The sequence below is a fragment of the Cellvibrio sp. ARAG 10.3 genome, assembly GCF_051846955.1.
Taxonomy (GTDB): Bacteria; Pseudomonadota; Gammaproteobacteria; order Pseudomonadales; family Cellvibrionaceae; genus Cellvibrio.
The window spans coordinates 1-57671 of record NZ_JBPYCU010000007.1 but is presented as its reverse complement, the minus strand read 5'-3'; the positions used below and the strand labels follow the sequence as shown (position 1 = coordinate 57671).

Here is a 57671-nt window from a genome sequence, read left to right as displayed (position 1 = left end):
TAAACATGGCACCACCGATAGCGGCAAAGATAGCGCCGATACAGAACACAAAGATTTTAAAGTTGGCCACATCGTAACCGGAGAAGCGCACGCGATCTTCCTTATCGCGCATCGCCACCAACAGACGCCCCAGTTTACTTTTGCGAATAAACTGCGCGATAAACAGACACACAAACAACATGAACACGCACAGGAAATAAAATACATATTTGGCACTATCGGTGCGGATATCCCAACCGTGCAAGGTGCGAAGATCGGTAATCCCATTAACTCCCCCGGTATAACCTTGCTGGCCGATAATCAGGATCGTAAGGATCGCGGCAATCGCCTGGGTAATAATCGCGAAGTAAACACCGCCCACCCGCCGCTTGAACATCGCAGCGCCGATGATGTAAGCGAAGATCGACGGAATCACGATGATCGCCAGCAGCGTAAAGGTGAAACTGTAGAAGGGCTCCCAGAAAAACGGCAGCTCGGTAATCTGGTTCCAATCCATAAAATCCGGAATGCCGGGTGTAGATTGGATCTTGGTGCTTTCGGGATCAGAGGCTTCCAGTTTGAGGAACATCGCCATGATATAACCGCCCAAACCGAAGAACACGCCCTGCCCTAAACTCAGGATGCCGCCGTAACCCCAACACAACACCAGGCCCACGGCGACGAAAGCATAGGTCAAATATTTACCGACCAAATTCAACCGAAAAATATCCATGCTCAGCGGCAGCACCACAACTAGCAAGAGTGCCAGAATCACAAAGCCCCATAATTCATTTTTCGGTAACAGGGAACGCAAACCTTGATACGACATGACGGAGGTCTCCCTAACGACGAACTTTGAGGGTAAACAAACCTTGTGGGCGCACCATCAGGATCAGCACCACAAACAACAAGGTCAGCACTTTGGCCATAGAGCCACTCATAAAAAATTCCATGGTGGATTGCGCTTGCGAGATGCCAAACGCCGATGCAATCGTGCCCAGCAAACTGGTTGCACCACCAAACACCACCACTAAAAAGGTATCAACAATATAGAGTTGCCCCGATGTCGGTCCGGTGGAACCGATCATGGTAAATGCGCTACCGGCAACACCGGCAATGCCGCAACCCAATGCAAAGGTAATGCGATCAACTTTGGCCGTATTGATACCAACGGCACCGGCCATCGCGCGATTTTGTACCACGGCGCGCACCTGGATTCCCCAGCGCGAGCGATACATCAGGATCGCCACCGCGAGTGAAATACCCAGCGCCAGACACATCACAAAAATACCGTTGATCGGCACTTCAATGGTGTCGGAGATTTGATAGGAACCCATCAGCCAATCCGGCAGGGTTACGCCCACTTCACGAGCGCCGAATACGGTGCGATAAAGTTGTTGCAGGATCAGGCTCAAACCCCAGGTAGCGAGCAGCGTGTCCAGCGGGCGGTTGTATAAAAAGCGAATCATGCTCCATTCCACCAGGGCGCCCAGGGCGGCGGTGACAAGGAAGGCGAGCATCATCGCGAGCAAGAAATAAAAACTGAAAAAATCCGGTAAGTGATTCGCGAAAACTTGCGAGGTTAAATAAGTAATGTAGGCGCCGAGAATCATAAATTCGCCGTGCGCCATGTTAATTACGCCCATTTGTCCAAAGATGATGGCTAACCCCAGCGCCATCAGGACAAAGACGGAAAACAGAATCAATCCGGCGAAGCCTTGCATCGCAAAGATCGACATTAATTCCGAGGTGCTGTAGTCAGCAAACATTCGCATGTCCTCTGTGGAGTGCGCGGCTTGGCGCGGTTTGATATTTGATAAAGTGCGGGTGGATCATGATGTTGAATTTGTTTAGTTCTTCCCGTTTGTTCTTGTCGGATTACGCCGCGCAGTGCGCGGCTAATCCGACCTACGTCTGTTACTGGTAGCCTTTGGGGAATGGATCGGGTTCGATCAATTCTTTGGTCTCGTAGACGACTTTGTATTGGCCGTCGCTTTGGGCATGACCGATACGGGTTTTGGACCAGAGGTGATGGTTAGGGTGAATCTTCACGTAGCCTTCCGGCGCGGTGGTTAATTCAATACCGGGTGATGCGGCGCGCACTTTATCGATGTCGAATGAGCCCGCTTTTTCTACCGCCGCTTTCCACAACCAGGGGCCCAGATAAGCGGCTTGGGTTACGTCGCCAATCACGATGTCATTACCCCAGCGCTCTTTGAAGGCTTTTACGAATGCCTGGTTGTTTTCATTGGGCAGACTTTGGAAATATTTCATCGCCGCGTAAGCGCCCACCATGTTCTCACCACCGATACCGAGGATCTCGTCTTCAGTCACAGAGATGGTTAACACCAGCGGCTTTTCTTTGGTCATATCAATACCGGCAGCTTTCAATTGTTTGTAGAAGGCCACGTTGGAACCACCGACCACAATCGCGTAGATCACGTCGGGTTTACGCAGTTTGATCTTGTTGATTACCGAGTTAAATTGCGTGTGGCCCAGCGGGTAATATTCTTCACCCACAACTTTCAGGCCCAATTTTTCGATGTGCTTGCGCGCGATCTTGTTGGAGGTGCGCGGCCAGATGTAATCCGAACCGAGCAGGTAAAAGGTTTTTGCGTCTTTGTTTTTTACCACCCAATCGATACCGGCAATGATTTGTTGCGTGGCTTCCTGACCGGTGTAGATCACGTTGGGTGATTGTTCGAGACCTTCGTAGAAAGTCGGGTAGTAGAGCATGCCGTTGTATTGCTCGAAGATCGGCAGTACGGCTTTGCGCGATGCGGAAGTCCAGCAGCCGAATACGGCGGCAACTTTGTCGTTCACTAACAGTTTGCGGGATTTTTCGGCGAAGGTTGGCCAGTCGCTCGCGCCGTCTTCCTGGATAAATTCGATCTTGCGTCCGAGCACGCCGCCCATGGCATTGATTTGTTCGATGGCGAGTTTTTCGGCTTGTACGGAGCCGGTTTCACTGATGGCCATGGTGCCGGTGACAGAGTGGAGGATGCCGACTTTGACAGTACTGTCAGTAACGGCGAGCCCGGTGGTATTAACCTCGGCTGCGTGTGTGGCGGCGGCGATCAGTGCGAGTGATGCGGCCAGGGTTTTTAGTGTGTTGAGTATCGGCGAGCGTGAGCTGCCGGTTCTGGTTTGTTGCCTACGCATGGTCTTTCCTCTTTGTGTATTGAAAAGCCGGGGGATTTTTTCGGTGTTGGTGTTGCGTTCCCAGGTACAGACACGGTGTGCCCACGGTTCTTATTCTGGGGTGAGTGGGGTGTTGAGCCCATTCGACAAATGCCTTAGGGGGGTACGTCATTTGACGCATACCTTGTTTTTTTGAATGACGTTATTTTCGGGCGCGTTATAAGGATGATTAGGAGTGGTGAGACTGGAGGGGACATGCCTTCGGTATAGGCTACTGCGACACGCCGTGAATACATCCTTGTAGGCTCGGCACCGGCATCCCTTCGCGCTCCCGGCGCTTCGGGAAACTTCCCACATCCCTGTGGGTCGTCCATGCCGGTGACGGTCGCTGTAGCCTATACCGAAGGCATGTCTGCAAGTGCGAAGTAAAACTCCTGATGGTATGGGTTTTGATAGAGGTAATCATGTGTGCTGCGCGGATGAGATATGTGCCGAAACATGCAGCGCGTAGCTCGGAATGTTTTTGTTTACAGCACTAAGACAGCGCACCCAGCTTTAAAGCGCACCAAAACATATCACTCGCTTGCGCAGGGAGATATTTTTTCCTGGAAGAATGACTTTAAGGAACCGCTGGAAAATGTTTGCGAGGCAGCCAGCGCAAGGCAAAAACAAGAGAAAAAGCGGAGTTTACATCGAGTAAATGAGCATTTTGAGCTTGTTTTTAACGCCGCGATGGCAACGCAGGTAATTTTTCAGCGGTTCCTTAGGAAACTCCATGACGGCCAAGCAACACATCTTTCGCGTACGACGTAATTACAACCAGTGGGTCGCTAACCAGACTCTGGAAGACTATGCCTTGCGTTTTACCGCGAAGAGTGCGCGGCGGTGGTCGCGGGCGCGGGTGGCGACGACGGCGTTGGGGGCGATTTCGTTTTTGGCGTTGGAGGCGATTGGTGGGGCGATTACCTTGCATTATGGTTTTAATAATGCGGTGGCGGCGATTTGTACGGTTGGGTTGATTATTTTTTTGACGGCGATTCCGATCAGTTATTACGCGGCGAAGTATGGGGTGGATATTGATCTGCTGACGCGTGGGGCGGGGTTTGGTTATATCGGGTCGACGATTACGTCGTTAATCTATGCGTCGTTTACGTTTATCTTTTTTGCGCTGGAAGCGGCGATCATGGCGATGGCGTTGGAGCTGTTGTTTGATATTCCGCTGGTATATGGCTATTTGATCAGTGCGCTGGTGGTGATTCCGCTGGTGACTCACGGTATTACGTTTATCAGCCGTTTCCAGCTGTGGAGCCAGCCGGTGTGGGTGGTGCTGCAGTTGTTGCCGTTTGTTTTTATTATTTATATCGACGCGAGTGCGGTGGAGAGTTGGACGGCATTTACGGGTACTGAGCAAAGAGTGGATACAGATTCCATTCCCGGTGTGAATATTTTATTTTTCGGCGCGGCCTCGGCGGTGATGTTTTCGTTAATTGCGCAGATTGGTGAGCAGGTGGATTTCTTGCGCTTCCTGCCAGCGCCGACGCCAAAGACGCGTGTGCGTTGGTGGTGCGCGTTGATGGCGGGTGGGCCGGGGTGGATTGTTATTGGTGTGTTGAAGATTCTTGCCGGTTCTTTTCTCGCGGTATTGGCGCTTAATCACGGCGTGCCATTATTGGAATCCGCTGATCCGACGCGGATGTATATGGTGGCGTTCAGTTACATTACCTATTCACCGGAAGTGTCGCTGGCGGTGGCGGGGATTTTTGTGATCCTGTGTCAACTTAAAATTAATGTCACCAATGCCTATGCCGGTTCCATTGCCTGGTCGAATTTTTTCTCGCGTTTAACCCATAGCCATCCTGGCCGTGTGGTGTGGCTGGTGTTTAATGTCACCATCGCGTTGCTGCTGATGGAGCTGGGCGTTTATCACGCACTGGAACAAACCCTCGGGGTTTACGGCATTGTGGCGGTGGCCTGGCTCGGTGCTTTGGTCGCAGATCTGATGATCAATAAACCTCTGGGATTCAGTCCAAAACATATTGAATTTAAACGCGCCCACCTGTACGACATTAATCCTGTAGGTTTCGGTGCGATGTTGCTCGCGTCCGCTATCGGTATAACCTGCCACACCGGTGCGCTCGGTGATGTCGCACAAGCCTTGTCTCATTTCATTGCCCTGCTGGCCTCGCTGATTATTGCTCCGCTGATCGCCTGGGGCACCAAGGGGCGTTACTACATTGCGCGGCCGGTGGTGGAGATCAGCACGATCGACGGCACCGTCCATTGTTGTATCTGCGAACATAAATTCGAGCGCGAAGATGTTACCTACTGCCCGGCCTATGCCGGTCATATCTGTTCGTTATGCTGTTCGCTCGATGCGCGTTGTAACGACCACTGTAAACCCGGCGCCGGTTATGCTGAACAGCTGCGCGGATTCTTTACCGCGTTTTTACCGGAGTGGCTGACACCCAATATCAATTCACGTATCGGCCATTTTCTGACGCTGGTGATCATCATCAACGGCTTATCCGCCGTATTGCTGTCAATGATTTATTTTCAAACGCTGACCGAAGACATTGCGACGGCGCAGTTGCTGGCGACAACCCTGTGGAAGGTGTTTTTCCTGCTAGTGATCATCACCGGGGTGGTGAGTTGGTTGTTTGTATTGGCTCACGAAAGCCGCGTGGTTGCACAGGAAGAAACCCAACGCCAAACCCGTTTGTTGATGGAAGAAATTGTTGCCCACGAACGCACCGACAAAGCATTACAGGAAGCCAAGGAACACGCCGAAGCGGCCAACCTTGCCAAGAGCCGTTACCTGACCGGTATCAGCCACGAATTGCGCTCACCATTAAATGCCGTTCTGGGTTACACCCAACTGCTGGAAAAAGATCCGGCCATGCCAGCGAATCGCAAAGATGCACTGGCGGTAATTCGCCGCAGTGGCGAGCATCTGGCCGATTTGATTGAAGGCTTGCTGGATATCTCCAAGATTGAAGCGGGCCGTCTGGATTTACACAAAGATCAGGTGCGCCTGTCGGTGCTGATGGACCAACTGGTGAACATGTTTCGTTTGCAGGCGGAAGCAAAAGGCTTGGTATTTGAATACCATTGCAATGATCGTTTGCCGGAATTTGTGCATACCGATGAAAAGCGCTTGCGCCAGATTTTAATCAATCTGTTATCCAACGCGATCAAATACACGGAACAAGGCAAGGTTAGTTTCACCTTGCGTTACCGCAATCAGGTGGCAGAGTTCAGCGTGCAGGACACTGGAGAAGGCATTGCACCGGAAGATATTGAACGCATCTTCCGCCCTTTCGAGCGCGTGCGTAAACCTGGCTGCACCGCCTTGGGAACCGGTTTGGGTTTAACCATTACGCGCTTGCTGGCAGAAATTATGGGCGGCGACATTTCGGTAAAAAGCACACCGGGCCAAGGCAGTTTATTTAAAGCGAGTTTGATGCTGTCGAGTGTTAGTAAACCACTGCCAGAATCGATTACCGCACCAGCGCAAACCATCTATGGGTATCGCGGCAAGGTGCGCCATGTGATGATCGTGGATGATGAAGCACCGCACCGGCACTTGTTGCGTGCGATGCTAATGCCGCTCGGTTTTAATATCAGTGAGGTCGGCAATTCACTGTTAGCCATGGAACAACTGCAACAGGAAACCGATAACGGCAACGCGCCGGATCTTATCCTGCTGGATGTATCCATGCCTGGCTTGAACGGCTGGGAACTGGCTGCACAGTTGCGCGAATCCGGTTATCACGCACCGATTATCATGGTATCCGCCGATGCCAGCGAAGGTCGCAATCGTCCCAAAGACAAAACCGACAGGCCGCCACTGCACGATGCTTATGTAATAAAACCAGTGCGGCTTAACTTGCTGCTGGAACATATCGGCCGCTTACTCAATTTAACCTGGTGTTATGAAAAATCACCGACAAGCAACACTGTTCACATACCCGCTCCGGTGATTCCTGTTCTACAACTACCGGACGATATTCATATCAAGCGGTTGCGCGAATTAGCCATTATCGGCCACAAAAAGGGATTACAGGATTACCTGCAACAACTGGAGCACAACCGTCAGGCGCAGCCGGGCTTTATTGAACACATCAGAACCTTCGTCAACAATTTTCAGTTTGAAAAGATCATCACACTGCTGGGCAAACACACAACAGAATCAACGGGTGTCAGTTATGAACAACCATAAAAAACAGCGTCCTGTGGTATTAGTCGTCGATGATGCGATTGACAGCATCCATATGCTTAACGATGTCCTGGAAGACGCAGCGTTTACCGTACTGGTGGCATTGGAGGGCGCACAGGCGTTAACCATTACCCAAAACATTACGCCGGATATTATCCTGCTCGATGCAATCATGCCCAATATGGATGGCTTTGAAACCTGCCGCCGTTTGAAACAGAACCCTGACCTGGCGAACGTGCCGATTATCTTTATGACCGGCCTTAGCGATACCGAACATGTGGTGATGGGACTCGGCGCCGGTGGAGTGGATTACATCACCAAACCGATCAACGCCGAAGAATTGGTTGCGCGTATGCGTGTGCATCTTACCAATGCACGCATGACCCAAAGTGCGCGCAGTGCCCTAGATACTGCCGGTCAATTTTTATTGGCCACCGATCAACAGGGGCATTTATTGTGGGCCACGCCCCAGGTGCACCACTTGTTACAAACTGCCGGCGTCGATGAACCGACCCAACGCGCCGCTATCAGCCTCGCCCTGCGCGAGTGGCTGGCGCATAAACCGGATGGCGGGCACAGTCTCAGTTTTAATTTCTTACCGCGCACACTGAGTGTGGAACTTCTTGCAGTAGTTGATAACAAGGAATATTTGTTGCGCCTGAGCGATACGCCGAAACCCGCCGCCGCTACCGATGCGTTTAAACAACAATTTGCGGTGACCGGGCGCGAGGCTGATGTGTTGCTATGGATTGCCAACGGCAAAACCAATCGCGAAATCGGCCAGATTCTGGAGATGAGTCCACGCACCGTCAATAAACACCTGGAACAGATATTCCGCAAACTCGGGGTAGAAAATCGCACCTCAGCGGCGGCCGTGGCGATCCGTTGTCTCGCCAAGGCCTGATGAACAGTTGATTACTCGAATCCCGAGGTCCGGTATATGGAGACTCCTCCTTCCCAGGGAATCTCACCCGGCGTGTTTATCACACGGACTGAAAAATAGTTATCTCCCGGAACCAACGGCGCTTCGACTGAAAAACGTCCTCGGTCTTCCGTCACTTCGGTGATCGTTACCGGTAGCTCACTGGGCAAGTGATCTGCAACCAGTACCAGCCCATGCCATTCAATATTATGTTGCGGCCCCGGTATACCGAAGGTGCCAGTTAAGGTAATGGACTCTTCATCCGTTCGTACATCTTGCTGATCTAGCTCAACATATATTTCCGCCGGGTGATAGGTCACCGTTGCGCGATGCTCCAGGTAACCATTGGGTGAATCCAAAGAAATATCAAAACGGTTATACCAGCCGGACAGATAGTAAGTGACCTCAAAGCGATACAGTCCGTCCTCTACCGGAATAAGCGCCGCGGGTTCACTGCCGACCATAAGCATCAGGTCTCCTTCTCCCCAGTAGCTGTGCACCTCACCGGTAATGACCACAAACGGTTGTTCGGTATTCGCCGGGTAATTGATGTTCACAAGTTCAGTGGTCGGCATGAAATACATGTGCACATCCAGCGTGGAGTAATTGCCCGCCTGATCATAGGCAATGAGGGTAAAATAATTTTCACCGGGCACCAGCGTCAAATCCGCTGAATAGGTATCGCCATTGGCAACCAGGGGAATATCTTCCCGCAGCGCTCTCAAAACCACGCTGGCAATGCCGCTTGCGTTATCCCCGGTATCTCTGATGATCGCACTGAAACTCGCCCGATTGGAATCGGGTTCCTCATCCCATAAGGTATCAACAATATCCGGCGGAGCTGTATCGGTGGGCTGCTGTTCATCAGAGGCCTTACAGATCTTTTTAAAATTCAACACCTTCGCAGCCGTCGCATCATACGTAATTTGGCTTTCTGTACGCAGCTCAACAAATCTTGCCACTACAGCACCGGTGATGCGTGCGCGATGATGCATAAATATCTCGCTTTCAGCGCGTACAAAAGCATATGTCTGGCTACCGACATAAAATTCGGCAGAACCGTAGGTATAGATAGTCATACGAGACGGATTTCTACTAGCCGCGTTCAATTTAACGTTCAACGGCACTAGCAGCGGGTCAATAACATAAAGATTAACCGTGCCCTCGCCCAACACATCAATGCGACTTTCCACCTCCAGACGTAAATCGCGAACCCAATACTCTCCGGCAGGCAAGCGCACCGTTCCCTTATAACCTACATGTAAGCGGTCGATAAGGTATACATCGTGCTGGGGGGAGAACTCTGCGGTCGCCCATTGCGCTACCGTTACCTGTCCAAACTGGTTCACACCATCGGCGCCCACGGTCATTTTTTTATTCGCCGGAATGGAAAATTCTACCGTGGATTGCGTACGCTGCTTTCGTTTGTCGCGCGGCTTCGGCAATACCTGTTCTGTAGCAAAGCAGTCATCTACCGAACAACTTTTATGTATAGACCAGGGGTGATTTTGTACATGATGGGTTTTTATCTCATTAGTCGATTCTTTATAAATCCGTGCGTTGTAATCAAAGTGTACGTAGCTGTTTTTCCCAAACGTCTGGATGCCATTGACGAAAACCTCATCACAATATGGCAGGTCAGCATAAGCCGGGCTTATCCAAAGAGACAGACAGACAAGAAGATTCAGGGATATCAACGAAGAAGATAACCATTTTATTTTCCCAACAAACCATGGACATCGTTTCATGACAGTTTCCTTTTTGAAAATGGGGGAAATGCAACGTCTGTTGCATTAGTGAAATCGATGCCGCAGTGACAGTCTACGGACGATTTACGCAGAAAGGTCTAGTTGGGAATGTGTAGAGTTGCAAGGCTCTCATATACAACGAGACGCCATTAATTATTTATTGTGTAATGCTTGGACTTAATATCCGCCACCTATGTCACATCAACCCTTGTAATTGTAAAAAAGCCTGATATCAGCTTAAACTGCGCCATCTACAGGCAATTCATTTTCCATGAGACGGCTATGTATTTAACCTCGCGAAACATTACCCAAGCTTGCACCAAGCGAAGCGGAAAATGGCGATTCATACCTGGCGTTTTGCTTGCTTTTATCAGTTCACTGTCCGTTATAGCCGCTCAGGCAGCCACTCAGGTCCGGCTGGAAGATAACCAGATTATCTATTCGGGTAGCTTGTCTGTCGAAGCCAATGCCGAGGTTTTTTCACTCTATGAAGCCGCCGTCAAGAAACCCACTGTTCTCTCCATCAAGAGCCCAGGGGGGCCTATAGATGTCGGCCTGGACCTGGGCGAATGGACGCATCAACAAGGCCTGGACGTGCGCGTGGATGAATTCTGTTTTTCGTCCTGCGCCAACTACATCTTTACCGCCGGGGTTAAAAAAATTCTTGGAAAGAATGCGATTGTCGGCTTTCACGGCGGGGCCTCCAGTGAGAGTTTTAATATGGCACAGATGAATGCCACGCTGGCCAGGATACCGGCGGAGCAACGCGAAAAGGTGCGCGAAGAGGTGGAGCAACAACTAAAGGCCTATATAGTCGCCAATAAAAAGCGTGAAGCCAATTTTTACCAGGCCATTGCGGTAGCGCAAAAGATTACCACCCTGGGCCAGCAAGGTGTTTATCACATCTATCAGAAAACCGGATTCAAGGGTTGGTATTATTCGTTGGATGATATGGAGAAACTGGGCTTGAAAAATATCCATGTTGTCGGTGGCGATTGGAACCCCGAGCAACAGGAAAATCGATATAAAATTTATCGTGTATCCCTGGAGAATATTTAGTTTTTATTCCCGCCTTGTCACTAAAGAAAACCGGTTAACCCCCTTGGGGAGCTAACCGGCCCTTGATCACCTAACGCATTACTGAACGACCCACGAATGCGGCGCAGACACATTATTGCCCTCGCCGCGCGTTGCGGTGTTCACGGTAAAATAATAGGTCAAGGTATTACCCACTTGTTGGTTCGGAATCACCACCTCAAAGCTGTTACCGCTGGTGCGTGTCATCCCATTCCAACCGGGCGTGAAACACCAGGCCCAATCCAGATTCTCTTCCGTGGTGAAGGTAATCGTCACGCTGCCATTCGCATAGCTGGCGGTTGTGGTATAAGCCACGGTCGCGCCATTAGGTAAAGTCGCATTCGCGCTATAACCCTCGGCAGCGGTACTCGATGAAGAGGCCGCAGAACTGCTGCTGGCAACAGAACTGGATGAGGCGCCACCAGTCTCGCCGTAGGTGATGCTGCTCCAACTGGCTTCAATCGGCCCCGGATAAAATATCTGGCCGCTGGCGGGCGTGTAGGTATAAAAGCGGGCTTCTACCAGATCACCCACTTCGTACGCATTGGACCGCGTGACCTGATAGGTAAATGTACCGTCACCGTTAGCTATTTCTGCACCCACTCTGGTTTGCACATCAATCACATCGTAATCCTGCTGACCGTTGCGACGGGCAAATAAATGCACCTGGTTTTTTTCTTCCGGCAAGCGAATGCTGAATTGCACACTGCCGTTAGCCAGGGGCAGGATATTGACCACACCAATATCGTTCGGCGTATCTATAGAGGATGAGGATGAGGATGAGGATGAGGAAGAAGAGGAAGAAGAACTGTCAGAACTTGCGATGCTGCTGACCGATGACGCGCTGGATGAGCTATCTACAGAGGAACTGCTCACCACCATGCTGGACGCACTACTGGCAATTGAACTTGCCACGGAGCTTGATGAAGACGACGGCGTGCTCACTCCGGATTGACTCATCACTTCCATCTCGCCCGGCCCCACATTCACCACCATGCCATCCGTAAACTCAACGTTTTTACTGTTGGTCAAATCCGCGTTATAGACGATGTATGTGCGCGTATCGTCTTTGATGAACACCGCATAGGTTGCATGGTTTTCCGCTACGACACTTTTGTCGATAGCGCCGTATTGCTGGAAGGTTTTGATCCAGGTAAAGGTGTTAGCCAGTGAGTTACCTTCTTCGGTAAAGGACGATGGTCCACTGACGGAACCGCGCATACGGCCTTCGTTGTTATTAAAATTGGTCAAGGCGCCGGCTGGATCATAGATGCCTTGATACGCGTAGAAGATTGCGTCCCACATGGCGAACTGGGTGCGGCCATTAGCCAGGAATTCATAATTTTTTTGTACATTATCCGGGAATAAACCCAGGTACAACGAGCCGGATTGAATGGGCAACAGAATAATACCGTGCATGGCTTCCGGCAGCCCGCTGAACCAGGTGGCGTAGTCCGTCTTGCCGCCCCACACCAGGGATGCCATAGGCTTGTCGTAATTGGGGTGGTAATTTTCTTCGTACACATTGTTCCAGTATTCCTGGATCGCCGTCATCTCGGTGGTGTACAAATAAATTCCCGCATCGCGCAGCGCGGTGTTGCCGGTTTCTTCGCCCCACAGAATCATCGCTGTCCAGGCGTTCATGGCCTCGGAGGACGATTCATTGTTATTGCCAGCACCAAAACGCGCGTGGCCCGAAGCCCAGGAATGGCCCGCGTAGATATCGAAGTTGCGCAGGAACGGAAACATCTGGCCGCGCTCACTGGTAGCAGCATCGCGCGGACGTTCCCAGTTACCGTAATCGCGAATTAATAATTCCACCATGCCGCCAAAGGCTTGTTGATCTCTCCAGCTGTGATCGTTGCGCGCAATTTCAGCGGCTGCACGCACAAAATAACCGTAATGGAAATGGTGATCATTGAGTTGCGTCAGGCTACCAAAACTGCCATCGATGCCGAGCATTGTTCCCCAGTTGCTGTTGTAGTAAAACAAGTTCTTGGCAAAAGGCGACGGCTCCAGATCGTCAATGACATCGGCCTTTAACCAGCCCTCCAGGCGCCAGGTTAATTCGTCGAGGAATTGTGTTTCTGCGGCGGTATTACCCGATTGCTGGGCAAGGGAAACCAGTGTCGCGACCTTGCCGAGGCGTTTTCCGGTGTAATAGGTATCGCGATGCGTAAAACTTTCGGTGCGCACATTATTTACCAAATCGGACAAGCGGGTTTTATCAGCCGCACTTTCGAGTTCTGGCAAGGTGGGAATCACACCGTGAAAGGTTACCGCTGTGGTAAAGGATTCACCCTCTGCCAATTTCATGGTACCGCGCGGCGTAAAGTATGTATCGCCAGTTAAGCTCGCACCACCTGAAAGATTGCGCCACTGATGCGGGTACAAACCGAACAGGGTGCCGCTGGCGGTGCTCTCCGGATAATCCTGCGTGGTGATGTTATAGGTGGTTAATACCTTGCTGTCACTGCCGCGATAATTCCAACTCACGCGTGTGCCAGTAATGTGGTTGTATGCATAATCTTCCATGTATGCCAACGCCGCGCGATCCGGCAAGGCGGCAACGGAAAAATATTTTTTCCCCGACGGTAAATTCGCGGTGATGGTAGAGGTACCCAGGCCATTCCAGCTTGTGCCCTCCGGTGCAAAGGCGGCGTAATTGCGCCCCTCAACCGAAAAACCAATCACGCGGGAATTTTCCGAACCAGACCAGATTTCTGCCACGCTGGCTGCATCCGGCGCTGTGCTGTCGGTAGAAAATTCCAGCGTGGGATTACCACTGTTGTACACCGCAAACACGTAAGGCGAACCATGACCGAAAGTAAGGTCCATAGACGCACCCGCCGCTTCCATTCGCGCCGTGATAAACCAATCACTGTACTCATGCACACGAGTCGCAAGGTTATCATTCGCCGCGCTGTTGCCCAGCACAAAATCCAGATCTTTAAAATATACCGTGTGATGCAGCGGCGTAGGTGTACCGTTGATCCACTCTTCCACCGGTGCCGGCATGGTCCCCACAAACGCGTAATCCGCACTCCAGTAATCTTCCAGGCGCGGGGTGTAAAGACGCATACCGTTGCGCTCTGCTTTTAGTGCAAACGGATGCGCATAACTCACATTGTGGCTGCCACGGTTACCCCAATCCTGCCAGGGTAAATTGGTACCTTCCCACACCAGCGAACTCCACCAGGAATTGGTGGGTACCGGTTGATCGGCGAGATTATCGGTGAGGTATTGCGTGGTTTGAACATCGCGGTTATCGGGAATCGCCGCGTCAATGCGACTGTCCCACGCATTCAGGTAACTGCCGGCACCAACGCTGACAGTGCTGTTGGTCGGTGTGGTACTGGGCGGTGGATTGGTTTGTGCCGATACCGTGACGGTAGCAAAAAAAAGACTGAGTACTAATGGAGGTAATTTCATTACATCCTTCCTACTTATGTTTATGTTGTTGGTTAATTCACCCCGAAAAAAAGCGCAGCAAAAGACTGCCGCATTGCAAAAAGCAATACGGAAACGACATAACCTGTAGGTACTAATCGGTGTTATGACTAACGCATCATTATTTTTCTGGTTGGTGAATCGTCGTTGTTCAACCTCTGGATTTTTACATTATTATGATTATTAATATTTCGTTGATACCTTGGCTGTGCCTGCATTCCTTGCGCGAGAATTGTTCAATTCCTTCATTCCCATATTCAACAAAAACTGGGAAAAGTTCGTCCCAGTTTTAGGGTTGAGCCAACATGATATGTGTCACTTTTGTTTCACCAAAGAGGGACGCGAAGGAAAGCGTTTGATTTCAATGGGTTAGTAGAGATTTTTAATCAGAGCATCGAGACAGGAATTTTTTGCAGAATTTTTGGTTGGCGCGGAAGGTTGTTTTTTGATAGCGGGAGATAGAAGTTTCAGTGAGAGCGGTGGCGGTATTTTGCGGTTATGTAGGTCGGATTAGCGCAGCGTAATCCGACAACAAAACCGCCAACCGCGATCACCACGTATTAATATCCACCGCACTCCCCACCTTAATCACATCAAACTTCACATTCGCCCCATCCACCTCAATGGTGTAATTCACCGGCGAACCCAAAGCATCACCACTCACCGTGATGTCATACACACCATTGGTTAACGGCACCGTGTAAGCACCCGTCTCAAATACGGCATGAGAACTGCCGTCTACCGTGATCGTAATGCCGGACAAACCTTCGTTCACGCTGTACAGTTCATCACCATCCGCATCTTCGTACACCACACCGGTAAGGAAATAACCGGAGCCGGAGCGGGCGAAATTTTCGGTCAGCATGGATGCACGCCAATTGGTGCCGTCAGCAAAGAAATAACCGTCTTTATGGCCAATACCGATCTCGCGGAAGTTGGTGCTGAGGATATTCAAACGATGTCCTGGCGACTTAAAAAGCCCCTCATGATGGTTAGAGGCCGCAATGGCCAGATCAATGTTATTACCACTGCTACCACTCCATGCAATATTTTCTCCAGATGCCCAGGAACCACTGAAGGTGTAGCCCGCTTCATCCATTCGCTGCGTCGGAGAACTGCCACCCTCGCCTGTATGACTGAATACATCCGCATCGAGCATCCACTCACTGTGTACGCGAGCCGCTTCAATCAATTCCAGGTTAAATGCGAGCGGTGGCTTACGGGCGGATGAAATCGGGTCACCATTAATCCCTTGATTCAAGTCGATGTTGTAACGAGCAGCTTCCGCTTCCGGATCAAAACGCGCGCGGTTAACCAGTTCCAACACCAGGACTTCGTACACCGTTGGTTGCCGTGCAATATCCACCGCAGACGGTGTGGTGCTGACTTCCGCACTGGGGTCACTTTCCATCTCACCATCTACCGCTGTCACCACAAAATAGTAAGTGGTGCCGTTGGTGAGTCCGGTAATTTGATACGGCGGCGTTACATCCTCAATCCAGGTGCCATTGTCATACGCGGCAATATTGTCCGGCTGAATGTTGGGCTCGGTTGCGTAATAGATGTGGTAGCTATCCGCCGAGCTGACCGCGCCCCACTCCAGGGTGACCGACGCATTACCCGGTGCAGCACTAAGACTCTGCGGCGCGCCAAAGACTGACGATGAACTGCTGGAACTTGATGAGGAAGAAGCAGGCGTGCCCGGCGAATCATCGTCACCGCCGGACGAACCACCGCAGGCGACCAGCCCACTGATACACAAACACAACAAGACATTAAGGAATTTATTCATAAGGCACCATCTCTGATTTGTAGTGGCGCCGACGTGAATTCCCTGGCCATTGATCGATAGAATGCTACCAGCGTGCTGTGCCAGCGGCTGCGAAGGTTTTCGCAACCATCGCAACAAAAACTGGCGCAAGTCACAAATCAAAAAAATTACGGACAAGTGCCGATGCTGGCAATCCAGTCCTCAATCAAGGCCGCCCCCGCTTCGTCAACCAGGTTGCTGCCTAACGGCGGCATACCCAGGGCATCGCGACGCTGCATGCGTTGCAGTAACAACGAACGCTCCGGCGCGCCGGGCGCTAACAGCTGCGCATCTGCGATATCCAGATCGCCGTTTTGCGGTACAACGTTGCAGATATTCATATCCGCCAACGCCGTTGTGTGACGCAAATCCAAATTCACATTGGTCGGCCCATCCGGGCGATGGCATTGCGCGCAGTTGGTATGCAAATACGCACGCGCACGCTCGTCCAGCGGCGCAGCAGTATCAGCCGGATTGACCAAACGCGGCAAATTTTCCGGCGTATCGCTTAAGGGATCGCGCAAGGTGTTGATAGCATCGTGGGTAATTAACTGATTCGCCGTGCGGCCGGTTTGCGGGTAGGTCATGTCGCCATTTAATTGCGCGGTCTCCAGGCCGAGGCTGAAACCCGCCGCCGCAGTATGACATTGCATGCATTCACTGCTACTGGGGTAAATCCAGGGTTGACCTTCAATGTCCACCACCTTACCGCCCACCACCAATTCCGCATCGGTGCCGTTGGCGTTCCATTCGTAGGAATAACCGGCCCACTGGCCATCGTTATGCCGCATAAACAAACGCGTTTCGATCAGGCGCTCATGCAAATGGAAATTTTTCATCAACACACTGCCGTTGGGAAATTCCCAATCCTGCGCGGCGTTGATGGTAATAGTGGTATCGTCAGGCAACGCAAGCCAGCGCTGTTTATCGGCACCGTCGGACCAGAAAGGTGCATTGACCGTGTAAGGAATTAAACCGCTGGCCGGTTGGGTTGGATCAGTGGTGTTAACACAACCGGTTTGCGACAGCAGGCGCGGAAAGTTATCGCTGCTGGAACCCGCCGGATCAAGCCGATGAATCTGCCCGTTGTGCGTGACCAGGTACAATTCGTGGTCCATATCCTCCGCAAACGAGGCGATGTTCATGCCGGTTTCTTCGAGCAGATTCAAGGTGTAATCGCCACCCTCCTCCGTTAATCGCCACAGGCGACCGGTAATAAAATCGGCCACCACATACTGCCCGACCAGCCCCGGAATCGTATTACCGCGATACACATAACCACCGGTAATGGATTGCGCATCCGGCTGCGGAATAACCGCCACCGGATCAATCAACCCGGCAGTGCCGCAATTGGTCGACGGGTTGAAACATTGATTACCCTCGCGCAAACGCCAACCGTAATTGCCGCCCAGGGTAACGCGATTAATTTCTTCTATTTCATTCTGCCCCACATCCGCTAACCAGATATCACCGGTGGCCGAATCAAAACTCCACCGCCAGGGATTACGCAAACCCCAGGCAAAAATCTCCGGACAATTTGTGCCCGCGTCGTTAGTGCCATCGAGGTTGGTACACAACGCATTACCGGCAAAGGGATTGCTGTCAGGAATCGCGTAAGGTGTGCCGCCGTCCACATCAAAACGCATGAGCGAGCCAAATACATTGCTGGTGGTTTGCGCGCGATTGCCCGGATCACCACCTGAGCCACCGTCGCCCAGGCTTAAATATAAATAGCCGTCCTCATCAAAACCCAGCTGCCCGCCGTAGTGGTTATCAAAAGGATGCTCAAGGCTCAGCAGAATCTCTTCGGAATCCGGGTCCAGCGTTTGTCCGCCGTCGCTACTGGTAAAGCGCGACAAGGTATCGCGGCTGCGCGCCCCTTCTTCATCGCGAATGTAATACAGAAACACTTCGCCGTTGTTCGCAAAGTCCGGATGAAAGGCCATGGCCAACAACCCCGCCTCATAGGGGCCATCGTCCACACGGGCCTGGATATCAATAAACGTACGCAGATTGGTGCTGGCTGCATTATTGAACACCCGCACCCGCCCCGGCTGCTCAATCACATACCAGCGCGCGTCGTTGCCCGGCTCGTGCAACAAACCCACCGCGCGGGTAAACGACAAGTCATTAAAGACGCGTGTTAATTGAATACTGGAATCCGTCGAAGGCGGCTCGGGGGCGAGGCACGTTGTATTAGCCGGGCGCGCATCCAGCCCGGCCTCTTCAGACGGCGGATTAGGGTTTTGCGGCGGAGGCGGCGCGGGATCAGGCGTATTGTCAGAACCTGACGACCCACCGCACCCGGCGAGGATCAGCAGTATAAAAAGAAGAGGAAGGAAGCACTTGTTCTGCGTCAGGATCGTCATGTAACCCCCGGCATTTTTATATAAGTGATGAACCTATATAGATAACAGCCGACCGGCAAACATTCCGTTGACTAACGCACCCTCTGCGACAAGGGTTAGCTGAAGCACATAAAAAAGGCGGGTTACCCCGCCAAGCACCTTGTTGAAACCGTGGACGAGAAGCTGACAAAGGACCGGGGAACTGCGTCCCCTTTATCCCCAACAACAAGCCAACCCCTACTTGTAAACTGGATATCTGGCCATGTTTGCGCAAACATTTTGTCACATTAAAAAGCAGGATTTCACGAATCCTGCCTCTGTGAACTACTTCGATGCACAAAGTAATACCAGCATTGGTGCGCAATATAACGCCATGAATGGCGGGAGACAAGAGGCGAAGCGAAAAGAAATGTTAGCGCAAACAGGTAGACGCGCGGCGGTCCCTATGGGGCGATAGGGGATGAGCTTTGGCCGCTCTGGTTTCGGGGATGTGGGCGTATTGAGGCTTTATGGGGGCAAACGGGTGAAATGAGGCTAGAATCTTCTTTAGCGCTTCGGTTGTTGGGTGGGTAAGTCCCTCTGCTATCTCAGCAGCCGTATGCGCAGCCCAATGGAAATTACCGCTGCTGGAACCCTGGTTTATACAGGTATATTTCGAGGGGATTTAAATCTGTGCGCGTTTTGCTACTGGTGGTTGCGTGTTATCGGTGGGAGTTTTGAGAAAGTCTTTTTGTGAACAATGACTTGGGCTCGGAGCGAGAATGATAACGCGCAATGCGTGGGAGATTAACGCGCATGCGCGTTTTTGTTCTCAAGCATTCTGTGAAAACTGGAAGTTTAGTTAGTTAAATTAGAGGTTGCTGAGTTTTCTTGATGGAGAAGATGAGGCGGGAAGCGCGCATGCGCGATATTACAATGTTAGCACTCAAAGAAGTATCGGAATATTAAGATGATCGAAGAAATATACACAGCCGTCGAAGAAAAATATTTTTCGTCTGGTGACTTTAATGGAATGCCTATTTACGGCCTTGAAGGCGTCTTCGACATTAATGGTGAAACCTTTAAAGCATCGGTACGGAAAGGAATCGAAGATGACATCCTGACAGCCAGAGTTGATGGTAATCCTCATATCAGAGTTTTTTCAAACATCCCAAAGGACAAAATACTTGAGGCCTTCGATGCTTCAGAATATCCAGGTCATATATGCCTATATCCCCATGAAAAAAGACTGACCAACTCTAACAGGCTTGCCGAATACAGTCAGTCACCTTACGAATTGGAGTTGGCGAGAGGGGCTGGCCAACTCGACTATAGAACTTTCGACTTGTCTGTTTTGGAATACTATCGAAACGACCCTCGCTATTCATACGAAACTGATTTTATTCATGGCCAAATATCCATTACCGATGAGTTTTTTGAGTCTGATAGCGTTCCAGAGCATGATCAGATACTCCTACAGACATTTGGCTTTGCCTACGACGATGATCTAAACAGATATGTAGCAGTCTTTTTGCGATACTTGGGCAATCTTAGCCCTGAGCACCAAAGAGTCTGGGCCGCCAAGGAAGTAAAAGGGAGTATAAAGCTTCATCCTGATTATTATGCTTCGAGTATATTGGGGTCTTGGGGCTCAAGAATGTCAATATTTAGAGCCTTTACACAAGAGCTAAAAATTATCAACGAGATGAGTGTATTGATTGGAAAACCCGCTCTCTTTAGAAATAGTTACGACGAGGAAACTCCTAAAGAGTTTGGGTTTCTTTTGCGGCCTACACAGTCAGAATTCAACAACTTCATGTTGCTTTTAGACAAAATGATGTCAGACAACATCAACAAGAAATTCTTTGAAAATGACGTTGAGCTTGAAAGTGAGAAAGAGCGCGAAGACGGGAAAATTATTGTAAACCAAAAAGGAACAATACAAATCCTAGAGGATTGGATTAATAAATATTTTCGTCCTGCCGATCCTGAACCAATCGAAAATATGATGAAGGCTTTTCGAAAAGTTAGGCAGCTTCGTCAAAAACCCGCACATAAAGTCAATGCTGATGCATTCGATCAGGAGTTGTTCAAACAGCAGCGTAATATAGTCATTAACGCCTATGACGCAGTTAGAACACTACGGTTGATTCTGGCCAACCACCCAAGTGTTAAAGAAAATCCCCCTAAAATAAATGATCGACTATATAAAGGGGAAATATGGGACATCTAAAAGTGCTAACAAGCGGCTGCTGTCGCACTGTTAAAAGCTCCGGCTTCGCCTCCACTTTTACCAGCCGCAGAGTCGGTCGTTAGGCTCACAAATATGTCCAAACCAATGTCACCCGAGCGAGAACGTGAATACAACGAATTACATGCATATATCGATTTCTATTCAACGCATGTGCGAGAAATAGATCCGAATAGCCAGGCACATCCTACAAATGTCTGTAAGCGTATAGTTAAAGAACATGGTCGCTCAATAGCGCTTGAAGGCTTAAGGCAGGCTGTAAATGACACTGTAGAAGATTTAATGCATCAGCCCATTGAGTATATTCAACGACTGGATGCAGCTCTTCATCAGCACGGGCTTGTTACATTTTCTGAAATTCGTCGCCGCTATTCCTCGTCATACAAAAAAATATTGAAACGTGGCAATATTAAAAACGAAACTGAGTACTATATTATTGCCGGAATACTTGCAGATCTTGAATCTAGTGTAGGTGAAGAAGAGCGTGTTCTTATAGAACAGCTTGCAATGCAATATGAAAAGAAGCCTAACAAAGTGTAGCAACCCGCGCACTGCGTGCGCTGGACAGTTTTTAAGTCGCAGCTTTGTGGTTTTGCTGTGCAAAAGTAACCCACAAAGCCGCAACTTAAAAACTGCCGTTGTACACGGCGTTAAATAGGCACTGCCAATGCGAGCACTTGCAGCACTTACGATATTTTTAGTTTCTTGCGCAGTGTATGGCGATGTCAAAGAGCCCTTGCTGCATCCAGATGAAGCCATCCGTGCGGCCGAACGATTTTTGGCTGTAAAAGGTATCGGAACGGAGGGGTTTTCGATCTATTCTCTTACGTTCGACCATATTTCTCGTAAATGGTGGATCTCCTATCAGATGGATACATGTCCGTGTCCAGTGGGCGGAAACCACTTCACAGTGCGAATCACTAGTGAATCGCCATTAGAGCTTCAGTTAGATCGCGGGCTTTAATTTAAAAACTAATATGCGGACCAAGAGGTCCGCACTATTGAACTGTTATGTTTTCGGAGTCGGGCGCAAGGAACCTTTTGACGATTATTTATGACTATTACAATCTATGCTGATTCCAATATTTATCGGTATGTCGCAACTGGCGAGCTAGAAATTACCACTATTGGCTCCGTTCGATTCGCTTATTCCAGTGTTCATTTTGATGAAATGATACGAACTGGGAGCTTGGAAATACTGAAAGGTCTTGAAGCACTAAATGCTGTCCCGTTGGTAACAAATGAAAACGGTGAGTATGACATTGATAGCATAGGTGTTTGTTTAGAATATGTAGACCCGTATAAAAAGTTTGAAGATTACAAATCTGATTATGTGGAGCGGCCTGACGCTGAAGCATCTCTTAATGAGTTATTGTTAAGGATGTTGGGAGCTGACAATATAGAAGAGTTAAAAAAGGCTCCAGATACATTATTATCTCTTGCGGACGACATGAAACAATACTTTGGTGAGGAGGCGAACGATATTCAAGAAAGAGCCAAATTAGCGTCAAATGACCTCGAGACGTTAATCCAAGGAGATTTGTCTACAAGAAGGCCGCTTACAAAAACTCGTACGGAGTTTGGATATCCCAAAGGGGCAACTTCGTTACATGAGAATGATCAAAATCCTATTGACGAAATTTGGGAGCGATTAAGTTCAAAATTAAGCGGAGTAACAAAAGAACAATTTTTTAGTTTTGAAGCTATCCCAAATGTTGAGTTGGAAAGAAGCAGAGTCGGTGATGTAGCTGGTTGCCACTTGATTCTTAATATGATTGGCTATCATCCGGACAAAGGACTACCGAATCGAGAAAAAATTAGGAACATTCTGTCTGATGGACAACATCTTGGTTATGGGTCAATGTGTGGTTGTTTTCTAACGTCTGACTATAGGCTATACAAAAAGGCAGATGCGATTTTCAAATTTAGGAAATATGCATCACAAGCAGAGCATATTGAATATAAATCTGAGGGAATGTCGACAACTCTGGTTGAACCAGGGTCAGTTCGTAGGGTAAAGCTGGAGCGGTCAAGTGAAACATAACAAAGCTGTTATAGGGACATTTTTTGCTTCGTTCCGTTTTGGGGTGGCTACGCCACTTTACCCCAAAACTCCACTACGCAAAAAATGCCCCATACAGCGGCGTTAGAGAACCGAGTTCCCCAAGAAAAGTCGACACCTCACTACCACCTAACGAGGGTCTAGAAAATGCCAAAGAAATTTGGTTTTGGGAAATCAATTAAGATATGAAGTCATATATTTTTAGCATTTTGTTTTTCTTGGTAAGTGCAGCATTAAATTTAGCCGTTTTCTTCATTTCGTATCGAAAACTAACATTCCCTTTCCTGCACGAGGAACAGAGGATGGATAATGCATCAAAAATATTTTTATATGTTGTTCCTAGTTACTTACTAATAGCGTGGGGTTTTTCCGTATTGGTATATTTTGCAATCAAGAAGAAAGCGTAACAAATTGGTCAAATTCACTCTAGCCTGTGGGGTCCGCAGGACATAGCACTCTGGGTTACAAAATCTCCAATCATTTTTAAGCAGCTTATGAAAAAATGTGTGTCTGAAACAGTGTCTACTTTTGGTGGGGAAGATCAAAACGGTGTTAAGTCGTAACGCAGAGATATCAAATATAGTGAGGAGCAATGAAATTGCATAGGTAACGCGTGTCGTTCGCCCGCTTCGTGGGCTTGGACTTTCGTTTCATCACGCTTCGTTAAGGAACCACATGCGGACACGATGCCCCAAGAAGGTAAGCCCACCATCCCACATGGAGAATGTGTTTTGAGAAAAAATTACGTCTTGATAGATTATGAAAATGTACAGCCGAGCTATATGACGGCTTTAGACGCTGACCACTTCCATGTTTTAGTATTTGTGGGAGCTAGTCAAACTAAAGTTACTTACGAGGTTGCATCCGCTTTACAGGCGATGGGGGATAGAGCCGAATATATAAAAATATCCAGCAGTGGCAGTAATGCCCTGGACTTTCATATAGCGTTTTATATCGGGAAAATTGCAGCTCTAGAGCCGGATTCATATTTTCACATAATCTCAAAAGATTCAGGATTCGATCCACTTGTCCAGCACTTAAAAAGCAAGAAAATCCTTGCATCCAGAGTAAAATCAATTTCTGAAATACCTTTGATTAAAATTTCCAATTTAAAGTCACCCTCAGAAAAGGCTTCTGCTGTTATGGCTAATCTTGCACAACGAGGTGCATCAAAGCCCAGAACCTTAGAAACGCTCAGCAGCACAATCAATTCTTTGTTTCAAAAATCTTTAACGGAGCAAGAAATAGCCTTTATCATTGAAGAAATGAAGTCGCAAAAAGCTATTTCTATAAATGAAAAAAAGGTGGTATACATTTAGAGCACCTTTCAATCTAAGCGAGGAATAATAATGGGCGCAAAAACATGGATGATTGTTTATTCAAATGAACAACCTTCAGAACGATTTAAAAATTACCCCAAACCAGATCTGGAAAAAACGGTAACTTTATTAAATCGTCTATATCCCGACGAAAAACTTGAGAAAATCGAAGACGTTGATTTGTCTTATACCTCTCCTCCTGATGATGTGATATATGCGGGGCATTTCGATGGAGTTGCCGTAATCGCTGCCAAAGAATTCGGAATAGATAATCCATCAAAGATTAACAATCGGTTCATCTCTGAGTCCCCCTTTAAACACATCTATTTACACGCTATGCATAGTGTTGTTGATTGGCTCGCTTTCGCTAAATGGGAGGATGGAGAGCTAAGCCGATCCCTTAGTCTTTCTCCTGATAGTGGAATAATCGAAGATATAGGTAAAAAGTTCGACTTCGAAATCCCTTACTGGAATGGAGATTACCCGGCGATTGATCCTGAGGATGAGAATGCAGAGGAATATCGCTTCAAGTTTCATCCCTTAGAGCTTGGAGAGGAGGTATTAAAGCAACTTTTTGGTTATCAATTAGAAGGCTTTGCAAATGAAGATCTCATTGAGCCAGAGAACATCACTCTCTTTGGATTTAAGCGAGCTAAACCCTGGTGGAAAATTTGGTAGAAGGCAACAAAGCTGTCATATGAAAAAACTATTACCTATTCTGATTTTATTCACGTCCGTAGCAGTTGCAGAGAAAAGCACCTGCTACGGAACCACTTCCGATGGAAGATTAGAAAATGGAGTTAAACTCCCTGCATCAGGAGCCAACTTTGAAGGGTATAGCTCAATAGCGAGAGCAGCTGGTCGAACCTATGTTCATTCCCATGTAAGTGAAATCATTCTGGCTGGGTACAAAGACCTCGAAACCACAAATCCCGACAAAGTATTTAAATATGCTGAAACGGGGTTCGAGGAGGGTGGTCAATTTAAACCCCATAAGACTCATAGAAATGGCCTGTCTGTAGACTTTATGGTTTCAGTCATAGATAAAACTGGCAAGTCTGTTCATTTACCGACTCATCCGTTTAACAAGTTCGGTTATAACATTGAATTTGGCAATGATGGAACTTATGAAGAATTCACTATAGATTATGAGGCGATGGCTGCCCATATTGTCGCGCTGCATAAAGAGTCGATAAAACGAGGCTATGACTTGTGGCGGGTAATCTTTGACCCACAGTTGCAACCGAACCTGTTCAAAACCAAACACGGGAACTATCTGGCTAAAAATATTCAATTTTCAAAAACACCTTCATGGGTGCGGCATGACGAACATTACCATGTTGATTTCGCAATTCCTTGCAAGTAGCGGCGCTAAAAAAATTAACAATAAGCAATGAAAAACATCTGGTATAGGTTTCGACTGAGACCTGCCTCTTTCAACACAAACGTGGCCAGACTTAACCAAGTATCTAAATTAGTACGCAATATAGCGCCATGAACGGCGCTAGACAAGAGTGTGAGCGAAAAGAAGTGTCTGGGCAACAATTGGGTGGATCGGTGACTTGGGCACCTCCTAGCCATCAGTATTCGGATTGCGTAAATAAAGCAACTGGGCATCGAGATAATTTATGGCAAGCTTGTGAAAATGGTTTCGAAGCAGCAAAACATGCTCGAACCGATTGCAGAGGTGCAGGCAGTTGGTGATCCAGAGGAGAATATGATGAACAATTCCCGCGTATTAAGTAGCGCTTTCTTAGTCATAGGTTTGGCGATAGCTGCCTTTACATTTAAGACAACTAATCATAGTGAGAAAGCTATTCTTGCTACAGATAAAAACAATCCACCAATTGCAAATACGATAAACGGTAACGCTGGCTCACCGCAAGAAATTCAAGCACCCGCGCAGACAACAGAAAACTCTTATGATGGCCCCTCAGTGCAATACATTGGTTCTAACGAAAAATATGATCATAGCTTGCTTGGAGAAAATGCTCGAATTTATAGTGCCTATGACAACAGTACTCTAGAAACCCTTGCAGATGGGGGAGATTTACTTGCTGCCAAAGTGCTAGCCAATCGCTTGATAACTAATCCTCCAATGGACAGCCTCAATGATGAGCCGGAAGAAAATATCAAACGCTGGGAGGAATATTTACAAAAAAAGGAAAAATATATTGAACTGTCTTTGATATATGGCGATATGGAGCTAGTCAACTCCGCAGCCCACCTTTCTATGGAAGGGTTTGATCTTCGAGATCACGCTCAAGTTCATGATGCTGTACTGGAAGAACTGGCATTTTTGGAGTTTGCAGCCTTACGAGGGCTGCAAACAAAAAAATATCAAGATGCTCCGAGAGTCCTCAATCGATATAGCGGTATGCTGCATAAGCCCTTAATACTTAGCCAAGAGGACAAGTCCCACATCCTTGAGAGGGCCCAGGAAATTTATGATGACCTTGAAGCAAAACGTAAAGCAATGAATCTGGGACCATTTGAAGATATAGAAGATAAAAAGCATAACAAATTTTTTCCTGAATATGATCCGGCCAAGGATTATTTGGATGCTATGGGCGAAAATGCATTTTGAATGCGGTCTATTACCGCTTCAGTTAAAAGGTGAGCACATCCAGAAATAAAGGATCTGAAATGCTATAAGAGAAAAAGTCCGTTGACGACATTGCAATTCTGCCGTTCTTTAGCTGGACCTTAGGGTTTCGAGCGACTTAAAATTTGACCTGTCGTTTTTCCTCAAAGACTCGCCCGACAACGATTGGCACTATGCGCCGGATCATCCCGCAATAATCTTGCGGTAACACCATTAGTCCAGCCAAAACCATCCTGTAGCGGATATTCCCCGCCCTTCGCGTGTTCAAGCGTCGGGCGCAGTACATATTTTTCCACCAGCTTGCCTTCTGCCCGGTAAAGCTCGGCGACGATTGTCAGCCAGCGTTCGCGGATGTCGGCGGCAAGTTCGGTGTGGCAGTAGTTGAGCAGCCCGCGAATCGCGAGCCATTGCAGCGGCGCCCAACCGTTGGGGCGGTCCCATTGTTGGCCGGTTTGGCCAAGCTCTGTGGTTGAGATTCCACCCGGTGCGAGCAGGCGCTGGCGGATGGTGTCGGCGACGGCGTTGGCTTGTTCAGGGCTGGCCATCTCGACAAACAGCGGAACTACCGTGGCCGCGGTGAGATTGTCACGCTGTTGTTGCAGTTGCCAATCGTAATCCATGTAGGCGCCTTCACTCTCTCGCCAGAAGTATTTATTGATCGCGGCCTGACGGTCATTCGCGCGTTGAATAAAATCATCCACTGCCTGTATTTCACCGGCTTGTGCGCACAGGCGGGCGATCTGTCGTTCCAGCTTAAACAGCAGGCAATTAAGATCCACCGGAACAATGGCCGTGGTGCGAATGGTTGCTAATGAATGAGGATCGGTTTGCCAGCGCGAACTGAAATCCCATCCGGATTCTGCTGCCGCGCGCAAATCGCGATAGACATCGTGGGCCGGGCGGGTCGATGCACGCGCGGTGGTTACGTCTTCAAAATAAGATTCTTCACGCGGACCATCGCGATCATCCCAATAGCGGTTTAACCATGCACCGCAGGCCATGCGCACACAGCGGCGATGTGCTTCTCCCGGGCGCAAATCATCTGCACCATCCATCCAGAAAGCGTATTCCTTACGCAGCTGCGGTAAATAATCGAGCGCTTTGTGAATGCCGCCGGTTTCGAATAAATCCACCATCAGGCAAAACACCGGCGGCTGTGACCGGCTCAGGTAATAATTGCGGGTGCCATTGGGCACATGGCCGTAGGTGTCAATCAGGTAGGCGAAATTGTCGGCCATGGCACGTAACAAGTCCGACCGTTTGCGGTCGAGTAGCCCGAGCATGGTGAAGTAGGAATCCCAATAATACAGTTCGCTAAAACGCCCGCCGGGTACCACATAATCATGAGGTAAGGCGAGCAGCGATGAACGCTTGGGATGTTTGCGCGGGCGGCGGGTTAATACATCCCACAGGCTATCTATATGTTCCGCCAGACTCAGTTCACGGTTGGCGACAAAACAATCGGGCGGCGCTTCCTCGGCGGTAAAGTTATCGAGCACAAACTGCCGTAAATCAAAATCCTCGCGCGCGCAATTTGCACGATACTCACGAAGAATGTGCTCAGGATCATGGCGCGGCACACAGTCTACAAAGGTTTTGCTATCGGAAAATATTTCATTCATTTGCACCGCGACAAACAGTTCTTGATAGCGGTCTGCGGGCGTCAGGGTATCGGGTGGTAATAAATGTTGAATATCATCAGCATCAACTAACTCATCATCAGCAGTGGGTATTACTGCTCCGTATAATTCCACAACAGGCCTCCATCCACATAAAAGGTCGAACCGGTAACATAATCTGCATCCGCTGATGCGAGGAACGCGGCCAAGCCAGCCACATCTTCCGGCTGCCCCAGGCGCCGTAGCGGAATATTGCACAGCAACTTTTCCAGTAGTACAGGGTTATTGAGCAAGGTTTTATTCATGGGCGTTTCAATGGCGCCCGGTGCAATGTTATTGACGGTAATGCCGAGGTGCGCCAACTCAATGGCCAGATTGCGCGTCATCATCTTGAGCGCGCCTTTACTCGCGCAATAGGCAGTAAAGTTTGGAAAGGGTAATTCTTCGTGAACGGAACTGATATTAATAATCTTGCCCCCACGCCCGGTATCGCGCAGATGTTGCACGAAAGCCTGGGCGGTGAAGAACGCGCCTTTTAAATTGACGCTCATGGTGCGATCAAAATGCGCTTCTGTCATCTCCCAGAAAGGTGCAGGTTTTTCTACCCCGGCATTATTGACCAGGATGTCTATTGACCCCATCTGCGCCACGCCTTCGGTAATCAGATACCGGCAGGTTGCTACATCGGAAATGTCACCGTCCAGTACGCACACGCGGCGCCCGTGGGCCTGGACCTGCTCAGCTGCCGCCGCCGAGCGTTCATCCTCCACACGCCCGGCGATAATAATGTCGGCCCCTTCTTTTGCCAGGCGATCGGCAATACCCAGGCCTATACCTTGCGTGCTGCCGGTAACCAAAGCTACTTTGTTGGTCAGTCTCATCGGCGTGCCCCGAATGATGTGATTTCACGGTGAATGGCGGTAATTATCACGGATTTTTAGACATGCGTCTGTTAAACATGACACCGAGTGTGTGACTCGATAAATCGAGCCGATTGTAGCGGATGGGGATGATTTTATATCTGGTCAAGGGAGTTGTTGCTCATACAGCCCGGTTAGACGAGTACGGATTTCGTCGGCACCGGGCGCTCTACGATCAGCGGGAAAAGCGCGGGTTCAAGAATTCGCTGTTAACGGTGATTAACCCGATCTGTTATTCGACGAAATTTAAACCGCCGCAATAAACCTATAGCAAACAGTCCAAGCCCCAGCAACAGCGCGGAATTTGGCTCAGGCACATCTACGCTACGATCAACGTCTATTTCTACTGTAATGGTGTGCAGCCACAAATGATCCGTATGAGAGGTAACCCAGGCATTCATGGTTCCATCCAAATCAATATTCAAGGCGCAATAAACCGTATCATCATCACCGGGTACTGCAGCTATCTCAAACTGACACCAATCATTGCGGATCCAATCAGTTTCAAAAACCGTTAAGCCAGTATCGATGTCACCATGAACGTCTCGCCAGCCAAATATCCAGGAACTGAAGGTAACCATTTCGTTCACGTATGGAAGCCAGTTAATGTCATCAGTATCCGGATATTCGTCTTCATCGCCGAGATTATCTTCCGAATAAATTTCCGTGAAGTCGTAAATGAGTTTGATGTTGGTAATCGAATCTGTGGCTGGGGAATAGCCGACGGAGGTAAGGTCAAAAACGTGGCCTGCTCCACCATCGCTCATCAGTCGTTGTTCGACAACAAAAGTATCAGTGATTAAAAGCGCATTGACATTTAAAGAAACAAGAAATAGTGGAAAGAGCAGAATGGAAATAACCTGTCGCATAAAATACCTCCTTTGTATGGAGTATTTTATGAAGCAGATTGTAAGCCATTTTTTATAAGACTTTTTAAAATCAACACCTTGTCAAAAATCACAGCAATGCGGAATACCTTACCTTGTAAGGTATTCCGACAAAATTACCGAGGAGTAAATCGCCGCATTACTGCTATTTTGGCGCGAATTTAAAATATCAAATCAAAAATTCCAAAAACGACGAGCAATCCGATAATAAAAATAATCCCAATGATCCACAGAATAATCTTCATGACGTTTCCTCCAAAATTTATGCCGCAATTATCTGGACGCGATAGACCCGTTTTGGTTCATGTGCGCATTGTTTAATGTGCATGAACTGACACTAATGTTGTGACGATGGCTTGAGTATTAATGCGCCCAAGGGCGGTAAATCCAGTTGGAGCATGTAGGGTTGTTCGTGGCCGTGCTCTTCGAGAGCGAATGCAGCAGCCACACCGGAGTTTGATCCACCGTAGCATTCGGCATCGCTGTTTAACATAACCTTCCAGCTGCCGCTGACGGGTACCCCGATCCGGTAACCAGGGCGTGGGGTCGGCGTGAAATTGTGCACAACCAATAGCGGCGCGCCGCTTGTGCCACGGCGCAACCAGGCGTAGACGCTGTTTTTGTGGTCATCGCCGATGAGCCATTGAAACCCCTCCCCTTTGTGATCCAGCTCGTGTAGTGCAGGCTCGTTGCGGTACAGGTGGTTGACGTCTCTCAGCAATTGCTGCACACCGCAATGTTCAGGGTAATCGAGCAAGAACCAATCGAGTTGTTCGTCGTGGTTCCATTCCCGCCACTGCGCGATATCGCAGCCCATAAACAACAATTTTTTCCCGGGATGGGTCCACATAAAGCTCAGGTAAAGTCGCAGGTTGGCAAATTTTTGCCAGTGGTCGCCGGGCATTTTGTTGAGCAGTGAACCTTTACCGTGGACCACTTCGTCGTGGGATATCGGCAAAATAAAATTTTCGTAAAAAGCGTAAAGCAAACCAAATGTCAGTTGGTGATGGTGAAACGTTCGGTAGAGTGGATCTTCGCTCGCGTATTTAAGCGTGTCATGCATCCAACCCATATTCCACTTGTAGATAAAGCCGAGGCCACCCTCTTGCGTTGGGCGGCTTACACCGGGCCAGGCGGTGGATTCTTCAGCAATAACCATGGTACCGGGCGCATCGCTGGCAACCACATCGTTCAGGTGCCGCAAAAAATCAATGGCTTCGAGATTTTCGCGGCCACCGTATTGGTTAGGAATCCACTCGCCCTGTTCACGCGAATAATCGCGATAGAGCATTGAGGCAACGGCGTCGACTCGTAAGCCATCGATGTGGTAAGCACGCAACCAATGCAGGGCGGAGGCGAGCATAAAGCCATGCACCTCGTTGCGGCCGAGATTGTAAATATAGGTATCCCAGTCCTGGTGAAAGCCTTCAAAGGGATGGGCATATTCATATAGCGCGGTGCCGTCGAATTGACCGAGGCCATGCGCGTCGGTGGGAAAATGCGCGGGCACCCAATCGAGAATAATGCCAATCCCCGCCTGATGACATTTATCCACGAAGGCCGCGAAATCGGCGGGGTTGCCGTAACGTGCAGTAGGCGCAAACTGTGAGAGCGGTTGGTAGCCCCAGGAGCCACCAAAGGGATGTTCCATGATGGGTAATAACTCAATATGACTGAAACCCATATCGACAACATAGGGAATTAACTGGTCTGCCAGCTCATGCCAATTGTAGATCGGATCTTCGCCCCAACCGCGCCGCCACGAGCCCACATGTACTTCATAAATACTGATGGCTTGTTTATAAGGATCAGCGGTGTTGCGCCGCTGAATCCATTGCTGATCGTGCCATTGAAATTCGAGGGGCGCACTGACCACGGAACCGGTTGCTGGCGGTGCCTCGGTCGCCAGGGCCATAGGATCTGCCTTCAAGGTAACGCTACTGTTACAATCGAGAATTTCAAATTTATACACTTCGCCCGCTTGCAATCGCGGTATAAAAATTTCCCATACACCGGCAGGATAACGCACGCGCATCGGATAGCGACGACCGTCCCAAGCGTTAAAATTTCCCACGACCGAAACACGCCTTGCATTGGGCGCCCACACCGAAAAGCGCACGCCGGATATCCCTTCATGCGTCGTCAGTTGCGCGCCAAAAACCCGACCCATCTCACGATGATTACCTTCACCGAACAAATATAAATCCATATCTCCCAGCAGTGGACCGAAGGCGTAAGGGTCTTCCATTTCACACATGCCATTCGCCCACAGAATTCGGTAGCGGTAGGGTTTGCGTGTAGGCATCGTGAGCGTAAATAAACCCGGCGCCAGGTCTTGCGACATTACACCCAGGGATTTACCGGTAAATGCATCAAGTACCTCGACGCTGATGGCGCGCGGCATAAAGGCGCGCAGGATACATTCTTCGCCCTGCGAATGCGGTCCGAGATACGCAAACGGATCACCGTGGCAGGCACGGACCAACGCTTCGATATGGCCGCGCTCCGCTTCAGAAAGAGCAGACACAGATTGATCAATCACTGGTTACGCTCCAGATAATGTAGGGTGATATCCATCAGACCTTGTAGCGGTACATCGAGCCACTCCTGACGGAAGTTTGCTTCGTAGAGAATTTCGTATGCGGCTTTTTCAATGCGAAATAATGCCAGCGCGGCGTCCGGCCCGTGACACACCGTCCAGGCGTGCGGTAGACCTGCAGCTGCTTCGCAATAAGCATCCTGGAACGCACTACGCGTTTGCTCAAGATACTGCGCCGCAATAGTTCGCCGCGCTTTTTCTGCCTCGAGTGATTCGTCGGTACTCTGGGCATCACGTATTGCCATAGCTGCAGCGTAGTCGAACGAGCGTAACATACCTGCGACATCCTTGAGTGGGCTCTGGCGTTCGCGACGCTCCGCCATAGTTCGATTAGGCTCGCCCTCAAAATCGATAAAGTAGGCATCACCGCCCACAACAAGTACCTGGCCCAGATGTAAATCACCGTGCACGCGCGTACGAATACCTCCGGCAGATTCGGCAGCGAGTTTATGTACGAGCGCAATCAACTCCTCGCGGTGCGTGAGCAGCCAACTGGAGTAGCGTGTACCTTCTGGCCCGAATACATAGCCGGTGCTAATGGCATCCAACGCCTGACGCACCAGCTCACTGGTATTTTTGGCCCATGCATCTGTCTCTGTGGTGGTGACGGGTAGCGAACCGAATTCCGGATTATCGGAAGCTTGTGCAAGTGTTAAATGCATTTCGCCGAGGCGTCGGCCAAGTTTGTGCGCAAAGGCTTTAAGTTCTGACATCGCTGTGTATTGGTTTTCAACCTGCGAGAGACCACCGGCAAGCTGATCGCGAATCGCACGTTCAAGTGTGTCCTGCGTCCATTGCCAGGCATCGCCCTGATTGGTGAGGAAGCCTTGCAGGATCATCAGAGTGTGCGCTTGTCCCTCAGCGTCTATGCGGCGCACTTCACCGAGCATGGGCGCGATATTTGAATAGCCCTGCTCCGTGAGATAACCCCCGATTTCACTCTCTGGATGAATGCCCTGCACCACTCGCCGAATCACTTTCAAGACCATCGAATCGCCAATAATGACAGACGTATTGGATTGCTCGGCAGAAAGTACGTTTACTTCATCGTCCGGTTTGTCTTCTACATGATTGAGTTGCGTGGTACCGATAAATTGAATTTCCCCATCATCCCACTCCATCACATATTCGTTGCGCAAATTACGTAATACCTGCCGCGTAAACGCCGGTAAGGTTAACGCATCGGTCAATAACCCCACTTCGCGGCCACGCCGTAAACGAGCCAGCGCTAATGCTTCTTGCCTGGGCGTATGGGGATCTTTTTCGGGAATAAAACACAGTGGCAACTGATACTGACTCAGATTTCCGTTAACGTTCAACTCCACTTCGGCGAGTACCGAAATGTCACCCTCTTCGCTAAATGGCAGCGCATAAAGCATACGCACTTCGCCGCCGGCGGTTTCGTCGTGTCCGGCAAACCAGCGACGTTTGGGCAAATAGGTTTGCAGCGATTCGCGCTCAAGTGTGGTGCGCGCCGGTGTTTGCAGAAGTTCTGACAATTGCCGTTTGATAACCAGCGTTGGCAATTCCGGCATACGTTCAACCGGGGCGATGTGCCACGCCGGCATTTGCGTTTCATCGGCCAGCAAGAACCAATAGAACGCGTAGGGGGGTAACGTCAGTTGGTAATAAAATTCACCAATGGGTGGGAAAGGTGCACCGCCCACCATCTCAACAGGTACCTTGCCGTTAAACGCGGACAGATCCAACTCTGCTGCCTGGGCCACACGCGATAAATTGGCCACACACAGGATGACTTCATGACGACCATCCACACCGGTGTATTCGCGCACGTAAGCCAGAATACGGCGATTGGTCGGCGCAAGCATTTTTAATGTGCCGCGACCAAAGGCTTTTTGTTGCTTGCGCAAGGCGAGCATTCTGCGTGTCCAGTTCAGCAGCGAATGCGGATCGCGCGCTTGCGATTCAACGTTAACCGTTTGATAGCCGTACAAAGGGTCCTGAATCGGTGGCAAGACGAGACCGGCTGGATCAGCGCGGGAAAAGCCACCGTTGCGATCAACGGACCATTGCATCGGTGTGCGCACACCATCGCGGTCGCCGAGAAAAATGTTATCGCCCATACCGATCTCATCACCGTAATACAAGGTCGGTGTGCCCGGCATGGATAGCAGCAAACTGTTAAGCAATTCCACACGGCGGCGGTCGCGTTCAACCAGCGGCGCCAAGCGGCGGCGAATGCCCAGATTAATGCGCGCGCGGCGGTCAGAGGCGTAGTAATTCCATAAATAATCGCGCTCTTTATCGGTCACCATCTCCAGCGTTAGCTCGTCATGGTTGCGCAGAAAAATCGCCCATTGGCAATTGGAGGGAATCTCCGGCGTCTGCCGCAAGATATCAATAATGGGATAACGGTCTTCCTGCGCGATGGCCATATACATGCGTGGCATCAACGGAAAATGAAACGCCATGTGACATTCATCGCCTTCACCTCCGTCTTTTCCGCCAAAGTAGAGTTGCGTATCTTCCGGCCATTGGTTGGCTTCGGCGAGCAGCATACGGTCGGGGTATTTTGCGTCCAGCTCGGCGCGGATTGTTTTCAATACATCGTGCGTTTCTGGCAGATTTTCATTGTTGGTGCCGTCGCGTTCGATCAAATAGGGAATTGCATCCAGACGTAAGCCGTCCACACCCAGGTCAAGCCAAAAGCGCATCACGCTGAGTACTTCTTTCATCACCTGCGGATTATCAAAATTCAGATCCGGCTGATGCGAATAAAAGCGATGCCAGAAATACTGGCCGGCCACCGGATCCCAGGTCCAGTTGGAGTTTTCGGTATCGAGAAAAATAATGCGCGTGCCGGCATATTTTTCCGGGCTGTCGGACCACACATAATAGTTGCGCGCCCTGGAACCTTTTTTAGCCTGGCGCGCGCGCTGAAACCAGGGATGTTGATCCGAGGTATGGTTAATAACCAGTTCGGTAATTACCCGCAACCCGCGTTGATGCGCCGCTGCAATAAATCGACGTGCGTCGGCCATCGAACCATAGTCAGGATGCACGGCACGGTACTCTGCAATATCGTAACCATCATCACGACGTGGCGAGGGGTAAAATGGCAACAGCCAAATTGTATTTACACCAAGGTCCGCAATGTAATCGAGCTTTTCAATCAAGCCGGGAAAATCGCCGATGCCATCGTTATTGGAATCGTAAAACGATTTCACGTGCACCTGATAAATTATCGCGTCCTTGTACCACAGAGGATCTTTTAAAAAGGCCGCAGGCTTGGCGCGCTTCGCCATGACTCACCTCACCGTACTGGGCGAATGCGCCAGATGCCGAATGGCTGATGCCAGGGCTCCAGACGCATCCACTGGGTTTTGCCATACCAGGTCCAGGTATGGCCGTTCATCAGATCTTCGCCGTGCATGCTATGGAAGTCGGGTAAACCGAATTCCCACAGCGGTAATTCAAAGGAGGCTTCATGGGCGTGAAATGGATCGAGGTTGATAGCGATCAGGATAAAGTTACTGAGGTCTGGTGTGCGTTTTCCGAAGTAGAGGATATTGTCGTTGTCGGCTTTATAAGCTTTAAAACCCAGGTGAGTCTGTAGGGCAGGGTTTAATCGACGAATGCGATTGAGCTGGGCGATTTCCGCATTGATGTTACCCGGTGCGAAATAATCCCGCGGGCGAATTTCATATTTTTCAGAATTAAGGTACTCCTCTTTACCCGGGACCGGTGCAGCTTCACAAATTTCAAAACCCGAATACATTCCCCACAAACCTGAACCCATGGTGGCGAGGGCCGCGCGAATTAAAAATCCCGGACGCCCACTGTTATGCAAAAAACGCGGATTGATGTCTGGCGTATTGACGAAAAAATTTGGGCGATAGCAGTCGCGCCAGGGCGGCTCATTGAGTTGGGTGAAGTAGGCTTCCAATTCCGCTTTGGTATTGCGCCAGGTGAAATAGGTGTAACTTTGGCTGAAACCAATTTTACCCAGGCGCGCCATCATCGCTGGCTTGGTGAATGCTTCAGCCAGAAAAATAACATCCGGGTGACGATGGCGAATGTCGGCAATAAGCCATTCCCAGAAGGGCAAGGGTTTGGTGTGTGGATTGTCTACGCGAAAAAGTGTTACGCCCTGCTCTACCCATCCTTCCACCACGTCGCGCAGCGCTAGCCATAAATCGGGAAGTGCGGCTTCTGCATAAAAATCGACATTAACGATGTCTTCGTATTTTTTAGGAGGATTTTCAGCGTGACGAATACTGCCGTCCGGTCGCCAACTGAACCAGCCGGGGTGCTCCGTCAACCAGTGATGATCAGGTGAGCATTGAATTGCAAAATCGAGCGCAATCTCAAGTTTGTATTCACGGGCCGCCTTTACCAACGCACGAAAATCTTCCTGCGTCCCCAGTGCCGGATGTATGGTTTCGTGGCCGCCCTCCGCACTGCCGATAGCATAAGGGCTACCGGGATCCTCGGTATTGGCAACAAGAGAATTATTGCGTCCTTTGCGATTGCGTTCACCGATGGGATGAATAGGTGGAAAATACAGCACATCAAAACCCATGGCGCTGATGGCTGGCAGGCGCTCGATGACGTCATTAAATGTGCCGTGGTGATCGGGATGGTTACTTGCGGAACGCGGAAACAATTCATACCAGCTCGCAAACTGCGCCAGCTTTCGTTCTACATCAACTAAATAAACCGGGCTGCGTATCTGGTGTGGATGCGCTTCCATACTGCCCATAATTTGCGCTGTGGTTGGTGCGAGTAAAACAGCAAGGCATTCATCGTCATTGCGCGCCTTTTCAAGTTGCTGAAGCAATCCATGGACCTGCTCAGCCTGCTGCGTCGATGCGCGCTTGGCAATCTGCCGCACCAACAGCTCACCTTCCTGTAATTCAAGATGAATGGGCACACCAGCAGAATGCTTTTTGGTGATCTCGTAAACGAATGTTGCATAAACATCCCACCAGGCTTCGACAGCAAATTCTATTCTGCCTGCACGTGTTGGTGTAAAGGATGTTTGCCAGTGATCGTTACTTAATTCTTTCAACGGCAGTCTTTGCCATTTCTCTTCAGCCTCCATGCGCCACAACACTGTAGCGGCCAATTTATCGTGCGTATCAGAAAAAATTACCGCACGGACGGTTATCGGACTTCCAACGGTACCTTTTGCAGCGAAGCGCCCCGCTTCGATAACGGGCTCAATATTTTCTATTGCAATACGAGGTAATTTTACCGCGGCATGCACATCAGTGGGATGTGCTGCGGTATGAATTCGGTTTTCGGCAAGCGACATCGTAACCTTCCTCTCTTTTCCGTTTTGCATCCTCGGTAAAGCCTTGCTGATGCTGGAAAAAAGAGTCACACACTCATGTGTGGCGGCTAGCAGCACTTCTCCAAGGCTATTTCACCAATAGCCTTATGGTGCTCTCATTGAATCAAAACCTATGTTCGGCTGTGAACATAATCTGTACTAAACGCAGAGATAATGTGCCAAAAATTTGAAATTTTTTAATTTTTTTGGTGATTAGGTTTAAAAAAATAATATTTGCGTTTCGCTTAAACGAAACGACTATTCGTTAGAATTTTAAAAATATTTTTTACAAAAATAAAAGGAAGTGGGAGAGTGCTATTATTGGTTGCGTGTTGCCCAAAGAGCAATAAGCTGAAATTTAGTCACGCTCATGAAAGGAATTAACGCGCGGTTATCTTTTCTAGAAGTGGTCGACGTGAGGAAGGGCATCATCCCTCCCCCAACACCCCCACCAAAGCCTCAATATCCTCCGCACCCTGCGGTGAGATATCGATGATTTTAAAACCGGCCCAGTGTTTGCCGTTGTAATCCGCATTGCGGGTCCAGAGGCAGTCGACGCCGATGTGGATGGAGTTGCGGCCGTTGACGTGTTCCGGCAGGTGCAAATCGAGTTTGTATAGCTTGTCTTCTTCGAGGCGCACATCGCCGATGATCATCAAGCCTTCGCTGTGGATGTTGACCAGCCGACCGATGTATACGTCACGCAGGCTGTCGTACACATCGACGGCGCCATTGATACCGTGGCGCTGTAGCGCCCGGTCGTTGGATATTCCTGTCATTATTGGGCGGTCCCGACCTTTAACGTCTCTGCACGCTCGTTGAGCGTCTGGTAGATATTTTCCAGTGCACGTTCGAAGAAGGGTTTGGTGCTGCCGATGATGACTTTGGCCTTGCCCGCAATCATGTCGCGCGCGAGTTGCAAACCGGCACTCAGGGAGACTTTGCGCCCCTGCTGATCCACCAGCATGTAATGCTGGGTTTTCTTGTTGTACCAGGCTACTTTCAGGCGTTTGCCACCTTCGAATTCAAACCAGGTGCCAAACTCAATCATCTTCAGGCTATCGACGATCTTGGCTTCTTCCGGCGTGACCGGGTCGTTGGCGGCAACCATTTGTCCGGCTTTTTCTGCCGCCATACTTTCCAGTTTAGTCCGCATTGGCGCCGGTGCAGGTTCGGCTTTGCGACTTTGCAGTGCCATTTTTTGTAAAGAGATGACCGCTTCGATCAATTTGCGGCCTTTGCCCTGTTCGTAACCGATGGTTTCGAACCCGCGTTCCAGCGCAGCCATCAGCGGTACGTGCAGCTCGATCTGGCGTTGTTTATCGATCTGCAGGGTCTTGGGCTCGATGCTCCACAGCAATTGGTCGATCACTTCCAGCGAACGGCGCCAGCTATCGGAATTATCGCCATAACGCAGTAACACAAAGGACATGTAGTCGGACCAGGGTTGCAATAACAGCAACAGAATCGCCGAGGGCAGTTCGCGCTGATCGGTGCGGTTGCGGACTTCCTGGTTGACCTGCAATTTAGCTTCACGCAATTTTTCTTCGCCCTGCACTTTCTCCATCGCGCGGCGCTCCATCAACTCCTGACGGCGGGCAACGTTGTGGGTGTAGGCGTTAAATTCCAGCAGCAACTCGGCGAAGATGCGCACATCGTTTTTAAATTCTTCCAGCAAACGGAAGACGGTGGTTTTGATCTTGGTGTAGATATCGTGCTGCTCGCTGCCGTCGTTGCCGACCCAGCGTACCCCGGCTTCGGCCAGGCTGTTCAACAACACGCGCGCCGGGTGTTCCGGTTGCTCAAAAAAGCCTTTGTCGATAAAGGCGATCTTGAGAAACGGCGTGTGCAGGTAACTCAGCAATGCCTTGATGGAATCCGGCAGGTGATCGTCGGAGAGCATGTATTCAAACAGCATGCCCACCAGATCGATGGTTTGCATGTCGGTGGAGGTCACCGCGCCGTCTTCACGCTCAGAGGCGATCTGCTGCAGCATTTGCAGGCTGATATCGCCCACGGTTTGCGGCGGCAAGGCCACCAGGTTCAGGTTGGCAGGATTGGGGTTGGCAGCCATCACTTGTTGGGTGGCAATCAGCGCCTGAACCTGGAGGTGTTGCAACACACCGACCAGCTGTTCATTGGTCAGGATCTGCGTGGGTTGCACTGGCGCATTCATAACCGCCGGATTGCCGGTGCCCATGCCACTGGCGTACAGCAATTGTTGCGCGGTAAAGGCCTGGGGCGCGTTAGTCGCGGCGCCGGCTACCTGGCGGTTGACATGGGCCTGCAATAACCGGATCGCGCCGAACAGGCTGGATTGGTATTGCACATCGCTGGGGCTGAGTTCACCGGTCAGCAAGCGGTCACTGGCGCGGCGGCGCTGTTGGTTTTCATCCAGTTCGTCCTGTGCCGGTTCACCGGCCTGACCCTGCGTCGGGGCCGCAGCGTCTTCCTGGTTGACCGCAACAAACTTCAGGTTGGGCAGCAATTGCTGACCGATCAGGTAATGGTTCATCTCGTCGTAGAGCGCATCCAGCTTGCCGACCACCTCCTGGTCAAAGGTTTTGTAACCAATGATCTTGGTTTTTACGTCCACCTCCAGGCTGGTGAGCACCTTGCGCAAGGCTTCGCAGAATTGCACCGGGCTGGCGGGATTACTGCGCTCGTCCAGCTTATCGCCTTCGTTCAACAACGCCAGGCGCTGGTGCAAGGCCCACAGGGGCTCGGCATAAAAGGCGTCGGCGCGATGGGTAATAGAAGTGATGGCGATGGTTTCTTCCAGATCGGAATGCTCCACCAGGGACAGCATGTCTCCGCTAAAACGCTCTTCGCCAGTCAGGGTACTCAGGGTTTTGTTCTTGAATTTAACAAAGCCATTACCCAGGTGCTGGCTGAATTCATGCTCCGCCGCCTGTTGTACGGCGGTGAGCAGGTTTTGAATTTCGAATAAGGCAACTTGCTCTTTGTTGGAGCGGGCGCGCTCGGCATGCTCCATCATGACCTTGAGCCACTGTTGCCAAAAATGGGGAAATACACGATAGGCGAAGCTGCGGGTCAGGTCGCGACAGTGTTTAAGGTGCTGAACAATCTGTTGCTCAGTTAATGTTGGCGTCATCGGCTGTTCTCGATCGCTTCCCGTCTTGGTGGAGGAAAATTTCCCGAAATTTTTATCCATAATCTTCATATCCCAACCCTGTGCTGGTGACTGCTGACTGGGCGTTGTTATGGCACCTCAATTTGCGTAACAATGCGGCAATATTAGCAGCTTATGTAAATTCCGCTACTGAATGCGACCAGTGTCACGCTTTGTCTGCCAAACCTGCCACTTTGTTGCCGGGCATCTGCGAATCACCCCCAGTTTCATGCGCTTCGCAATGATATGAAGTTGCGAGCAATTTTCACTCCAAGATGTATAACACTGTCACTTTTTTACTGAACCCTCTGTCACATAACGCAGCGATTTTTGCACCAGAAAATTGCAGAACACCGTTTCAAACGCACCAAAGCAACGCACCTCCGCCGGACAAACCTTGCGGATATCGTCGAAATTTGTAAAGAAATCCTTGTTTTACAGGGTTATAAGCAAACTGGTACTCATATTGCTAAATGCTATGTCGAACCACTTGTCCGCACTCTGGGTGTTCAGGACGAAAGACAATTTGCAATAGAAAGCTAGGGTTCCGGCTGTTAGTTACAGTGACTGGTCCGAGAGCTTTCGACCTCAAAGTAAAGAAAATCGACAGTTTTGGCGCCAGCCAGTCGACGTTCAGAGGTTACACGGCGGGACAAAAGCCCGGGAGACGAATGGCCTGATCAAGCTGCTTTGCAGCTAACAGCCAGAGTGCTCCTACTAAACCGATGTAACCACTGGAGGTTTGCCATGTCGCGCCTGACCACTCTTATCATCGCGCTACTTCTTTCAACCTCTGCCGCCGCGGCAGAGCCATTCAAGATCTGTTGGTCTATCTACGTCGGCTGGATGCCTTGGGGCTACGGCGCCGATCAAAAAATTATCGATAAATGGGCGAAGAAATACGGCATCGAGATCGAAGTCACCCAGATTAACGATTACATCGAATCCATCAACCAATACACCGCTGGCCAATTCGACGCCTGCAGCATGACCAATATGGACGCGCTGACGATTCCGGCAGCGGGCGGCGTTGATAGCACCGCCCTGATCGTGGGTGATTTTTCTAACGGCAACGACGGCGTGGTGTTAAAAGGCGCGAACAAAACCCTGAAAGATATCAAAGGCCAAAACGTTAACCTGGTGGAACTGAGCGTATCCCACTACCTGCTGGCGCGCGGTTTGGAAACCGTCGGTTTGAAAGAATCCGATATCAAAGTGGTTAACACATCAGACGCGGATATGGTGGCGGTTTACGGCACCAAAGATGTCACTGCTGTAACGACCTGGAATCCACTACTTAGCGAAATCCTTTCCCAACCCAACAGCACCAAAGTGTTTGATTCGTCGCAAATTCCCGGCGAGATCATGGACTTGTTGATCATCAATACCGACACCCTGAAAAAGAACCCTGCCTTGGGTAAAGCCCTGGTCGGCGCCTGGTATGAAATCATGGGCGTGATGAGCGCACAAGACAAAGCCGGTATTGCGGCGCGCACGGCTATGGCGGTTGCGTCCGGCACAGACCTGGCGGGTTATGAAGCGCAATTGGCCAGCACCAAGATGTTCTACAAACCTGCCGACGCATTGGCTTTAGTGAACAGTGATGAATTGCTGGGCACCATGAAAAAAGTGGCCGAGTTTTCCTTCGAACATGGCCTGCTCGGCGAAGGCGCACCGGATGCCACCTTCATCGGCGTTGAAGGCCCGCAAGGTGTGTACGGCAATAAGAAAAATATCAAACTGCGCTTCGACACCACTTATATGCAAATGGCCGCCGACGGCAAGTTGTAATCGGGCAAACGTAGGTCGGATTAGCGCAGCGTAATCCGACAATACAAGTGTTAAAAACACGGACTCGCCAAATCGCGTTACCCACAATAAAAAATTTGCAACTGTTGAAGGTCAGTGTCGGATTACGCTGCGCTAATCCGACCTACATAAAGACCAACACGACACGTTTTTTAAAACGAGACCCCAACGGCACATTCACAGGATTTTTATGAAACGGCTGATTAACCTGACGCCCACCAAACCTGCCAGGCTCTTGCTGGGCATCCTGCCTTTTGCACTTATCCTGCTGATTTACCTGATTGCCTCGGATGCGCGCCTGGCAGAAAACCCCAGCGATAAATTGCTGCCGAGTTTTGCGCAAATGGGCAATGCCATCAACAATCTCGCATTTGAAGAGAGCAAACGTACTGGTGAGTATTTATTTTGGCAGGATACCTTAAGCAGTTTACAGCGGCTGGCATTGGGGATGGGCATTGCGGCGTTAATCGGTTTTTCACTGGGCATCTTGACCGGCGCTATTCCAACGGTTTATGCACCGCTGGCGCCTTTGTTAACCGTGATCTCGCTGATTCCGCCCATGGCGATCTTACCGGTGCTGTTTATTGTGTTCGGTTTGGGCGAACTGTCTAAAGTCGCGCTGATTGTGATCGGCGTTGCGCCCTTTATTGCGCGGGATATCCAACGCAGCACCCAGGAAATTCCGCTGGAACAACTGGTAAAAGCGCAGACGCTGGGCGCTTCGAGCTGGCACATTCTGGTGCGGGTATTGATTCCACAAATGTTGCCGCGCTTGATCAGCTCGGTGCGTCTATCCCTGTGTACCGCCTGGCTGTTTTTAATTGCGGCGGAAGCCATTGCCTCTACCGACGGCCTGGGTTACCGCATCTTTTTAGTACGCCGTTATATGTCCATGGATGTCATTTTGCCCTATGTCGCCTGGATAACGCTGCTGGCCTTTTTACTCGATTGGTTGCTCGACCGCATCAGCAAACGCTGCTTTACCTGGCACCACCAGGAGGCCGGAAAATGAAACAGGCTCCGATGATTGAAGCAAAAAACCTGTGGAAACAGTATGGCGATAACGTTGTGCTGGAGCGCATGAACGTGCGCGTTAATGCCGGTGAATTTATCACCATGGTCGGCACATCCGGGTGCGGCAAAAGCACCTTTCTGAAGATGCTACTGGGAATGGAATCGCCCTCTTCCGGCGAATTATTGTTAGATGGAAAACCCATCCCCAATGAGCCGGATCAATCGCGCGGCATTGTGTTTCAGCAGTATTCGGTGTTTCCACACCTGACCGTACTGCAAAACGTTGTGCTTGCACGGGAATTTGAACAGTCGCGCTGGTTAGGAAAATTATTCGGCAGCGCAAAACGCCGGGTGGAAGATGAAGCCAAGGCATTGATCGACACTGTCGGTTTAACCCCGGCATTACAACGTTACCCCCATGAATTATCCGGCGGTATGAAACAGCGGCTCGCCATTGCCCAGGCACTGATCCGCCGGCCACGCATTTTGTTACTGGATGAACCCTTTGGCGCGCTTGATCCGGGCATTCGTGCAGATATGCATCAGCTGGTATTAAAACTCTGGCAGGAACATCAGCTGACCGTGTTTATGGTGACCCACGATTTAAGTGAAGGTTTTTATCTCGGCACACGTTTGTGGGTGTTCGACAAACTGCGCCGTGACAACCAAGCCCCCACTGCCTACGGCGCCAATATTACCTATGACTTACCCATCACCCGACAAAAAGTTGTTGTACCCAAAGATTTGCAAGCCATAACAGAACAGGAATAACGCTAGCCATGAGTGAGATTATTTACACCACCCAATTACCCGGCAATGCTCACTGGTCACTGGACATGCGACGCGGTTCAATGATGCGCCTGACCGACATCGACGGTGGCGCTAACGTGGGCATGCTGTTTTATAACCCGCGTAATTTGCTGGAGCGCTACAACGCGCCGGACACCTTGAAGTGTCAACACACCTTTAAATTGCAGCGGGGCAATTGTTTGTATTCCGATATGGGCCGAATTTTTGCGTCGATCATCGAAGACGATAGCCACTGGCACGATACCGTGTGCGGTAACAGCAACGCCGCCTTGGTTGAAAAGAAATGGGGCAAACGCGATTACCAAACCCAACGCAACGACTGGCTGCAAAATGGCTACGATGCCTTTCTGGTGGAATTGGCCAAATACGGCTTAGGCCCGGCCGATATGGCAGCCAATATTAATTGGTTCAGCAAAGTAGTGAGTGATGATGCGGGCAATATTCAGCTCGACGCCAGCGCGCGCAAACCCGGCCAGCAGGTTACCTTGCGTTTTGAGATGGATACGCTGGTGGTACTGCATACGTGTCCGCATCCGTTGGATAACGCCGAACATTATCCCTTTAAAGCGGTGAGTATTGAATTAGGTAAAGCTGATCCGGTTGCCGATGACGATTATTGCAAAAATTTTCGGCCGGAAAACCAGCGCGGCTTTATGAATAACCATTTGTACTACTTGTAAAAATTGTTGTCGGATTATGGCGCTTTTGCGCCTAATGCGACCTACTGGAACACGAAAGTCATGCCTGTAGGTCGGATTAGCCAAAGGCGTAATCCGACATTGTTGGCCAACGCAAGTACATCGTCGTTTGAAAATAAAATTATTGTCGGAGCATTAATTATGCTGATTGAAAGTCAACGCAATCCGGAACAGGCCGCTGCGCGCCATTGGGTCGGCGCGGGGGATTATTTTTTGGGAGAAATTAAACAGGGGCAAACGCTGCGACTGGTGGATCTTGAAGGTAACCAGGCAGCGGATGTGTTGTTTTATAACGCGCAGAATCCCAGCGAACGTTATAGTGCGACAGATACGATTCGCACCCAGGGAAATGTGTATCTCAGTGGCGGTAGCAAATTAATCTCCAACAACAACCGTGAGATGCTGGAGATCGTGGCCGATACCTGTGGCCGTCACGATACCCTGGGCGGCGCCTGTGCAACAGAAAGCAATACGGTGCGCTACAGCCTGGAAAAACGATGCATGCACGCCTGCCGCGACAGCTGGATGCTCGCCATTGCCGAGCATCCGGAATTTCGCATCAGCAAGCGCGATATTACCCACAACATCAATTTTTTTATGAATGTGCCGGTTACCAGCGACGGCGGCTTGACTTTTGCCGACGGTATTTCAGCACCGGGAAAATATGTTGAGCTGACCGCGAAGATGGATATCGTCATGTTGATTTCCAATTGCCCGCAACTGAACAACCCCTGCAATGGTTACAACCCGACGCCCATCGAAGTGTTGGTGTGGAATTAGAAGCCGTCTAAAAAACTGCCTCTTCAGTGGACGACCACTGTCGTAAGAAAACCCTGCGGGACGGCCCGCTGGAGCTGACATGTTTACCAAGGTATTAATCGCCAATCGTGGTGCTATCGCTGTTCGCATTATCCGCACGTTAAAAAAACTCAATATTCAATCCGTGGCTGTCTATGCAGAATCCGATCGCGATTCCCTGCATGTTCGCCTTGCCGATGAAGCCTTTTGCCTGGGCGAAGGGGCAGCGGCACACACTTACCTGGACCGCAAGAAAATCCTGGCTGTCGCGCAACAAAGCGGTGCGCAAGCTATTCATCCCGGTTACGGTTTCTTAAGCGAAAACGCCAGCTTCGTTGCGGAATGCGAAGCGGCTGGTCTGGTGTTTATCGGCCCCACGGCAGAGCAGATGGTAACCTTCGGTTTAAAACACAAAGCGCGGGAACTGGCTCAAGCCGCGAGCGTGCCCTTGTGTCCCGGCACCGATTTGTTAAAAGACATCAACGACGCGAAACAGGCTGCTGCGGCTATCGGTTACCCCGTAATGTTGAAAAGCACTGCAGGTGGTGGTGGCATTGGCATGCAGCTGTGTCAAAGCGAAACTGAATTAGTCAACGCGTTTGATAGCGTGAAACGGCTGGGAGCAAACAACTTCGCCGATGACGGCGTGTTCCTGGAAAAATTTATTGCCGCCGCGCGTCATATCGAAGTACAGATCTTCGGCGATGGTAAAGGCAAGGCCGTCGCCATCGGCGAGCGCGATTGTTCCAGCCAGCGTCGCAATCAAAAAGTGGTTGAAGAATGCCCGGCACCGAACCTGCCTGAAGCACAGCGGGCGGCCATGCAACGCACCGCTGAGCAACTGCTGGCATCGGTGAATTATCGCAATGCGGGCACCGTAGAATTTATCTACGACGCGCAGGAAGAAAAATTTTATTTCCTGGAAGTCAACACGCGTCTGCAAGTTGAGCACGGCGTAACGGAAGAAGTCTGGGGCGTGGATCTGGTGGAGTGGATGCTGCGCCAGGCGGCGGATGAACTGGGCGATATCGTTGCATTACGCAATCAGTTGACCGGTAAAGGCCACGCTATTCAAGTGCGTGTTTATGCCGAAGACCCCGCACAAAATTTTCAACCCTGCGCCGGCTTACTCAGCCAGGTTATCTGGCCTGCAACCCAAACGGGTGTGCGTATCGATCACTGGATTGAAAGTGGTATTGACGTACCAGCATATTTTGATCCCATGCTGGCCAAGGTGATTGTGCACGATACATCGCGCGAGGCCGCGTTAAAAAAACTCGCTGACACACTGGAGGCGTCCAGTTTGTACGGGATTGAAACCAACCTCGGCTATCTGCGCGCACTCTTGCACGATGAAACCTTGCGCAGCGGGAAGATGACCACGCGTTACCTCAATCAGTTCGTTTATCAACCCGCCCGCATTGACGTGATTCAGGGCGGCACCCAAACCACGATCCAGGATTATCCGGGCCGCTGTGGTTACTGGCATGTGGGCGTGCCCACCTCCGGCCCCTTCGATAATTATTCATTTCGCCTCGGCAACCGCTTGTTAAACAACAGCGACACCGCCGCCGGTTTGGAGATTACCCTGCAGGGCCCGACGCTGAAATTCAGTTGTGCGACCACCATCGTATTAACCGGTGCAGCCATTGAAGCAAAACTGGATGGCCAACCGCTTGCGATTTATGACGTGATCAATGTCGCTGCCGGTCAACAGTTACAGTTAGGCCGAATTACGGAACAAGGTGCACGCGCGTATTTATGTGTGGCGGGCGGGATTCAATGTCCGGATTATCTCGCGGCCAAGGCCACCTTTACGCTGGGCCAATTCGGTGGTCACAATGGGCGCGCGTTACGCGCTGGTGATGTCCTGGCGCTGGATAAAAACCATTGCCAAAGCCGTGAATCTATCACGCCATGCCCCGATGCGTTAAAACCGGTGATCACCAATCAATGGCAGGTGCGCGTTATCTATGGCCCACATGGTGCGCCGGATTTTTTTACCGACGAGGATGTTCAACAATTCTTTAATCACGACTGGGAAGTGCATTACAACTCCAGCCGCACCGGCGTGCGCCTGATCGGACCCAAACCACAATGGGCGCGCACCTCCGGCGGCGAAGCCGGTATGCACCCGTCGAATATTCACGACAACGCTTACGCTTTCGGTACGGTGGATTTTACCGGCGATATGCCGGTGATCCTCGGCCCCGATGGACCATCGCTCGGCGGATTTGTTTGCCCGGCCACGGTGATTACCGCTGACTTGTGGAAACTCGGTCAATTGCGTGCGGGCGATAAGATTCGTTTTATTCCTGTTAGCGTCGATGCCGCTGTTGCTATCGAAGCCGCACAGAAAAAAAATTTGCAGAATCTTGCAGATCAATCGCTCGCGCCTTCAGTCGCCGTGACGGAACTGCCCTCGCCTATTGTGGCGCGACTGAGCGCAGACACCTGCGGCGAAGATATTGTGTACCGCGTGGCCGGCGATCACTTCCTGTTGGTGGAATATGGCCCACTGGAACTGGATATTAAACTGCGTTTTCGCGCCCACGCCCTGATGCAATGGTTGCAAAAAAATTCCCTGCCCGGCTTGCGCGAACTCACGCCGGGAATTCGTTCCTTGCAGGTTCATTACGACAGTCAAGTCCTGTCGCTGGAACAATTGCTGGCTCACCTGCAGCGCGGCGAGCACGAGCTTGCACAACAGCTCGCCGAATTAAGCGTGCCCTCGCGCATCGTATATTTACCCCTGAGTTGGGATGATGAAGCCTGCCAGCAGGCTATTCAAAAATACATGCAGTCCGTGCGCGCTAACGCGCCCTGGTGTCCCAGCAATCTGGAATTTATCCGACGCATCAATGGGCTGGATTCCATTCAGAACGTAAAAGACATTTTGTTTAGTGCGTCCTATCTGGTGATGGGCCTCGGCGATGTTTATCTCGGTGCGCCCGTGGCGACGCCGACTGATCCACGCCATCGGCTGGTAACCACCAAATACAATCCAGCCCGCACCTGGACGGCGGAAAACTCTGTCGGCATCGGCGGCTCTTATCTGTGTGTGTATGGCATGGAAGGTCCCGGCGGTTATCAATTTGTCGGGCGCACTTTGCAGATGTGGAACCGTTATCGCCAAACCAAAGAATTTGCCGAACCCTGGCTGCTGCGCTTCTTTGACCAGATTCGTTTTTATGAAGTGTCCAACGCGGAACTACAGGATATTCGCCGTGATTTTCCGCAGGGTCGCTATGCCTTGCGGATTGAAGAAAGCCACTTCAGCTTGAAAGAATACGAAGCGTTTCTTGAGCAAAACGCGCAAGACATCGCCGCGTTTACACAGCAACGCGAACAGGCGTTTGATGAAGAGTTAGCACGCTGGCATGCCAATGGGCAGTTTAATTATGAGCAGGCGGAGGTTGTTGAAGAAACTGCCGCGAGCGATATTCCCGACGACGCTATTTGTGTGGATAGTTCTGTCTCCGGCAGTGTTTGGCAAACCCAGATTCAACCCGGCCAGGTTGTTAATGCGGGCGATGTGTTGTTGATCCTTGAGTCGATGAAGATGGAGATCAACATCACCGCGCCCTGCGCGGGTAAGGTCGTGCACGTGTTGAAAACGGAAGGTTCGCGTGTACAAGCGGGGCAGACGTTAGTGGTGATGGAGGGTGTGGAGTAAAAACGAAAATGTGTGGATGAAAAGGTTATGCGAAGTTGTAATGGATAGTGCCGTTTGCGAGTCTGGTGTCGGATTACGCTGCGCTAATCCGACCTACGAGTTCGGCCATCTCTGCGACATGTAGGTCGGATTAGCCGCCCAGCGGCGTAATCCGACATCTCTCGCCGAAGCAATACAGACAACCCATGTGCCATCGTAATCCGACAACCCATCAAGCCGGAATCGTACGATCCGCCGCCCAATGACGCAGCTGATTAATTTGCTCCGCCATCACCACCGACAAGGGACTGGTGGACGCAATTTCCTGCAACAACAATTGCGTATCCACCGCTTTGCCTTGCGACGCCGCGTTATACAAGGCCGCCACAATCGCCTGCTCAATCTCAGAACCGGAAAACCCTTCACTTGCCACCGACAGCTGTTGCAGGTCGAACTGATCCGCAAGGCAATTACGTTTATTCAAATGAATCGCAAAGATATCCTTGCGCACCTCTGCATCTGGCAGATCGACAAAAAAGATTTCATCCAGGCGTCCTTTGCGAATCAATTCCGGCGGCAATTGGCTGATGTCGTTACTGGTGGTCACAATAAACACGCGCGTGCGGCGCTCGGCCATCCAGGTCAAGAGTGTGCCCAGCAAACGTTGCGAGGTGCCGTTGTCGCTGCTGCCCTGGCTCATGCCTTTTTCAATTTCATCGAGCCATAAAACGCAGGGCGACATCGCATCTGCCAGCTTCAAGGCTTCGCGCAGATTGCGTTCGGTTTCACCGTGGTATTTGTTGTAGAGCGCACCCACATCCAGCCGCAACAAGGCAATGCCCCACAAGCTCGCCACGGCTTTGGCGGCCAAACTTTTACCACCGCCTTGCACACCGAGCAGCAAAATACCTTTGGGTCGGTCCAGATTGCTGTCGTCGCTACAAAATGCTTCGCGGCGCGCCATCAACCAGCGTTTTAAATTATGCAAACCGCCCACTTGCGAAAAGTTTTCCGTTTGCGGTTCAAAGTTCATCACCCCTTCCATATCCAGCAGTGCGAACTTGGCTTTGTTGATACGCGGCAAATCCTCTTCACTCAAGGCGCCGTCGTTCCAGATGGCGCCGCGCACCAACCGCCGCGCATCGCTCACGCTCATGCCCTGTAAATTGCTGACGAGTTTTTTCAGGGTGAGGTTGTCGGTTTTTACCCGTGCACCGGCATGGCGGTCAGACCAGTCTTTGGCTTCTTCGCGAATAATCTCCATGAGTTTGTCGTCGGTGGGCAAACTCAGTGAATAGGAAACGCTGTAGCGCGATAATTCCGGTGGCAAACGCAATTGATAACTTAGAAACACCAGCGTGTGCGGTACCGCAAAATGATTGAGGGCGATGTCTTTCAGCAAGCGCACCACGTTCGGCTGATCTTCCAGAAACGGGTGCAGGTCGCACAGCGCGTAGATGCCCGGCTGAGTCTGGCTTTTGATATGTTTCAGCGCCTCTTCGGCACCATTGTGCTCACTGCCACGCGGCACCAGTTGCGGGCCGAAGCTCATGCGCGCGAGTCCGTCAGTCACTGACCAGCGATACAAATCCTTGCTGTGTTTGTTCGCCACGCGCAGCAACACATCCAGCGCTTTTTTTTCTTCGAAGGTCTCGATCACCACCAGGGGAATGCGAGAATCGAGTATGTGTTTCAGTTCATTGGCATCTTGCACGCTAGCGTCCTCAGCAACACGATCAGCGCGCAAGCATGCAATGAAGCCGTTAAAACTGCAATCCCTGTTAGGGAGCAGTTACGGTCAGGGTTTGGCGTTGCCGCACATCCTGGCTGGACGCACCCACCTGGATTTCATAACGACCGGGATCAACCGCGTAGGTATTTTTCCGGTCATCGTAGTGGGTAAAATCACGGGCCGGTTTGAGCGTAAAACTCACTCGCTGTGTCTCACCCGGTTGCAGGTTTACCCGCGCCACGCCACGCAATTCTTGCCGAGCACGTTCACGTTGGGGGTCCAGCGGGTGAACATAGAGTTGCACCACTTCGTCACCCGCACGCTTGCCGGTATTTTTTACCTGCACCGACACGCTCACCTCGTCCTCTAACGCGGGCTTGCGATTATCCAGCGTTAATCCGGAATATTGGAAACGGGTGTAGGACAACCCATGGCCGAAGGGATACAGAGGCTCTCCGGTAAAGTAACGGTAGGTGCGTCCTTTCATGGCGTAGTCGTCGAAAGGCGGGAGTTTTTCGTCGGCTTTATAAAAGGTAACCGGCAAACGGCCTGCGGGATTCACATCCCCGAACAACACATCGGCGACGGCGCTACCACCGCGTTGGCCGGGGTACCAGGCCAGCAGGATCGCGGGCAGTTTTTCCTGGGCCCAATCCACCGCCAGTGCAGAACCGCTGGTCAGCACGAGCACCACAGGCTTGCCCGTTGCGTGTAGCGCTTCCAGCAATTTTTGTTGCGGCGCCGGAAGACGAAGGTCCGTGCGATCACCACCGGCAAAACCGGGATAGTTCACCTTCATCTCTTCGCCTTCCACGTCACCGGTCAGGCCACCAACGAATACAATAACCTCGGCTGCCTGCGCGGCGGCCATAGCTTCTTCATAGGGAGATTTTGCACCGGGCATCCGCCAAGCCAGACGCACCTCGGCATCGCGGGCATCTTCAAAATATTCAAGGGTGATGGGATAAGCTTTACCCGCTTCCAGCTCGACAAAGACGCTTTTGCTATGCACGCGCTCGGCCAGTTGCCAGGCATCGATAAGGGTTTTGCCATCCAGGGACAACCGGAAGCCATCGTTAGCGCCCACACTGATTTCGTAACGGCCAGTGACGGGCGGCATCAACTCGCCCGTCCAGCGCACACTGAAACCATCGCCCGCCAGACCTTGCGCCATATCCAGTTCACCGCGCGCGACCAGATCATCGGTAGGCGAACCGCGATCCCAGCGAAAAGCGACCCGGGGATCGATGCGGCTCAGCACCGGTTTGCCCTGCAATTCCATACCGCGAAAATATTCCGCCTGTAGTCCCTGCTGCTTCGCATCGGCGGCAGGCCGTAAAAATGCCGGTTCAATGACCGGCGCAGCGCGCGGCTCTTCGCGCCCCTGTACCAGATCAGCGCCGCGCGCATAGAGCACCTTGGTGTTCGGAGAAACAGCAGCACGAATGCCCTGCAATACGGTCACCGGTGCGGCGGGCGTGCCGTAGTAATTGCCCAGCAGCGCCATAACATCGTCAGCCGTCGGGCCAATAACCGCGAGGGTGCCGATGTCTTTGGCGAGCGGCAGCGCACCGGTGTTTTTCAGCAACACCATTGAGGATTGCGCCGCCCGGCGCGCCAGTTGGTCGTGCGCCGGTGCCTGGTTTACCGAATAGGGAATTTGCGCAAATGGCACCTGTTCAGCCGGGTCAAACATACCCAGCCGAAAACGGGTGTACATCAGACGGGTCAAGGCCGCGTCAATCTCCGCTTCGCTGATCAGATCTTGCTTGACGGCACCGAGCAAGGCTTCATAGGTTCTGCCGCAATTTAACTCAGTACCCTTTTTAACACCGAGCGCGGCTGCCGCCTCCGGGGTGGAGACGATCTTGTGGTAGCGGTAGATGTCCTCGATGGAGTCGCAATCGGAGACCACATAACCATCAAAGCCCCAGTCCTTACGCAGGATATCAATCAGCAGGCGCTGACTGGCGGAGGCGGACTCGCCGTATACCCGGTTGTAAGCACCCATGACCGAGGCTACCTGCGCATCCTGCACCAGCGCGCGAAAGGCCGGCAGGTAAGTTTCGTAGAGATCCCGTTCACTGGGATGCACATCAAAATAGTGGCGATCTGCCTCCGGCCCGCTGTGCACCGCAAAGTGTTTGGCCGTTGCATCTACCTTGTGATACTTCGGATGTTCGCCCTGCAAGCCTTTAACAAAAGCCACGCCCATCTGCGACGTCAGAAAGGGATCTTCGCCGTAGGTTTCCTGGCCACGCCCCCAGCGGGGATCGCGAAAGATATTGATATTGGGCGACCAGAAGGTCAGCCCCTGATAGCGCAGGCGCAAGCCGCGACTGGCGAACTCGTGGTGCTTGGCCCGCCCTTCATTGCCAATCACTTCCGCAACCTCGCCCATCAACTGCGGATCGAACGTAGCCGCCAACCCAATGGCCTGGGGAAACACCGTCGCCGACCCGGCGCGCGCAACACCGTGCAGGGCCTCGTTCCACCACTCATAGGCAGGCACATCCAGGCGTGGAATGGCGGGAGTGTTGTTCATCATCTGCCCGATCTTTTCTTCCAGCGTCATATGCGCTACCAGATCGGCAGCCCTCTCTTCGAATGAACGCTGGGTGTCGCGGTAGATGGGTTGTTCCGTAGGCGGCTCAGGCGCGGCTTGCACGGCACCGCCCAGAAGAAGCAATCCAAAGAGAAACGAATAGTGGAGCTGCCGGATATTCATGGTCATGTTTCCTCACGGGCCAGCGATCAGGGCTTTATTGTTTTTCAGACTATAACTATTGGCTTGCTTGCATACAAGGCATGTAACCCCCACGGCCAAATTCCCGGCTGCCCGGGCCAGACTTATTCGTTACAATGCAGAGGTTTTCTGCTCACCACACGAGACTCATGCCATGCCCGGAATCCAGCTCAGCTTCGTTGATCGTTTGATTGTGCAAGCCGACCGCGCACTGCGCACGCTGGCAGGCGCCAGTGACCTGACCGCCGAGCGCCCTTCCCCTGCCACCAGGCTGCCCAACAGGGAACTCAATGAACAAGAGAAGCGCCACGCCGCCGGATTGATGCGCGTCAATCACGCCGGTGAAGTCTGCGCCCAGGCGCTCTACCAGGGGCAGGCCCTGACTGCGAAACTGCCCGATGTACGCCAGGAAATGGAAAAGGCTGCCGCCGAGGAAGTTGACCACCTGGTGTGGTGCCAGCAACGGATTGATGAGTTAGGTAGCCATACCAGTTACCTGAATCCGCTCTGGTACGGTTTGTCTTTTGCCATTGGTGCCGGTGCCGGCCTGGTGAGCGATCGTGTCAGCCTCGGTTTTGTGGCCGCCACTGAAGATCAAGTCTGCCGACATTTAAATAACCATCTCGCCAAATTGCCTGTCGAAGATTTCAAAAGTCGCGCGGTGGTGGAACAGATGCTGGAAGACGAAGCGCGCCACGCCGATGCGGCCTTGGCGGCTGGCGGTATGGACTTTCCCGCGCCCGTAAAGGTAGTGATGACCCTGGTATCCAAAGCCATGACCTTCAGCAGTTACCGCATCTGAGTTCTTACCCCTTTATTCGCAGGACCGCATCCGTGTTTATCTGGCGTCAGGTGCTAGACTTCGGTAAATCCATAACACATAAAGATGTTGATCATGTTTATCACCCGCTCACTTCGCTGGTGGCTGGCAAGCCTGGTACTTGCCTACATGGCCGGCGGTCATGCCGGGACGCCGCGTATTACTTTTTCCTGCTGGCTACCACCTCATTCCGCTCACTTCATCAAGCTGGATGCCATCTACCGCGAGGCATTTGCCGCCCTGGGGTATGACTTTGTGATGCAGCATCGCCCCACCCTGCGCTCGATACAGGATGCCAATCACGGCGTGAGCGACGGAGAATGTGCACGGGATTTTCATTACCTGGCGAGCGCGCCTGAATCACCACTCATTCGGGTGAACGTGGTCGTGGCCAGCGCAGATTTGCAGATATGGAGCTATCAGCCGGACGTTCGCATCGATAACCTCAGTGAACTGAACAGTGGCAAATACCGGCTGGGTTATATGCAGGGCTCCGCCGCCACCAAAAGCCTGCTGACGCCCGAGCGCCAGCGCGATGCGCAAGGCCTGGTGACCAGCGAGATCGGGATAAAGATGTTAAGTGCCGGCCGTATTGATGCGCTGATCATCTCAGAGGCATCCGTTAAACGCATCCTGGCAGAGATGCCTCTACCGAATCCGATCTACCACGCCGGCACCCTGTTTCGTCAATCGGCGTATGTGCACCTGCATCCACGCCACCGTCAGTTGGTGCCGGCGCTCACCCGGGAATTGCGCCAACGCATTCCGGAGGGCGGTATCAGCCTGGAATAGCACTCCCAGACTGACTGGTTTAATCCGCCGAATGGATTTCGTAACTGTGGGTAATCTCAACGCCAGCCGCTTCCAGCATGATCGAGGCCGAACAGTATTTGGTTGCCGACAGTTCTACCGCCCGCTTGACCTGCGTCTCTTTCAAATCCTTCCCGGTGACAATGAACTGCATATGGATCTTGGTGAACGGCGACGGAATACCCTCGGCCCGCTCAGCTTCCAGCTCAACACGACAATCCGTTACCGCCTGGCGCGCCTTGGTGAGAATACTCATCACATCAAACGACGAACAACCACCCAAACCCAAGAGCAACATCTCCATCGGGCGCACACCCAGATTCCGACCACCATGGTCTGGCGGGCCGTCCATCACCACCGAATGACCACTGCCCGATTCACCAATAAACTGCGCACCATCTACCCATTTCACTGTTGCATGCATATTCCAACCCTTACTGATTCTGGAGTTTTCCGGGCCGCAAGGTTATCACAGAGGCCCGCGCTAATGCGTCAATGTCACCAAAATCAACACATGCGGCGCTGAGTTAAACTTTCTATAGACAACGACGGACTCTAGGCTTATAACTGCATCACAAAGTTTAGAGTCCGGCTCCGCATCGACTGGTACGCATTTTCGTTTCTGGTCATAATGCGCGCCATATCAACCTGATAAATCCTATAAAGTAAACTAGGAGCCCAACTTGGTCGCCGTCTCATTAACGCCGCACATTAAGAATGTGGATGAGTTTTTAAGCCATTGTCACCGTCGCCGTTATCCCGCCAAGAGCACTATCATTTACGCGGGCGACAAAAGCGATTCCCTTTATTACATCGTCAAAGGTTCGGTCACCGTATTGATTGAAGATGATGAAGGCCGCGAGATGATCGTTGCCTATCTCAACGACGGCGACTTCTTCGGCGAGATGGGCCTGTTTGACGAAAAAGATTCCCGCAGTGCCTGGGTCCGCGCCAAGTCGGAATGCGAAGTAGCCGAAATCAGCTACGCCAAGTTCCAGGAAATCTCCGAATCCCACCCTGAATTTCTCTTCGCCCTCGGCAGCCAGATGGCCCGCCGCCTGCGCGCCACCACGCGCAAAGTGGGTGATCTTGCGTTCCTCGATGTGACCGGTCGCGTAGCCCGCACCTTGCTGGATTTATGCAAAGAGCCGGATGCGATGACTCACCCGGATGGTATGCAGATCAAGATTACCCGCCAGGAGATCGGCCGTATTGTGGGTTGTTCTCGCGAGATGGTTGGCCGTGTACTGAAGACTCTTGAAGATCAGGGGTTGGTGCTGGTGAAAGGCAAGACTATGGTGGTTTACGGGACCCGTTAAAGATTTATACAGTCCGCAATGCTCGCACAATGCGAGTTTGGCGTTAGGCCTGTTGTTTCGAAACCTTCAAGTCAGGGACGACTTGAAGGAGCTACAGGG

At 51.0% G+C, this 57671-nt stretch carries 38 protein-coding genes and 1 riboswitch (1 of these 39 running past the window's edge); of the genes, 20 read left to right on the top strand and 18 right to left on the bottom strand.

Annotated features, from left to right (window positions below; all coding sequences use genetic code 11):
- The 3 genes from urtC to urtA all read right to left on the bottom strand — a co-directional run.
- Window positions 1-808: the 5' portion of an urea ABC transporter permease subunit UrtC gene (gene urtC, locus ACSV5M_RS10670; protein WP_439176168.1), read on the bottom strand. It extends 356 nt beyond the left edge of the window; the window shows 808 of its 1164 coding nt (coding positions 1-808); it begins with the start codon at window positions 806-808; its stop codon lies off the left edge, out of view.
- Between the two features lie 13 nt (window positions 809-821).
- Window positions 822-1748 (bottom strand): urea ABC transporter permease subunit UrtB, encoded by a 927-nt coding sequence (gene urtB, locus ACSV5M_RS10665; protein WP_439176166.1) that lies wholly within the window; start codon window positions 1746-1748, stop codon window positions 822-824.
- A 148-nt stretch (window positions 1749-1896) separates the two neighbouring features.
- On the bottom strand, window positions 1897-3141 hold the full coding sequence (gene urtA, locus ACSV5M_RS10660) for an urea ABC transporter substrate-binding protein (RefSeq protein ID WP_439176164.1): 1245 nt from the start codon (window positions 3139-3141) through the stop codon (window positions 1897-1899).
- Between the two features lie 477 nt (window positions 3142-3618).
- Between urtA and ACSV5M_RS10655 the strand changes: the two genes are divergently transcribed.
- Genes ACSV5M_RS10655 through ACSV5M_RS10645 form a run of 3 tightly spaced genes read left to right on the top strand, consistent with a single transcriptional unit; the run spans window position 3619 to window position 8240 of the window.
- Complete coding sequence (locus ACSV5M_RS10655; protein WP_439176162.1) at window positions 3619-3933, top strand: hypothetical protein; 315 nt, start codon at window positions 3619-3621, stop codon at window positions 3931-3933.
- The gene (locus ACSV5M_RS10650; RefSeq protein ID WP_439176160.1) at window positions 3896-7339 is read left to right on the top strand and encodes a hybrid sensor histidine kinase/response regulator; all 3444 of its coding nucleotides are present in this window, start codon (window positions 3896-3898) and stop codon (window positions 7337-7339) included. Before ACSV5M_RS10655 ends, ACSV5M_RS10650 begins: the two co-directional genes overlap by 38 nt.
- Window positions 7326-8240, top strand: a complete 915-nt coding sequence (locus tag ACSV5M_RS10645; RefSeq protein WP_439176158.1) for a response regulator — start codon at window positions 7326-7328, stop codon at window positions 8238-8240. Before ACSV5M_RS10650 ends, ACSV5M_RS10645 begins: the two co-directional genes overlap by 14 nt.
- A gap of 11 nt (window positions 8241-8251) precedes the next feature.
- On the opposite strand, the gene ACSV5M_RS10640 is transcribed toward ACSV5M_RS10645, so the two are convergent.
- A complete protein-coding gene (locus tag ACSV5M_RS10640) occupies window positions 8252-10006 on the bottom strand; it encodes a hypothetical protein (RefSeq protein WP_439176156.1) in 1755 nt (584 codons plus the stop codon).
- Window positions 10007-10288: 282 nt separating this feature from the next.
- Between ACSV5M_RS10640 and ACSV5M_RS10635 the strand changes: the two genes are divergently transcribed.
- Window positions 10289-11065: a hypothetical protein gene (locus ACSV5M_RS10635; RefSeq protein ID WP_439176154.1), complete on the top strand. Its 777-nt coding sequence runs from the start codon at window positions 10289-10291 to the stop codon at window positions 11063-11065.
- Window positions 11066-11143: 78 nt separating this feature from the next.
- Here the strand turns inward: ACSV5M_RS10635 and ACSV5M_RS10630 are convergent, their stop codons facing one another.
- The 3 genes from ACSV5M_RS10630 to ACSV5M_RS10620 form a co-directional block, all read right to left on the bottom strand.
- Window positions 11144-14515: a glycosyl hydrolase gene (locus ACSV5M_RS10630; protein WP_439176152.1), complete on the bottom strand. Its 3372-nt coding sequence runs from the start codon at window positions 14513-14515 to the stop codon at window positions 11144-11146.
- Window positions 14516-15083: 568 nt separating this feature from the next.
- Entirely contained in the window at window positions 15084-16325 is a 1242-nt protein-coding gene (locus ACSV5M_RS10625) for a CAP domain-containing protein (RefSeq protein WP_439176150.1), read from the bottom strand.
- Window positions 16326-16471: 146 nt separating this feature from the next.
- Complete coding sequence (locus ACSV5M_RS10620) at window positions 16472-18712, bottom strand: PQQ-dependent sugar dehydrogenase (RefSeq protein WP_439176148.1); 2241 nt, start codon at window positions 18710-18712, stop codon at window positions 16472-16474.
- 928 nt (window positions 18713-19640) lie between these two features.
- On the opposite strand from ACSV5M_RS10620, the gene ACSV5M_RS10615 reads away from it, so the two are divergent.
- The 7 genes from ACSV5M_RS10615 to ACSV5M_RS10585 all read left to right on the top strand — a co-directional run bounded on the left by ACSV5M_RS10615 (window position 19641) and on the right by ACSV5M_RS10585 (window position 26889).
- A complete protein-coding gene (locus ACSV5M_RS10615) occupies window positions 19641-20903 on the top strand; it encodes a hypothetical protein (protein WP_439176146.1) in 1263 nt (420 codons plus the stop codon).
- Between the two features lie 93 nt (window positions 20904-20996).
- A complete protein-coding gene (locus tag ACSV5M_RS10610) occupies window positions 20997-21461 on the top strand; it encodes a hypothetical protein (RefSeq protein WP_439176144.1) in 465 nt (154 codons plus the stop codon).
- A 514-nt stretch (window positions 21462-21975) separates the two neighbouring features.
- A complete protein-coding gene (locus ACSV5M_RS10605) occupies window positions 21976-22965 on the top strand; it encodes a hypothetical protein (protein WP_439176142.1) in 990 nt (329 codons plus the stop codon).
- 704 nt (window positions 22966-23669) lie between these two features.
- Window positions 23670-24302, top strand: coding sequence for a PIN domain-containing protein (locus ACSV5M_RS10600; RefSeq protein WP_439176140.1), 633 nt, complete (start codon window positions 23670-23672; stop codon window positions 24300-24302).
- A 30-nt stretch (window positions 24303-24332) separates the two neighbouring features.
- Window positions 24333-24980 (top strand): DUF6928 family protein, encoded by a 648-nt coding sequence (locus ACSV5M_RS10595; RefSeq protein ID WP_439176138.1) that lies wholly within the window; start codon window positions 24333-24335, stop codon window positions 24978-24980.
- A complete protein-coding gene (locus tag ACSV5M_RS10590) occupies window positions 24904-25668 on the top strand; it encodes a penicillin-insensitive murein endopeptidase (protein ID WP_439176136.1) in 765 nt (254 codons plus the stop codon). The genes ACSV5M_RS10595 and ACSV5M_RS10590 overlap by 77 nt, the downstream gene beginning before the upstream one ends.
- Before the next feature lie 300 nt (window positions 25669-25968).
- Window positions 25969-26889, top strand: coding sequence for a hypothetical protein (locus ACSV5M_RS10585; RefSeq protein WP_439176134.1), 921 nt, complete (start codon window positions 25969-25971; stop codon window positions 26887-26889).
- Between the two features lie 161 nt (window positions 26890-27050).
- On the opposite strand, the gene treF is transcribed toward ACSV5M_RS10585, so the two are convergent.
- From treF to ACSV5M_RS10545, 8 genes are all read right to left on the bottom strand, one after another.
- On the bottom strand, window positions 27051-28661 hold the full coding sequence (treF, locus tag ACSV5M_RS10580; RefSeq protein WP_439176132.1) for an alpha,alpha-trehalase TreF: 1611 nt from the start codon (window positions 28659-28661) through the stop codon (window positions 27051-27053).
- Window positions 28640-29407 (bottom strand): SDR family NAD(P)-dependent oxidoreductase, encoded by a 768-nt coding sequence (locus ACSV5M_RS10575; protein WP_439176130.1) that lies wholly within the window; start codon window positions 29405-29407, stop codon window positions 28640-28642. Before ACSV5M_RS10575 ends, treF begins: the two co-directional genes overlap by 22 nt.
- A gap of 248 nt (window positions 29408-29655) precedes the next feature.
- Window positions 29656-30315, bottom strand: a complete 660-nt coding sequence (locus ACSV5M_RS10570) for a PEP-CTERM sorting domain-containing protein (RefSeq protein ID WP_439176128.1) — start codon at window positions 30313-30315, stop codon at window positions 29656-29658.
- Window positions 30316-30670: 355 nt separating this feature from the next.
- Window positions 30671-32875, bottom strand: a complete 2205-nt coding sequence (gene glgB / locus ACSV5M_RS10565) for a 1,4-alpha-glucan branching protein GlgB (RefSeq protein WP_439176126.1) — start codon at window positions 32873-32875, stop codon at window positions 30671-30673.
- Window positions 32872-36198, bottom strand: coding sequence for a maltose alpha-D-glucosyltransferase (gene treS / locus ACSV5M_RS10560; RefSeq protein ID WP_439176124.1), 3327 nt, complete (start codon window positions 36196-36198; stop codon window positions 32872-32874). Before treS ends, glgB begins: the two co-directional genes overlap by 4 nt.
- Window positions 36199-36206: 8 nt before the next feature.
- On the bottom strand, window positions 36207-38210 hold the full coding sequence (locus tag ACSV5M_RS10555) for an alpha-1,4-glucan--maltose-1-phosphate maltosyltransferase (RefSeq protein ID WP_439176122.1): 2004 nt from the start codon (window positions 38208-38210) through the stop codon (window positions 36207-36209).
- A gap of 446 nt (window positions 38211-38656) precedes the next feature.
- Window positions 38657-39007, bottom strand: coding sequence for a PilZ domain-containing protein (locus tag ACSV5M_RS10550; RefSeq protein ID WP_439176120.1), 351 nt, complete (start codon window positions 39005-39007; stop codon window positions 38657-38659).
- On the bottom strand, window positions 39007-41412 hold the full coding sequence (locus ACSV5M_RS10545; RefSeq protein WP_439176118.1) for a DUF1631 domain-containing protein: 2406 nt from the start codon (window positions 41410-41412) through the stop codon (window positions 39007-39009). The genes ACSV5M_RS10550 and ACSV5M_RS10545 overlap by 1 nt, the downstream gene beginning before the upstream one ends.
- A 477-nt stretch (window positions 41413-41889) precedes the next feature.
- Window positions 41890-42030, top strand: a riboswitch (guanidine-I (ykkC/yxkD leader).
- Window positions 42031-42108: 78 nt separating this feature from the next.
- Here ACSV5M_RS10545 and ACSV5M_RS10540 point away from each other — a divergent pair.
- From ACSV5M_RS10540 to uca, 6 genes are all read left to right on the top strand, one after another.
- On the top strand, window positions 42109-43152 hold the full coding sequence (locus ACSV5M_RS10540; RefSeq protein ID WP_439176116.1) for a putative urea ABC transporter substrate-binding protein: 1044 nt from the start codon (window positions 42109-42111) through the stop codon (window positions 43150-43152).
- Between the two features lie 208 nt (window positions 43153-43360).
- Window positions 43361-44182 (top strand): ABC transporter permease, encoded by an 822-nt coding sequence (locus tag ACSV5M_RS10535; protein WP_439176114.1) that lies wholly within the window; start codon window positions 43361-43363, stop codon window positions 44180-44182.
- Complete coding sequence (locus ACSV5M_RS10530) at window positions 44179-44955, top strand: ABC transporter ATP-binding protein (protein ID WP_439176112.1); 777 nt, start codon at window positions 44179-44181, stop codon at window positions 44953-44955. Before ACSV5M_RS10535 ends, ACSV5M_RS10530 begins: the two co-directional genes overlap by 4 nt.
- An 8-nt stretch (window positions 44956-44963) precedes the next feature.
- Window positions 44964-45674, top strand: coding sequence for an urea amidolyase associated protein UAAP1 (locus tag ACSV5M_RS10525; protein WP_439176110.1), 711 nt, complete (start codon window positions 44964-44966; stop codon window positions 45672-45674).
- Between the two features lie 159 nt (window positions 45675-45833).
- Complete coding sequence (locus ACSV5M_RS10520) at window positions 45834-46472, top strand: urea amidolyase associated protein UAAP2 (protein WP_439176108.1); 639 nt, start codon at window positions 45834-45836, stop codon at window positions 46470-46472.
- 79 nt (window positions 46473-46551) lie between these two features.
- Window positions 46552-50166 carry an urea carboxylase gene (uca, locus tag ACSV5M_RS10515; protein WP_439176106.1) on the top strand — a complete coding sequence of 1205 codons (3615 nt, stop codon included), beginning with the start codon at window positions 46552-46554 and terminating at the stop codon, window positions 50164-50166.
- Between the two features lie 211 nt (window positions 50167-50377).
- Here the strand turns inward: uca and ACSV5M_RS10510 are convergent, their stop codons facing one another.
- Window positions 50378-51859, bottom strand: a complete 1482-nt coding sequence (locus ACSV5M_RS10510; RefSeq protein ID WP_439176104.1) for an AAA family ATPase — start codon at window positions 51857-51859, stop codon at window positions 50378-50380.
- A 67-nt stretch (window positions 51860-51926) separates the two neighbouring features.
- Window positions 51927-54605, bottom strand: a complete 2679-nt coding sequence (locus ACSV5M_RS10505; protein ID WP_439176102.1) for a glycoside hydrolase family 3 C-terminal domain-containing protein — start codon at window positions 54603-54605, stop codon at window positions 51927-51929.
- 172 nt (window positions 54606-54777) lie between these two features.
- On the opposite strand from ACSV5M_RS10505, the gene coq7 reads away from it, so the two are divergent.
- The gene (gene coq7, locus ACSV5M_RS10500) at window positions 54778-55425 is read left to right on the top strand and encodes a 2-polyprenyl-3-methyl-6-methoxy-1,4-benzoquinone monooxygenase (RefSeq protein ID WP_439176100.1); all 648 of its coding nucleotides are present in this window, start codon (window positions 54778-54780) and stop codon (window positions 55423-55425) included.
- A 93-nt stretch (window positions 55426-55518) separates the two neighbouring features.
- The gene (locus tag ACSV5M_RS10495) at window positions 55519-56235 is read left to right on the top strand and encodes a hypothetical protein (protein ID WP_439176098.1); all 717 of its coding nucleotides are present in this window, start codon (window positions 55519-55521) and stop codon (window positions 56233-56235) included.
- A gap of 19 nt (window positions 56236-56254) precedes the next feature.
- Here the strand turns inward: ACSV5M_RS10495 and ACSV5M_RS10490 are convergent, their stop codons facing one another.
- Window positions 56255-56677 carry an OsmC family protein gene (locus tag ACSV5M_RS10490; RefSeq protein ID WP_439176096.1) on the bottom strand — a complete coding sequence of 141 codons (423 nt, stop codon included), beginning with the start codon at window positions 56675-56677 and terminating at the stop codon, window positions 56255-56257.
- Between the two features lie 259 nt (window positions 56678-56936).
- On the opposite strand from ACSV5M_RS10490, the gene crp reads away from it, so the two are divergent.
- Window positions 56937-57572 carry a cAMP-activated global transcriptional regulator CRP gene (gene crp, locus ACSV5M_RS10485; protein WP_439176094.1) on the top strand — a complete coding sequence of 212 codons (636 nt, stop codon included), beginning with the start codon at window positions 56937-56939 and terminating at the stop codon, window positions 57570-57572.
- Window positions 57573-57671: the final 99 nt, after the last annotated feature.

What these genes read in the sequence shown, in the direction of transcription:
- urtB (WP_439176166.1), bottom strand. Translation starts at nt 1,748, where the DNA reads ATGTTTGCTGACTACAGCACCTCGGAATTAATGTCGATCTTTGCGATG.
- urtA (WP_439176164.1), bottom strand. Translation starts at nt 3,141, where the DNA reads ATGCGTAGGCAACAAACCAGAACCGGCAGCTCACGCTCGCCGATACTC.
- ACSV5M_RS10655 (WP_439176162.1), top strand. Translation starts at nt 3,619, where the DNA reads ATGCAGCGCGTAGCTCGGAATGTTTTTGTTTACAGCACTAAGACAGCG.
- ACSV5M_RS10650 (WP_439176160.1), top strand. Translation starts at nt 3,896, where the DNA reads ATGACGGCCAAGCAACACATCTTTCGCGTACGACGTAATTACAACCAG.
- ACSV5M_RS10645 (WP_439176158.1), top strand. Translation starts at nt 7,326, where the DNA reads ATGAACAACCATAAAAAACAGCGTCCTGTGGTATTAGTCGTCGATGAT.
- ACSV5M_RS10640 (WP_439176156.1), bottom strand. Translation starts at nt 10,006, where the DNA reads ATGAAACGATGTCCATGGTTTGTTGGGAAAATAAAATGGTTATCTTCT.
- ACSV5M_RS10635 (WP_439176154.1), top strand. Translation starts at nt 10,289, where the DNA reads ATGTATTTAACCTCGCGAAACATTACCCAAGCTTGCACCAAGCGAAGC.
- ACSV5M_RS10630 (WP_439176152.1), bottom strand. Translation starts at nt 14,515, where the DNA reads ATGAAATTACCTCCATTAGTACTCAGTCTTTTTTTTGCTACCGTCACG.
- ACSV5M_RS10625 (WP_439176150.1), bottom strand. Translation starts at nt 16,325, where the DNA reads ATGAATAAATTCCTTAATGTCTTGTTGTGTTTGTGTATCAGTGGGCTG.
- ACSV5M_RS10620 (WP_439176148.1), bottom strand. Translation starts at nt 18,712, where the DNA reads ATGACGATCCTGACGCAGAACAAGTGCTTCCTTCCTCTTCTTTTTATA.
- ACSV5M_RS10615 (WP_439176146.1), top strand. Translation starts at nt 19,641, where the DNA reads ATGATCGAAGAAATATACACAGCCGTCGAAGAAAAATATTTTTCGTCT.
- ACSV5M_RS10610 (WP_439176144.1), top strand. Translation starts at nt 20,997, where the DNA reads ATGTCCAAACCAATGTCACCCGAGCGAGAACGTGAATACAACGAATTA.
- ACSV5M_RS10605 (WP_439176142.1), top strand. Translation starts at nt 21,976, where the DNA reads ATGACTATTACAATCTATGCTGATTCCAATATTTATCGGTATGTCGCA.
- ACSV5M_RS10600 (WP_439176140.1), top strand. Translation starts at nt 23,670, where the DNA reads ATGCCCCAAGAAGGTAAGCCCACCATCCCACATGGAGAATGTGTTTTG.
- ACSV5M_RS10595 (WP_439176138.1), top strand. Translation starts at nt 24,333, where the DNA reads ATGGGCGCAAAAACATGGATGATTGTTTATTCAAATGAACAACCTTCA.
- ACSV5M_RS10590 (WP_439176136.1), top strand. Translation starts at nt 24,904, where the DNA reads ATGAAGATCTCATTGAGCCAGAGAACATCACTCTCTTTGGATTTAAGC.
- ACSV5M_RS10585 (WP_439176134.1), top strand. Translation starts at nt 25,969, where the DNA reads ATGCTCGAACCGATTGCAGAGGTGCAGGCAGTTGGTGATCCAGAGGAG.
- ACSV5M_RS10575 (WP_439176130.1), bottom strand. Translation starts at nt 29,407, where the DNA reads ATGAGACTGACCAACAAAGTAGCTTTGGTTACCGGCAGCACGCAAGGT.
- ACSV5M_RS10570 (WP_439176128.1), bottom strand. Translation starts at nt 30,315, where the DNA reads ATGCGACAGGTTATTTCCATTCTGCTCTTTCCACTATTTCTTGTTTCT.
- treS (WP_439176124.1), bottom strand. Translation starts at nt 36,198, where the DNA reads ATGGCGAAGCGCGCCAAGCCTGCGGCCTTTTTAAAAGATCCTCTGTGG.
- ACSV5M_RS10555 (WP_439176122.1), bottom strand. Translation starts at nt 38,210, where the DNA reads ATGTCGCTTGCCGAAAACCGAATTCATACCGCAGCACATCCCACTGAT.
- ACSV5M_RS10550 (WP_439176120.1), bottom strand. Translation starts at nt 39,007, where the DNA reads ATGACAGGAATATCCAACGACCGGGCGCTACAGCGCCACGGTATCAAT.
- ACSV5M_RS10545 (WP_439176118.1), bottom strand. Translation starts at nt 41,412, where the DNA reads ATGAAGATTATGGATAAAAATTTCGGGAAATTTTCCTCCACCAAGACG.
- ACSV5M_RS10540 (WP_439176116.1), top strand. Translation starts at nt 42,109, where the DNA reads ATGTCGCGCCTGACCACTCTTATCATCGCGCTACTTCTTTCAACCTCT.
- ACSV5M_RS10535 (WP_439176114.1), top strand. Translation starts at nt 43,361, where the DNA reads ATGAAACGGCTGATTAACCTGACGCCCACCAAACCTGCCAGGCTCTTG.
- ACSV5M_RS10530 (WP_439176112.1), top strand. Translation starts at nt 44,179, where the DNA reads ATGAAACAGGCTCCGATGATTGAAGCAAAAAACCTGTGGAAACAGTAT.
- ACSV5M_RS10525 (WP_439176110.1), top strand. Translation starts at nt 44,964, where the DNA reads ATGAGTGAGATTATTTACACCACCCAATTACCCGGCAATGCTCACTGG.
- ACSV5M_RS10520 (WP_439176108.1), top strand. Translation starts at nt 45,834, where the DNA reads ATGCTGATTGAAAGTCAACGCAATCCGGAACAGGCCGCTGCGCGCCAT.
- uca (WP_439176106.1), top strand. Translation starts at nt 46,552, where the DNA reads ATGTTTACCAAGGTATTAATCGCCAATCGTGGTGCTATCGCTGTTCGC.
- ACSV5M_RS10505 (WP_439176102.1), bottom strand. Translation starts at nt 54,605, where the DNA reads ATGAATATCCGGCAGCTCCACTATTCGTTTCTCTTTGGATTGCTTCTT.
- coq7 (WP_439176100.1), top strand. Translation starts at nt 54,778, where the DNA reads ATGCCCGGAATCCAGCTCAGCTTCGTTGATCGTTTGATTGTGCAAGCC.
- ACSV5M_RS10495 (WP_439176098.1), top strand. Translation starts at nt 55,519, where the DNA reads ATGTTTATCACCCGCTCACTTCGCTGGTGGCTGGCAAGCCTGGTACTT.
- ACSV5M_RS10490 (WP_439176096.1), bottom strand. Translation starts at nt 56,677, where the DNA reads ATGCATGCAACAGTGAAATGGGTAGATGGTGCGCAGTTTATTGGTGAA.